This window comes from Pseudomonas sp. B21-017, from assembly GCF_024749245.1.
Lineage (GTDB): Bacteria > Pseudomonadota > Gammaproteobacteria > Pseudomonadales > Pseudomonadaceae > Aquipseudomonas.
Genome location: NZ_CP087194.1, coordinates 5,812,426 through 5,865,000 on the forward strand (window position 1 = coordinate 5,812,426; position 52,575 = coordinate 5,865,000).

At 55.7% G+C, this 52,575-nt stretch carries 56 protein-coding genes, 6 tRNA genes and 3 rRNA genes (2 of these 65 cut by a window edge); 9 read left to right on the forward strand and 56 right to left on the reverse strand.

Going from position 1 to position 52,575, the window contains the following annotated elements; all coding sequences use genetic code 11:
- The 8 genes from LOY28_RS26430 to LOY28_RS26465 form a co-directional block, all read left to right on the forward strand.
- Positions 1-508: the 3' portion of a PspA/IM30 family protein gene (locus tag LOY28_RS26430; RefSeq protein ID WP_007933675.1), read on the forward strand. The gene continues 191 nt to the left of window position 1, outside the view; the window shows 508 of its 699 coding nt (coding positions 192-699); its start codon lies off the left edge, out of view; its stop codon occupies positions 506-508.
- A gap of 247 nt (positions 509-755) precedes the next feature.
- Positions 756-1,319, forward strand: a complete 564-nt coding sequence (locus LOY28_RS26435; protein ID WP_111454180.1) for a rhomboid family intramembrane serine protease — start codon at positions 756-758, stop codon at positions 1,317-1,319.
- A gap of 71 nt (positions 1,320-1,390) precedes the next feature.
- Positions 1,391-2,425, forward strand: coding sequence for an ion channel (locus tag LOY28_RS26440; RefSeq protein WP_258612739.1), 1,035 nt, complete (start codon positions 1,391-1,393; stop codon positions 2,423-2,425).
- A complete protein-coding gene (locus tag LOY28_RS26445) occupies positions 2,412-3,086 on the forward strand; it encodes a YjfK family protein (protein ID WP_258612740.1) in 675 nt (224 codons plus the stop codon). The genes LOY28_RS26440 and LOY28_RS26445 overlap by 14 nt, the downstream gene beginning before the upstream one ends.
- A gap of 14 nt (positions 3,087-3,100) precedes the next feature.
- A complete protein-coding gene (locus tag LOY28_RS26450; protein WP_007933682.1) occupies positions 3,101-3,529 on the forward strand; it encodes a DUF350 domain-containing protein in 429 nt (142 codons plus the stop codon).
- A gap of 19 nt (positions 3,530-3,548) precedes the next feature.
- The gene (locus tag LOY28_RS26455) at positions 3,549-4,277 is read left to right on the forward strand and encodes a DUF1190 domain-containing protein (RefSeq protein ID WP_018925662.1); all 729 of its coding nucleotides are present in this window, start codon (positions 3,549-3,551) and stop codon (positions 4,275-4,277) included.
- Between the two features lie 12 nt (positions 4,278-4,289).
- Entirely contained in the window at positions 4,290-5,447 is a 1,158-nt protein-coding gene (locus LOY28_RS26460) for a glutathionylspermidine synthase family protein (protein ID WP_086945160.1), read from the forward strand.
- A gap of 120 nt (positions 5,448-5,567) precedes the next feature.
- Positions 5,568-7,766 carry an OsmC domain/YcaO domain-containing protein gene (locus tag LOY28_RS26465; RefSeq protein ID WP_258612741.1) on the forward strand — a complete coding sequence of 733 codons (2,199 nt, stop codon included), beginning with the start codon at positions 5,568-5,570 and terminating at the stop codon, positions 7,764-7,766.
- A 173-nt stretch (positions 7,767-7,939) separates the two neighbouring features.
- Here the strand turns inward: LOY28_RS26465 and LOY28_RS26470 are convergent, their stop codons facing one another.
- On the reverse strand, positions 7,940-8,461 hold the full coding sequence (locus LOY28_RS26470) for a single-stranded DNA-binding protein (protein WP_007933689.1): 522 nt from the start codon (positions 8,459-8,461) through the stop codon (positions 7,940-7,942).
- A 9-nt stretch (positions 8,462-8,470) separates the two neighbouring features.
- Positions 8,471-9,868, reverse strand: a complete 1,398-nt coding sequence (locus LOY28_RS26475; RefSeq protein ID WP_018925659.1) for an MFS transporter — start codon at positions 9,866-9,868, stop codon at positions 8,471-8,473.
- Between the two features lie 191 nt (positions 9,869-10,059).
- Between LOY28_RS26475 and uvrA the strand changes: the two genes are divergently transcribed.
- Positions 10,060-12,894 (forward strand): excinuclease ABC subunit UvrA, encoded by a 2,835-nt coding sequence (gene uvrA / locus LOY28_RS26480; RefSeq protein WP_018925658.1) that lies wholly within the window; start codon positions 10,060-10,062, stop codon positions 12,892-12,894.
- A 73-nt stretch (positions 12,895-12,967) separates the two neighbouring features.
- On the opposite strand, the gene bfr is transcribed toward uvrA, so the two are convergent.
- The 54 genes from bfr to LOY28_RS26750 form a co-directional block, all read right to left on the reverse strand.
- Positions 12,968-13,432, reverse strand: coding sequence for a bacterioferritin (bfr, locus tag LOY28_RS26485; RefSeq protein WP_018925657.1), 465 nt, complete (start codon positions 13,430-13,432; stop codon positions 12,968-12,970).
- Positions 13,433-13,582: 150 nt separating this feature from the next.
- Complete coding sequence (locus LOY28_RS26490) at positions 13,583-15,037, reverse strand: catalase (RefSeq protein ID WP_064620710.1); 1,455 nt, start codon at positions 15,035-15,037, stop codon at positions 13,583-13,585.
- A 238-nt stretch (positions 15,038-15,275) separates the two neighbouring features.
- Complete coding sequence (gene rplQ, locus LOY28_RS26495) at positions 15,276-15,662, reverse strand: 50S ribosomal protein L17 (protein ID WP_007924175.1); 387 nt, start codon at positions 15,660-15,662, stop codon at positions 15,276-15,278.
- A 42-nt stretch (positions 15,663-15,704) separates the two neighbouring features.
- Entirely contained in the window at positions 15,705-16,706 is a 1,002-nt protein-coding gene (locus LOY28_RS26500) for a DNA-directed RNA polymerase subunit alpha (RefSeq protein WP_003186012.1), read from the reverse strand.
- A 22-nt stretch (positions 16,707-16,728) separates the two neighbouring features.
- Positions 16,729-17,349 (reverse strand): 30S ribosomal protein S4, encoded by a 621-nt coding sequence (gene rpsD, locus LOY28_RS26505; protein WP_003176404.1) that lies wholly within the window; start codon positions 17,347-17,349, stop codon positions 16,729-16,731.
- A gap of 18 nt (positions 17,350-17,367) precedes the next feature.
- Positions 17,368-17,757: a 30S ribosomal protein S11 gene (gene rpsK, locus LOY28_RS26510; RefSeq protein ID WP_002555466.1), complete on the reverse strand. Its 390-nt coding sequence runs from the start codon at positions 17,755-17,757 to the stop codon at positions 17,368-17,370.
- Positions 17,758-17,787: 30 nt separating this feature from the next.
- Positions 17,788-18,144 (reverse strand): 30S ribosomal protein S13, encoded by a 357-nt coding sequence (gene rpsM, locus LOY28_RS26515; RefSeq protein ID WP_003186020.1) that lies wholly within the window; start codon positions 18,142-18,144, stop codon positions 17,788-17,790.
- Positions 18,145-18,274: 130 nt separating this feature from the next.
- Positions 18,275-18,391: a 50S ribosomal protein L36 gene (gene rpmJ, locus LOY28_RS26520; RefSeq protein ID WP_002555468.1), complete on the reverse strand. Its 117-nt coding sequence runs from the start codon at positions 18,389-18,391 to the stop codon at positions 18,275-18,277.
- Between the two features lie 27 nt (positions 18,392-18,418).
- Positions 18,419-19,747, reverse strand: a complete 1,329-nt coding sequence (gene secY, locus LOY28_RS26525) for a preprotein translocase subunit SecY (protein ID WP_003228718.1) — start codon at positions 19,745-19,747, stop codon at positions 18,419-18,421.
- Complete coding sequence (gene rplO, locus LOY28_RS26530; protein WP_003228720.1) at positions 19,748-20,185, reverse strand: 50S ribosomal protein L15; 438 nt, start codon at positions 20,183-20,185, stop codon at positions 19,748-19,750.
- Positions 20,186-20,188: 3 nt separating this feature from the next.
- Positions 20,189-20,365 carry a 50S ribosomal protein L30 gene (rpmD, locus tag LOY28_RS26535; RefSeq protein ID WP_003176408.1) on the reverse strand — a complete coding sequence of 59 codons (177 nt, stop codon included), beginning with the start codon at positions 20,363-20,365 and terminating at the stop codon, positions 20,189-20,191.
- Between the two features lie 2 nt (positions 20,366-20,367).
- Positions 20,368-20,868, reverse strand: coding sequence for a 30S ribosomal protein S5 (gene rpsE / locus LOY28_RS26540; RefSeq protein ID WP_003186035.1), 501 nt, complete (start codon positions 20,866-20,868; stop codon positions 20,368-20,370).
- A gap of 3 nt (positions 20,869-20,871) precedes the next feature.
- Complete coding sequence (gene rplR / locus LOY28_RS26545; protein ID WP_003186037.1) at positions 20,872-21,222, reverse strand: 50S ribosomal protein L18; 351 nt, start codon at positions 21,220-21,222, stop codon at positions 20,872-20,874.
- 10 nt (positions 21,223-21,232) lie between these two features.
- Positions 21,233-21,766 (reverse strand): 50S ribosomal protein L6, encoded by a 534-nt coding sequence (gene rplF / locus LOY28_RS26550; protein ID WP_003176412.1) that lies wholly within the window; start codon positions 21,764-21,766, stop codon positions 21,233-21,235.
- Between the two features lie 12 nt (positions 21,767-21,778).
- Entirely contained in the window at positions 21,779-22,171 is a 393-nt protein-coding gene (gene rpsH / locus LOY28_RS26555) for a 30S ribosomal protein S8 (protein WP_003186040.1), read from the reverse strand.
- A gap of 209 nt (positions 22,172-22,380) precedes the next feature.
- On the reverse strand, positions 22,381-22,686 hold the full coding sequence (gene rpsN, locus LOY28_RS26560) for a 30S ribosomal protein S14 (RefSeq protein ID WP_003176414.1): 306 nt from the start codon (positions 22,684-22,686) through the stop codon (positions 22,381-22,383).
- Between the two features lie 13 nt (positions 22,687-22,699).
- On the reverse strand, positions 22,700-23,239 hold the full coding sequence (gene rplE / locus LOY28_RS26565; RefSeq protein ID WP_003210069.1) for a 50S ribosomal protein L5: 540 nt from the start codon (positions 23,237-23,239) through the stop codon (positions 22,700-22,702).
- A 20-nt stretch (positions 23,240-23,259) separates the two neighbouring features.
- Positions 23,260-23,574: a 50S ribosomal protein L24 gene (gene rplX / locus LOY28_RS26570; RefSeq protein ID WP_007896770.1), complete on the reverse strand. Its 315-nt coding sequence runs from the start codon at positions 23,572-23,574 to the stop codon at positions 23,260-23,262.
- 11 nt (positions 23,575-23,585) lie between these two features.
- Positions 23,586-23,954 carry a 50S ribosomal protein L14 gene (gene rplN, locus LOY28_RS26575; RefSeq protein ID WP_002555479.1) on the reverse strand — a complete coding sequence of 123 codons (369 nt, stop codon included), beginning with the start codon at positions 23,952-23,954 and terminating at the stop codon, positions 23,586-23,588.
- A 23-nt stretch (positions 23,955-23,977) separates the two neighbouring features.
- Positions 23,978-24,244, reverse strand: a complete 267-nt coding sequence (rpsQ, locus tag LOY28_RS26580; protein WP_003176419.1) for a 30S ribosomal protein S17 — start codon at positions 24,242-24,244, stop codon at positions 23,978-23,980.
- Positions 24,245-24,246: 2 nt separating this feature from the next.
- Positions 24,247-24,438, reverse strand: a complete 192-nt coding sequence (rpmC, locus tag LOY28_RS26585; protein ID WP_002555481.1) for a 50S ribosomal protein L29 — start codon at positions 24,436-24,438, stop codon at positions 24,247-24,249.
- Positions 24,438-24,851 carry a 50S ribosomal protein L16 gene (gene rplP / locus LOY28_RS26590; RefSeq protein WP_003228729.1) on the reverse strand — a complete coding sequence of 138 codons (414 nt, stop codon included), beginning with the start codon at positions 24,849-24,851 and terminating at the stop codon, positions 24,438-24,440. The genes rpmC and rplP overlap by 1 nt, the downstream gene beginning before the upstream one ends.
- Positions 24,852-24,863: 12 nt before the next feature.
- Entirely contained in the window at positions 24,864-25,550 is a 687-nt protein-coding gene (gene rpsC, locus LOY28_RS26595; RefSeq protein WP_003176422.1) for a 30S ribosomal protein S3, read from the reverse strand.
- A 13-nt stretch (positions 25,551-25,563) separates the two neighbouring features.
- A complete protein-coding gene (gene rplV / locus LOY28_RS26600) occupies positions 25,564-25,896 on the reverse strand; it encodes a 50S ribosomal protein L22 (RefSeq protein WP_003103908.1) in 333 nt (110 codons plus the stop codon).
- 11 nt (positions 25,897-25,907) lie between these two features.
- A complete protein-coding gene (gene rpsS / locus LOY28_RS26605) occupies positions 25,908-26,183 on the reverse strand; it encodes a 30S ribosomal protein S19 (RefSeq protein WP_002555486.1) in 276 nt (91 codons plus the stop codon).
- A gap of 16 nt (positions 26,184-26,199) precedes the next feature.
- Positions 26,200-27,024, reverse strand: coding sequence for a 50S ribosomal protein L2 (gene rplB, locus LOY28_RS26610; protein WP_003186055.1), 825 nt, complete (start codon positions 27,022-27,024; stop codon positions 26,200-26,202).
- 14 nt (positions 27,025-27,038) lie between these two features.
- Complete coding sequence (rplW, locus tag LOY28_RS26615; protein ID WP_002555488.1) at positions 27,039-27,338, reverse strand: 50S ribosomal protein L23; 300 nt, start codon at positions 27,336-27,338, stop codon at positions 27,039-27,041.
- Entirely contained in the window at positions 27,335-27,937 is a 603-nt protein-coding gene (gene rplD / locus LOY28_RS26620; RefSeq protein ID WP_003228735.1) for a 50S ribosomal protein L4, read from the reverse strand. The genes rplW and rplD overlap by 4 nt, the downstream gene beginning before the upstream one ends.
- 12 nt (positions 27,938-27,949) lie before the next feature.
- On the reverse strand, positions 27,950-28,585 hold the full coding sequence (gene rplC, locus LOY28_RS26625; RefSeq protein WP_003186059.1) for a 50S ribosomal protein L3: 636 nt from the start codon (positions 28,583-28,585) through the stop codon (positions 27,950-27,952).
- An 80-nt stretch (positions 28,586-28,665) separates the two neighbouring features.
- A complete protein-coding gene (gene rpsJ / locus LOY28_RS26630; RefSeq protein ID WP_003186070.1) occupies positions 28,666-28,977 on the reverse strand; it encodes a 30S ribosomal protein S10 in 312 nt (103 codons plus the stop codon).
- A 158-nt stretch (positions 28,978-29,135) separates the two neighbouring features.
- Positions 29,136-30,329, reverse strand: coding sequence for an elongation factor Tu (gene tuf / locus LOY28_RS26635; RefSeq protein ID WP_007933700.1), 1,194 nt, complete (start codon positions 30,327-30,329; stop codon positions 29,136-29,138).
- 30 nt (positions 30,330-30,359) lie between these two features.
- A complete protein-coding gene (fusA, locus tag LOY28_RS26640) occupies positions 30,360-32,465 on the reverse strand; it encodes an elongation factor G (protein ID WP_007933703.1) in 2,106 nt (701 codons plus the stop codon).
- A gap of 30 nt (positions 32,466-32,495) precedes the next feature.
- Positions 32,496-32,966, reverse strand: coding sequence for a 30S ribosomal protein S7 (rpsG, locus tag LOY28_RS26645; protein ID WP_002555493.1), 471 nt, complete (start codon positions 32,964-32,966; stop codon positions 32,496-32,498).
- Between the two features lie 118 nt (positions 32,967-33,084).
- The gene (gene rpsL, locus LOY28_RS26650) at positions 33,085-33,456 is read right to left on the reverse strand and encodes a 30S ribosomal protein S12 (RefSeq protein ID WP_003186084.1); all 372 of its coding nucleotides are present in this window, start codon (positions 33,454-33,456) and stop codon (positions 33,085-33,087) included.
- 218 nt (positions 33,457-33,674) lie between these two features.
- Complete coding sequence (gene rpoC / locus LOY28_RS26655) at positions 33,675-37,874, reverse strand: DNA-directed RNA polymerase subunit beta' (protein ID WP_007933713.1); 4,200 nt, start codon at positions 37,872-37,874, stop codon at positions 33,675-33,677.
- A 64-nt stretch (positions 37,875-37,938) separates the two neighbouring features.
- The gene (gene rpoB, locus LOY28_RS26660) at positions 37,939-42,012 is read right to left on the reverse strand and encodes a DNA-directed RNA polymerase subunit beta (protein ID WP_018925655.1); all 4,074 of its coding nucleotides are present in this window, start codon (positions 42,010-42,012) and stop codon (positions 37,939-37,941) included.
- Positions 42,013-42,232: 220 nt separating this feature from the next.
- Positions 42,233-42,598: a 50S ribosomal protein L7/L12 gene (rplL, locus tag LOY28_RS26665; protein WP_018925654.1), complete on the reverse strand. Its 366-nt coding sequence runs from the start codon at positions 42,596-42,598 to the stop codon at positions 42,233-42,235.
- A 78-nt stretch (positions 42,599-42,676) separates the two neighbouring features.
- Positions 42,677-43,177 carry a 50S ribosomal protein L10 gene (gene rplJ, locus LOY28_RS26670; protein ID WP_018925653.1) on the reverse strand — a complete coding sequence of 167 codons (501 nt, stop codon included), beginning with the start codon at positions 43,175-43,177 and terminating at the stop codon, positions 42,677-42,679.
- A gap of 198 nt (positions 43,178-43,375) precedes the next feature.
- The gene (gene rplA / locus LOY28_RS26675) at positions 43,376-44,071 is read right to left on the reverse strand and encodes a 50S ribosomal protein L1 (RefSeq protein ID WP_007933725.1); all 696 of its coding nucleotides are present in this window, start codon (positions 44,069-44,071) and stop codon (positions 43,376-43,378) included.
- Positions 44,071-44,502 carry a 50S ribosomal protein L11 gene (rplK, locus tag LOY28_RS26680; protein ID WP_007933726.1) on the reverse strand — a complete coding sequence of 144 codons (432 nt, stop codon included), beginning with the start codon at positions 44,500-44,502 and terminating at the stop codon, positions 44,071-44,073. Before rplK ends, rplA begins: the two co-directional genes overlap by 1 nt.
- Before the next feature lie 117 nt (positions 44,503-44,619).
- A complete protein-coding gene (gene nusG / locus LOY28_RS26685) occupies positions 44,620-45,153 on the reverse strand; it encodes a transcription termination/antitermination protein NusG (RefSeq protein WP_007933727.1) in 534 nt (177 codons plus the stop codon).
- A 9-nt stretch (positions 45,154-45,162) separates the two neighbouring features.
- A complete protein-coding gene (secE, locus tag LOY28_RS26690) occupies positions 45,163-45,531 on the reverse strand; it encodes a preprotein translocase subunit SecE (RefSeq protein WP_007933728.1) in 369 nt (122 codons plus the stop codon).
- Between the two features lie 45 nt (positions 45,532-45,576).
- Positions 45,577-45,652: transfer RNA gene (locus tag LOY28_RS26695), tRNA-Trp, on the reverse strand.
- Between the two features lie 174 nt (positions 45,653-45,826).
- Positions 45,827-45,902: transfer RNA gene (locus LOY28_RS26700), tRNA-Thr, on the reverse strand.
- A gap of 26 nt (positions 45,903-45,928) precedes the next feature.
- Positions 45,929-46,002: transfer RNA gene (locus LOY28_RS26705), tRNA-Gly, on the reverse strand.
- A gap of 24 nt (positions 46,003-46,026) precedes the next feature.
- Positions 46,027-46,111: transfer RNA gene (locus LOY28_RS26710), tRNA-Tyr, on the reverse strand.
- A 143-nt stretch (positions 46,112-46,254) separates the two neighbouring features.
- Positions 46,255-46,695, reverse strand: a complete 441-nt coding sequence (locus tag LOY28_RS26715; protein ID WP_018925651.1) for a hypothetical protein — start codon at positions 46,693-46,695, stop codon at positions 46,255-46,257.
- A 7-nt stretch (positions 46,696-46,702) separates the two neighbouring features.
- A complete protein-coding gene (locus LOY28_RS26720) occupies positions 46,703-47,452 on the reverse strand; it encodes a pantothenate kinase (RefSeq protein ID WP_018925650.1) in 750 nt (249 codons plus the stop codon).
- Positions 47,442-48,401 carry a bifunctional biotin--[acetyl-CoA-carboxylase] ligase/biotin operon repressor BirA gene (gene birA, locus LOY28_RS26725; RefSeq protein ID WP_018925649.1) on the reverse strand — a complete coding sequence of 320 codons (960 nt, stop codon included), beginning with the start codon at positions 48,399-48,401 and terminating at the stop codon, positions 47,442-47,444. The genes LOY28_RS26720 and birA overlap by 11 nt, the downstream gene beginning before the upstream one ends.
- Before the next feature lie 135 nt (positions 48,402-48,536).
- A 5S ribosomal RNA gene (gene rrf, locus LOY28_RS26730) occupies positions 48,537-48,652 on the reverse strand.
- A 162-nt stretch (positions 48,653-48,814) separates the two neighbouring features.
- Positions 48,815-51,706, reverse strand: a 23S ribosomal RNA gene (locus tag LOY28_RS26735).
- A 246-nt stretch (positions 51,707-51,952) separates the two neighbouring features.
- Positions 51,953-52,028 (reverse strand) — tRNA-Ala (locus LOY28_RS26740).
- A gap of 29 nt (positions 52,029-52,057) precedes the next feature.
- Positions 52,058-52,134, reverse strand: a tRNA-Ile gene (locus tag LOY28_RS26745).
- Positions 52,135-52,297: 163 nt separating this feature from the next.
- Positions 52,298-52,575: ribosomal RNA gene (locus LOY28_RS26750) — 16S ribosomal RNA — on the reverse strand; it runs 1,261 nt beyond the window's last position.
- The 16S, 23S and 5S rRNA genes sit together here with 2 tRNA genes alongside, the layout of an rRNA operon.

Consider the following 52,575-nt stretch of genomic DNA (forward strand, 5'->3'; position numbering starts at 1 on the left):
CGTCAGCGAGTACAACGCCAAGATCAAGGACCTGGAATCCAAAGCCCTGGCCGCGATCCAGGCCAACCGCGAAGACTTGGCACTGGAAGTGGCCGAAGCCATTTCGACCCTGACCAATGAACTGGATGTCGAGCAAAAGCAGGCCACCGAATTCGGCGGTTACGCCGACAACATGCGCAAAGACATCACCAAGGCTGAAAACCGCATCAAAAGCCTGCGCCAGCAAGTGGACATGGCCAAGGCTCGTGAAAGCGTACAGAAAGCCCAGGTCAGCGCCTCGATTGCCAGTGGCGGCGCCAACGGCAAGCTGGAAACCGCTGTCGGTACACTGAACCGCCTGCAGGCCAAGCAGCAGCAACGCGCCGCTGAACTGCAAGCCCAGGACGAACTGGCCGATGCGTCGACCGGCACCGACCTGGAGCGCAAACTGCGCGAAGCCGGCATCACGCCGGATGAAGGCAGCGCCAATGCGATCCTGGAACGCCTGAAGAAAAAATCGGCCGAGTAAGCAATACCCCAGCAGAATGGGCATTCATTGCCCTGATGCCAGTCAGTCAAGTGCACTGACCCTGTGGCGAGGGAGCTTGCTCCTGCTGGGCCGCGAAGCGGCCCCTCTTATCCCCAAAAAGATGGGACTGCTGCGCAGTCCAGCGGGAGCAAGCTCCCTCGCCACAACTTTACTCAGTGCTTGTTCTATCTCTTAACTGGCAGGCATTAATTGATCGCCCTTCTTTACTGCCGAGTCGAGGTCAAGGATGGATGCCCTGAAGGGTTTCAAGACAATCGCTGGCCTGGCCATCTTCATGGTTGCGCTGCAACTGCTCAATGTGGCGACCGGCTACAGCCTTAACGCCTTCGGCCTGGTTCCGAGAACCTTGCACGGACTGGTCGGCATCATCACCTCGCCTTTCTTGCACACATCCTTTGCGCACCTGAGTGCCAACCTGATTGCCTTTTTGATCCTCGGTACCCTGGTCATCGCCGAAGGGCTCAACCGGTTCATGGCCGTCAGCGCTATCATCATTTTGCTGGGCGGTTCGCTGATCTGGCTGTTCGGTTTTGCCGGCGTGCATATCGGTGCCAGCGGCTGGGTGTTCGGGCTGTGGGCGTATCTTCTTTCGCGCGCCTGGTTCCAGAGGAGCTGGAGCAACCTGATAACGGCCAGTGTCGTGGCCCTGCTCTATGGTGGGCTGATTGTTGGCTTCCTTCCGCGCCGGGGCATTTCCTTCGAAGGGCATATTTTTGCTGCAATCGCCGGGTATATTGCAGCCAAGGTACTGTTATCTACGCCGCGCAGCAGGTTTAATGCCGCCCGGTAACCACACTCGAGCACTTAGATGCCCGAGCGATTACGTCGCCAGGAATGAGCCCCCAAGGAGTCAGGGATGTAATGTCGATTTTCCTTTTATTGCGCGCGTACGCGGCGTCCTTCTTCCATCGCTTCGGCTGGGCCGGCCTGGCCATTGCGCTGGGCGTACACCTGACCACAGCCTGGCTCGGCCTGGTGCTTCTGGGCGAACAACACCTCATCGCTCCCGCCACGTTCACCTACTTCTATCTCACCACCACGCTCACCGTCGGCTACGGCGATCTTGCGCCACAGACAGCCGCGGGACGGATTTTCGTGGCTACCTGGGTCATGCTCGGGGGCATTGCGCTGCTGACGGCGGCCATCGGCAAAACCACCAGCAGTGTCATCGATGTATGGAGAAAAGGCATGAAGGGTAAAGGCGATTTCACCGGCAAGGTCGGCCATACCGTTCTCATCGGCTGGGAAGGCGCGTCCAGTGAGCGGGTTATTGAGTTGCTGCTGCAGGACGAAACGTCCAATGACAACCTGATCGTCATTTGCGATTGCGACCTCGAAGAAAACCCCATGCCGGGCAAGGCCGCCTTTATCAAAGGTGAAAGCCTGTCATCTGCCGCGCTTTTGCTGCGTGCCGGCGTGCCTGGCGCCGAACGCGTACTGGTGCGTACCCATTCAGACGATCTGACCCTGGCCACCGTGCTGGCGGTCAATCAACTGAGCCCGGTCGGGCATGTGGTCGCCCACTTCAATGAAAGTGAAATCGCCGCGCTCGCCAGCGCCTACGCGCCCAGCCTGGAATGCACCTCAAGCATGGCCATCGAGATGTTGGTGCGCGCCTCCCAGGATCCGGGCTCGTCAGTGGTCATCAATGAATTGCTGTGCGTGGGCCAAGGCGCCACCCAATACCTGATGAGACTGCCCGAAACCTTTGAAGCAACGTTCGGCGATCTGTACGCACAGATGAAAGAACACCACAACGCGACCCTTATCGGCTACCGCGCCAAAGGCGCCCGACAGCCTTCAATCAACCCGCCCGGCGCCACTCGCGTCAAGGGCGGCGAACTCTTCTACATCGCCTCCACTCGCCTCAAGGAAATCACCAATGGGATGGTTTAAACAGTTGCTGGGGCTTGAGGCCCCGAAAGCGAATACGGAATCGAAATGGACAGCCAACGACAACCTGCCAGTCAGCGGCCCGCTCGGCCTGGCATTGGGTAAAGAGGTTATGTTCGACACCACCCTGAAGCTGCTGCTCGACGGCAACACCACCGTGACCATCCCTGGCTCCCAACAGATCTGGAGCGCCGGCACCGTCGATCTCGGGCAGTCGAACTGGTTGTCGCGCTACTACATGAACGACGAAGACTACTGGCTGCAAGTGCACACCACCGGCGACATCGCCGGGCAGGTCGAGTCGGTGATCCTGTTCAACTACCTCAGTTACGTCACCATCAACAGTGAAGCGGAGCTGCGGCGGCTGGCCGGCCCTCAAAGCCTGATCGGGCTGCCGATCTACACCCTCAACGGTGTCGAATACACCCGCGAATGGGGCACCGAGAACGGCCAGACCGAACTGGTGCCGTTGAGCGAACACCTGAAGAATCCGGACGAAACATACAGCATCCAGCACTGTTCGATGTTGTACGTCCGCGAAACCGGCCTGACCGATCGCCGGGAATTCCTGCTGTTTTCCGTTGAAGAAGACGCCGAAGGCACCATCAGCTTGAGCACTTCGCTGGGTATTTCGCTGTACACCACCGACCTGAACACTTTTTAAAAAGGAAGAAGTCCATGCTTGAAGCGCTCTCTATCTCCCTGAACAAAGCCGCCGTGCTCGGGTTTGTTTTGTACATCCTCGGCGCTGCCGTGCTGTTCGCGCTGTTCCAGTTCATCTACACCCGAATCACACCGCACCGGGAATTCGAATTGATTCGTGCGGGCAACGTTGCGGCCGCCATCGCCCTGGGCGGCGCCATCATCGGATTCGCCATTCCGGCCAGCAATGTGATTGCCTACTCGATCAGCATTCTGGACTTCGTCGTCTGGGCGGTGATCGCCGCTTTCGTACAGCTGCTGGCGTTCCTGGTGACCAGCCTGGTGCTCAAAGGCGCCTCTGAACGCATCAAGAAAGGCGAAATCGCAGCGGGTATCTATGTCGCGGCAGTGGCCATCAGCGTCGGCATGTTGAACGCCGCGTGCATGACCCCTTCCCAGAACTGATTGCGCCACGGAGATTGCGATGAAACGAAGCAAGTACGTTCAGCTCTCGCTGGCGGCATCGGTCGCCATGGCCATATCAGGCTGCGGGCCGACGGAAAAAACCTACGAGATACACAAAAAGTACAATTTCCAGTCCGTTCAGCAGTGCGCCGATGAAAAGCTCCCGGTCGACATCTGTTCTGACGCCTATATGAAGGCCATGGCCCAGCATCGAAGCATTGCGCCGGTGTACGACAACCAGGCTGATTGCGACGCCGACTTTGTCGCCGACTGGTGCCAGCAGGATTCCGCCGGCAAATTCATCCCCAAGCTCGGCGGCTTCGAACTGAGTGCCGATGGCGAGGTGACGCAGTCCGAAGTGGACGCGGCCAAGGCTAAATTGCCCGCATCGGAAGCGAATGCCGCAGGGTCGGGTTTCTCCGGCAGTAGCCTGCTGACCGGGCTGCTGATCGGCAACATGCTCAGCAGCAACCGCAACAGCTACTACTCCGAACCGGTCTACCGCTATCGCGATGATCGCGGTGACTACTCGTCCTCGACACTCAGTCAGCGGGTATCGTCAGGTTCAACCTTCAACAGGTCCAATCAGGCGCGCTACGGCAGCAGTGGCAGTTACACCGACACCATCACCCGCAGCAAGCCGGTGTCCGTTGCATCGTCCACCTCCCGCGGCGGGTTCGGCAGCCAGGCCAGCGCACGCAGTGGCTGGGGTGGATCAGGCAAGAGCTTTGGCGGTTCGAGTAGCTAAGGGAACAAGGCCATGAAGAAAATCCTCTGCGCAGAGCGTCATGACTGGAAACAGACCGCCGAAAGCCTCGGCTTCCTGTTCCATACCATCGACGACGAACCCTATTGGGACGAGAGCGCGTACTACCAGTTCACGCTCAAGCAGATCGAGAACGACCTCGAAGACCCGACCACCGAAGTTCATGAGATGTGCATGGACCTGGTGGCGCGAGTGGTGCAAAGCGAAGAGTTGTTGGAGCGCCTGAGCATCCCCGCGCCGTTCTTCGACATGGTTCGCACTTCATGGCTCGAAGGCCACCCGCACCTGTATGGGCGCATGGACTTCTCCTACAACGGCAGCGGGCCAGCCAAGCTGCTGGAACTCAACTACGACACGCCGACCAGCCTGTATGAGGCCGCGGCGTTTCAGTGGGGCTGGCTGGAACAATGCATCGAGCGTGGCTTGCTGCCCAGGCACGCCGACCAGTTCAACAGCATCGACACCAAGCTGCATCAGGCTTTTGCCCAACTGCAGCTCAAACAGCCCTTCTATTTCGCCTCGATGAAAGACTCGGTCGAAGACAAGGGCACCACCGATTACCTGCGCCTGGTCGCGGAAAAGGTCGGCATCGAATCGCGGCACATCGACATCGAAGACATTGGCCTCACCAGTGACGGACGTTTCGTTGACCTCGAAGATCGCTGGATCCCTCACCTGTTCAAACTGCATGCCTGGGAGTTCATCTTCCACGAACCCTTCGGCGCAGCGATTGCCCAGAGCGATACGCAGTTTTTCGAACCGCCCTGGAAATCCATCATCTCCAACAAGGGCATCCTGCCGCTGCTGTGGGAGTTCAACCAAGGTCACCCAAACCTGCTCGCGGCGCACCTGGACTCCGACCCGAGTAAAGCGGTGCCCAAAGGTTGGGTGCGCAAGCCATTCTTCTCACGGGAAGGCGCGAACATTGAGCTGCAAACTGCCGATGGCCTGATCGTAAAAGAGGACGGCCCCTACACTGATGCGCCGTTTATCCTTCAGGAGTTTGCCCCGCTGCCGAAATTTGGCGACAGCTACACGCTGATCGGTTCCTGGGTGATCGGGGATCAGGCAGCCGGCATCGGCGTGCGTGAGGACAACAGTCTGATTACCAAGGATTCGAGCCGGTTCTTGCCGCATCTGATACTCGACTGAGCCCTCCATCGCCCACTAAAAAGGACTGGTGTCGACATATCGTCAGACACCCACAAGACTTACTGCGCAAATGCCGGATAATGGCGGCCATTCGTTTAGCCGTTATTCTGGTAATCCCCCATGGAAATCAAGGTCAACTTTCTCGACAACCTGCGACTTGAAGCCAAGTTCGATGACTTCACGGTGGTGGCCGATCAACCTATCCGCTACAAGGGCGATGGCTCGGCACCGGGTCCGTTCGACTACTTCCTGGCTTCGTCGGCGTTGTGTGCGGCGTATTTTGTGAAGTTGTACTGCAACACGCGCAATATCCCCACGGATAACATCCGCCTGTCGCAGAACAATATTGTTGACCCTGAAAACCGCTACAACCAGATTTTCAAGATCCAGGTCGAGTTGCCGGCGGACATCTCCGACAAGGACCGCCAGGGCATCCTGCGCTCCATCGACCGATGCACCGTGAAGAAAGTGGTGCAAGCCGGGCCTGAGTTTGTGATCGAAGAAGTGGACAACCTCGACGCCGATGCCCAGGCGTTGCTGATGCCTGCTTCCAGCTCAGAGGCGAGCACCTATATTGCCGGCAAGGATCTGCCGCTGGAGCAAACCATCGCCAACATGTCGGCCATTCTGGCGGACCTGGGCATGAAGATTGAAATCGCCTCGTGGCGCAATATCGTGCCCAATGTGTGGTCGTTGCATATCCGCGATGCGCACTCGCCGATGTGCTTTACCAACGGCAAGGGTGCGACCAAGGAAGGCGCGTTGGCGTCGGCGTTGGGCGAGTTTATCGAGCGACTCAACTGCAACTTCTTCTACAACGACCAGTTCTGGGGCGAAGACATCGCCGACGCAGCGTTTGTGCACTACCCGGACGAACGCTGGTTCAAGCCTGGCCGTAAAGATGCACTGCCGACCGAAATCCTCGACGAGTACTGCCTGAAGATTTACAACCGCGACGGCGAGCTGCGTGGTTCCCACCTGATCGACACCAACTCGGGCAATGAAGAGCGTGGCATCTGCTCGCTGCCTTACGTGCGCCAGTCCGACGGCGAGGTGGTGTATTTCCCGTCCAACCTGATTGAAAACCTGTTCCTGAGCAACGGCATGAGTGCCGGTAACACGCTGGCCGAAGCCCAGGTGCAGTGCCTGTCGGAGATTTTCGAGCGCGCGGTAAAACGCGAAATCATCGAAGGTGAATTTGCCCTGCCGGATGTGCCGGCTCACGTGCTGGCGAAGTACCCCGGAATACTGGCCGGGATTCAGGCACTGGAAGAGCAAGGGTTCCCGGTGCTGGTGAAGGATGCGTCCCTGGGAGGTGAATTCCCGGTGATGTGCGTCACGTTGATGAACCCGCGTACCGGCGGGGTGTTCGCCTCGTTCGGCGCGCACCCGAGCCTGGAAGTGGCGCTGGAACGCAGCCTGACCGAATTGCTCCAGGGCCGCAGCTTCGAAGGCCTCAACGACCTGCCCCAGCCGACGTTTGAAGGTCATGCGGTGACCGAGCCGAATAACTTCGTCGAGCACTTTATCGACTCCAGCGGCGTGGTGTCGTGGCGCTTCTTCAGCTCAAAATCGGATTACGAATTCGTGGAGTGGGACTTCTCCGGCCAGGGTGAAAACTCGAATGCCGAGGAAGCCGCGACCTTGTTCGGCATTCTCGAAGGCATGGGCAAAGAAGTGTACATGGCGGTCTACGAGCATATCGGTGCAACGGCCTGCCGTATCCTGGTGCCAGACTATTCGGAAATTTATCCAGTAGACGATCTGATCTGGGATAACACCAACAAAGCGCTGTTCTTCCGCGCCGACATCCTGAACCTGCATCGCCTGGACGAAGAGGAACTGCAAGCGCTGGTTGAGCGCCTGGTGGAAAGTGAACTGGACGACTACACCGACATCACCACCTTGATCGGCATCGAATTTGACGACAATACCGCCTGGGGTCAGCTGACGATTCTGGAGTTGAAGCTGCTGATTTATCTCGCCTTGCAGCGGTTTGAAGAGGCGAAAGAAGCGGTAGAAATGTTCCTGCAGTACAACGACAACACGGTTGAGCGCGGCTTGTTCTATCAAGCCGTGAATGTGGTGCTGGAGATGAAACTGGACGAAGACCTGGAACTGGAAGACTACGAGGCCAACTTCCGCCGGATGTTTGGCAACGAGCGGATGGATGCAGCGATCGGATCGGTAGATGGCAGCGTGCGCTTCCATGGCTTGACGCCGACCAGCATGAAACTGGAGGGGCTCGATAGGCATTTGCGCTTGATCGAGAGCTACAAAAAACTGCACATGGCGCGGGCCAACATGACCGCCCTGTAGGAGCCGGCTTGCTGGCGATCCAGGCGCCGCGGTTAACCAGGCAAACCGAGTTATCGTTCATCGCCAGCAAGCCGGCTCCTACAATATGGTGCGCAAAAGAAAACCCCCGACCAGTCAAGAGGACTGATCGGGGGTTCCAGACCTAAACTTTACAAAAAAGTCTCAGGTAAGTCCTAGAACGGAATATCGTCATCAAAGCTGTCGAAATCCGGAGCCGGTTGCGGTGCGGCCTGCGGAGGAGCCGGGCGCGACTGTTGCGGTGCCGACTGCTGCGGACGCGGAGCCTGCTGGCGTGGGGCTGGAGCGGATTGCTGGTAGTTATTGCCCCCGCCTTGTTGGTCGCCCTGCTGTGGACGGCCGCCCAGCAGTTGCATGGTGCCTTGCATGTCGACCACGATTTCAGTGGTGTAACGCTTGATACCGTCTTTTTCCCACTCGCGGGTCTGCAGCTTGCCTTCGATGTAGACCTGCGAACCTTTACGCAGGTATTCGCCGGCGATTTCGGCCACTTTGCCGAACATCGAAACACGGTGCCATTCGGTCTTCTCGACCTTCTGACCGGTTTGCTTGTCGGTCCACTGTTCGCTGGTCGCCAGACTCAGGTTGGTCACGGCGTTACCGTTAGGCAAGTAGCGAACTTCGGGATCCTGGCCGCAAGTGCCGACCAATATGACTTTGTTAACCCCACGGGCCATAACGTTCTCCTAGGCTACGCACGCTGCCTCGGCCGGGTTGTTCACCAGGCGCTCAAGGGTCGTGCGATCCAATAGTTCTGTGTCCAATTTGATGTAAATCGCCGCTTCATCAGCAACGATCACCGCATCTGTTACCCCTACGACGGCCTTCAGGCGCTCAACCAGACCCGCTTCGCGGATCGCCTCGGGCGACAACGGCAAGCGCAGGCTCGTGACGTAAGGTGGTTCGCGCATGGTAACAGCAAAGGCCAGCCAGAGGGCAGCCAGGCCGGCGCATCCGAGGAATACAACCGACAAACCGCCGTGCTGGAACATCCAGCCGCCGAGGATCCCACCCAGCGCCGAACCAAGGAACTGGCTGGTGGAATAAACCCCCATCGCCGTGCCTTTGCCACCTGCCGGTGAAACCTTGCTGATCAGCGACGGCAAGGACGCTTCCAGCAGATTGAACGCGGTGAAAAACACCACCGTGCCGATTACCAGCGCCCGCAAGCTGTCGCCGAACTGCCAGAAGAATAGCTCAGTGAGCATCAGCGTCAGCACCGCGCCCAATAAAACTCGTTTCATTTTGCGTTTCTTCTCGCCGTAAATAATGAACGGGATCATGGCGAAGAAGGAAATCAGCAGCGCGGCCAGGTACACCCACCAGTGCTGCTCCTTGGGCAAACCGGCTTTTTCGACCAGCGCCAGGGGCAATGCAACGAAGCTCGACATCAACATCGCGTGCAACACAAAAATGCCCAGGTCCAGGCGCAGCAGGTCCGGGTGCTTGAGCGTCGGTATCAGCGCCTGACGCGCGACGCCAGACTCGCGGTGCTGCAATGGCCCGGTGGCGCGCGGCACCATGAACATCACGATGACGATACCGAGCAGCGCCATGCCGCCGGTGGCGAAGAACAGCCCGGAGAGGCCGAAGGCACGGGTCAGCAATGGCCCTACCACCATGGCGATCGCGAACGACAGACCGATCGTCATGCCGATCATGGCCATGGCTTTGGTCCGATGCTGTTCCCGGGTCAGGTCAGACAGCAACGCCATGACCGCCGCGGAAATCGCCCCGGCGCCTTGCAGAATGCGCCCGGCGATGACGCCCCAGATCGAATCGGCATTGGCCGCCAGCACACTCCCCAGGGCGAAGACGATCAGCCCCAGGTAAATCACCGGACGTCGACCGATACGGTCGGAAATGAAACCGAAAGGAATCTGAAAAATCGCCTGGGTCAGGCCGTAAGCGCCAATCGCCAACCCGATGAGGGCCGGGGTCGCGCCTGCCAGGTCCATCCCATAGGTCGCCAGCACCGGCAACACCATGAACATGCCAAGCATACGGAAGGCGAACACCAGGGCCAGACCGCTTGCTGCGCGGGTCTCACTGCCACTCATGCGTTCGCTGTGGGGATCGTGCATGGAAAAACCTCATCTGAACCGGCGGCGATTCTACCAGTCCCATCGATTGACGGGGTATATAGCGACGCTATGACGCGCGCAGATGACGCAATCTTCATGCAAGGTTGCGCGCCCCTCATTTGATAGTGTGCATCCATCCAGTATTTGGCCGTATACTCCTACGTTTTCGACGCCCGCCGAGCGAGGCCACTTTGGACAAGATCCTGATTCGTGGGGCCCGAACCCACAACCTGAAGAACATCGACCTGACCCTGCCACGGGACAAACTGATCGTCATCACCGGCCTGTCCGGATCCGGCAAGTCGTCCCTGGCCTTCGACACGCTGTACGCCGAAGGCCAGCGCCGCTATGTCGAATCGCTGTCGGCCTACGCCCGGCAATTCCTGTCGATGATGGAAAAGCCTGACGTCGACACCATCGAAGGTCTGTCGCCAGCGATCTCCATCGAACAGAAGTCGACCTCGCACAACCCGCGCTCGACGGTTGGCACCATTACCGAAATCTACGATTACCTGCGCCTGCTCTACGCTCGCGTCGGTATTCCGCGCTGCCCGGACCACGACATTCCGCTGGAAGCCCAGACCGTCAGCCAGATGGTCGACCTGGTGCTGGCGCAACCGGAAGGCAGCAAACTGATGCTGTTGGCTCCGGTAATCCGCGAGCGCAAGGGCGAACACCTCTCGGTCTTCGAAGAACTGCGGGCCCAGGGCTTTGTGCGGGCCCGGGTCAACGGCAAGCTCTGTGAGCTGGACGAGTTGCCGAAGCTGGATAAACAGAAGAAGCACTCGATCGACGTCGTGGTCGACCGCTTCAAGGTCCGCGCCGATCTGCAACAGCGCCTGGCCGAATCGTTCGAGACCGCGCTGAAACTGGCGGACGGCATCGCTCTGGTGGCGCCAATGGACGACGAGCCCGGCGAAGAAATCATCTTCTCCGCACGCTTTGCCTGTCCGATCTGCGGCCACGCCATCAGCGAGCTGGAACCCAAGCTGTTTTCCTTCAACAACCCAGCCGGCGCCTGCCCGACCTGCGATGGCCTGGGGGTTAAACAGTTCTTCGACACTAAACGATTGGTTAACGGTGAACTGACCTTGGCCGAAGGCGCGATCCGCGGCTGGGACCGGCGCAACGTCTATTACTTCCAGATGCTTGGCTCGCTGGCCGCCCACTACAAGTTCAGCCTCGAAGTGCCGTTCAACGAACTGCCGGCCGATCAGCAGAAATTCATCCTGCATGGTAGCGGCTCGCAGAATGTCGACTTCAAGTACCTGAACGACCGTGGCGACATCGTCAAACGCTCGCACCCGTTCGAAGGCATCGTGCCGAACCTGGAACGCCGCTACCGCGAAACCGAATCGGCTTCGGTCCGCGAAGAACTGGCCAAATTCCTCAGCACCCAGCCTTGCCCGGATTGCCGTGGCACCCGTCTGCGTCGCGAGGCGCGACACGTGTGGGTTGGCGAGAAGACCTTGCCGGCGGTGACCAACTTGCCGATCGGTGATGCCTGCGAATACTTCGGCGTGCTGAAGCTGACCGGCCGCCGTGGCGAAATTGCCGACAAGATCCTCAAGGAAATCCGCGAACGCCTGCAGTTTCTGGTCAACGTTGGCCTGGACTATCTGTCACTGGATCGCAGTGCCGACACGCTGTCCGGCGGTGAGGCCCAGCGCATTCGCCTGGCCAGTCAGATTGGCGCCGGTCTGGTGGGGGTTCTGTACATCCTCGATGAACCGTCAATTGGCCTGCACCAGCGGGACAACGACCGATTGCTCGGCACACTCAAGCACCTGCGTGACATCGGCAACACGGTGATCGTGGTCGAGCACGATGAAGACGCGATTCGTCTGGCTGATTATGTGGTGGATATCGGCCCGGGCGCGGGTGTGCACGGTGGACATATCGTTGCCGAAGGCACGCCAGACGAAGTAATGGCTCACCCTGATTCGCTGACCGGCAAGTATTTGTCGGGCCGGGTGAAGATCGCCGTTCCAGCCAAACGCACACCCCGTAACAAGAAGCTGTCGCTGTCCCTCAAGGGTGCTCGCGGTAACAATTTGCGCAATGTCGATCTGGAGATTCCAATCGGCCTGCTGACCTGCGTGACCGGCGTGTCCGGCTCGGGCAAATCGACGCTGATCAACAACACGTTGTTTCCCTTGAGCGCTACCGCACTCAACGGGGCAACGACCCTGGAAGCGGCGGCTCACGACAGCATCAAGGGCCTTGAGCACCTGGATAAAGTCGTCGACATCGATCAGAGCCCGATCGGTCGCACACCGCGCTCCAACCCGGCGACCTACACCGGCTTGTTCACGCCAATTCGCGAGTTGTTCGCCGGCGTACCGGAATCGCGCTCCCGCGGTTACGGGCCGGGGCGTTTCTCCTTCAACGTGAAGGGCGGACGCTGTGAAGCCTGCCAGGGCGATGGTCTGATCAAAGTGGAGATGCACTTCCTGCCGGACATCTATGTCCCGTGCGACGTCTGCAAGAGCAAGCGCTACAACCGCGAAACCCTTGAGATCAAATACAAGGGCAAGAGCATCCACGAAACCCTCGAGATGACCATCGAGGAAGCCCGAGTGTTCTTCGACGCAGTTCCGGCCTTGGCGCGCAAGCTTCAGACGCTGATGGACGTAGGCCTTTCGTACATCAAGCTGGGACAATCGGCAACGACGCTGTCGGGTGGTGAGGCCCAGCGGGTGAAACTGTCCCGCGAGCTGTCCAAGCGCGATACCGGCAAGACCCTGTATATCCTCGATGAGCCAACTACCGGCCTGCACTTTGCGGATATCCAGCAACTGCTCGATGTTTTGCATCGCTTGCGCGACCATGGCAATACCGTGGTGGTGATCGAACACAACCTGGATGTGATCAAGACCGCCGACTGGTTGGTGGACCTGGGGCCGGAAGGCGGCTCCAAGGGCGGCCAGATTATTGCCGTCGGCACGCCGGAAGACGTGTCCGAGATGAAGCAGTCTCACACTGGCTACTACCTCAAACCACTGCTGGCTCGCGACAAGGCCTGAATCAGGCCCATGAAAAAAGCCCCTGTCACTTTGTCGGTGACAGGGGCTTTTTTGTGCGTCGTCGGCCTAAAAATCAGAACTGCGATTGCAGGTAATTCTCCAATCCGATCAACTTGATCAAACCCAGCTGTTTCTCCAGCCAATAGGTGTGATCTTCCTCGGTGTCGTTCAGCTGAATGCGCAAGATCTCGCGGGTGACATAGTCCTTGTGCCGCTCGCAAAGCTCGATGCCTTTGCACAGAGCTGCACGAACTTTATATTCCAGACGCAGGTCAGCGGCGAGCATGTCCGGCACGGTGGTGCCGACATCGAGATCGTCCGGACGCATGCGCGGCGTACCTTCGAGCATCAGGATCCGACGCATCAGCGCATCAGCGTGCTGAGCCTCTTCTTCCATCTCGTGGTTGATACGTTCGTAGAGCTCGGTGAACCCCCAGTCCTCGTACATCCGCGAATGGATGAAATATTGATCACGCGCTGCCAGTTCGCCTGTCAGCAACGTGTTGAGGTAATCGATTACGTCTGGGTGACCTTGCATCGCCCTACATCTCCCTGCTTGAAAGTCTGTAGTTTGAACCAACCTGACCTGAAGGTCACTCGCCCGCCGCAATAAAAGCGAAGATATTCTGAGAAAATGGGTTCAAATAACGCAAAAAACCGCCCTAATGAGGGCGGTTCTGCTTCTCGTTTAGACTTCGTTAAGCTGTACGCCCAACGCCTTCGCGATGCCTTCTCCATAAGCCGGATCGGCCTTGAAGAAATGCTGCAGCTGACGATCAACCACGTCGCCGGAAACCCCAGCCATCGCACCGGCAATGTTGTTGATCAGCAGCGCTTTCTGCTCATCGTTCATCAGACGGAACAGCGCACCCGCGTGGCTGTAGTAGTCGGTATCCTCACGATGATCGTAGCGGTCAGCCGCACCGCTCAAGGCCAAGGCAGGTTCCGCGTAGTGCGGTGCCTGTTTCGGTGATTCAACGTAGCTGTTCGGCTCGTAGTTCGGCGCCGCACCACCATTACTGCCAAACGCCATCGAACCATCGCGCTGGTAAGTGTTGACCGGACTGCGAGGTGCATTCACTGGCAGCTGCTGGTGATTGGTGCCCACACGATAGCGGTGAGCATCCGCGTAAGCGAACACACGCCCCTGCAGCATGCGATCAGGTGACAAGCCGACGCCTGGCACCATGTTGCTCGGACCGAACGCGGCCTGCTCGACTTCAGCGAAGTAGTTCAGCGGATTGCGGTTGAGCTCAAGCTCGCCCACTTCGATCAACGGGAACTCTTTCTGCGACCAGGTCTTGGTCACGTCAAACGGGTTCTCGTAGTGAGTCGAGGCCTGAGCCTCGGTCATGATCTGAATGTTGACACTCCATTTCGGGAAGTCACCGCGCTCAATGGCGCCGAACAGGTCACGTTGTGCGTAATCCGGATCGGTGCCGGCCAGGCGCGCCGCTTCTGCCGGAGCGAGGTTCTTGATCCCTTGCTTGGTTTTATAGTGCCACTTCACCCAGTGACGCTCGCCATTGGCGTTGATCAAGCTGTAGGTGTGGCTGCCGAAGCCGTGCATGTGACGGTAACCGTCAGGGATGCCGCGATCCGAAAACAGGATAGTGACCTGGTGCAGCGCCTCAGGCGAATGCGACCAGAAATCCCACATCATCTGCGCGCTTTTCAGGTTGCTTTGCGGCAGACGCTTCTGGGTGTGGATAAAGTCAGGGAATTTCAGCGGATCACGGATGAAGAACACCGGCGTGTTGTTGCCGACGATGTCCCAGTTGCCTTCCTCGGTGTAGAACTTCAGGGCAAAACCACGTGGATCACGCTCGGTGTCAGCCGAGCCGCGCTCGCCACCCACGGTGGAGAATCGCAGGAAGGTCGGGGTTTGTTTGCCGACAGACTCAAACAGCTTGGCACTGGTGTATTGAGTGATATCGCGAGTCACAGTGAACGTGCCGTAAGCACCCGAGCCTTTGGCGTGTACGCGACGCTCCGGGATGTTTTCACGGTTGAAGTGGGCAAGCTTCTCGATCAGGTGGAAATCGTCGAGCAGCAGAGGGCCACGAGGGCCGGCGGAGCGGGAATTCTGGTTGTCGGCAACAGGAGCGCCACTGGCGGTCGTAAGTGTTTTGTTTTGGCTCATGCGATCTCTTCCTCTGTCAGTCTTGAACTGCCGGCTAAATCGGCTTGATGGGAAGTATTGATCATCAACATGACAGTCACAAATTCATTAATTTGCAGACATCAATAGAAAATTACTAATGATCAACCCAAGCATATAGTGCCTATAGGGAAGGGTTTGAAGCTTGTACGCAGAGCGCATTTCTTGCAGGCACAAAAAACCGGGCACTAGGCCCGGTTCTTTGTTTCAGACTGACGTCTTACTCAGCGGATACAGCTTCACCGCCGACAGCACGATCAACCAACTCGACGTACGCCATAGGCGCGTTGTCGCCAGCGCGGAAACCGCACTTGAGGATGCGCAGGTAGCCACCCTCACGGGTAGCGTAACGCTTGCCCAGGTCGTTGAAGAGCTTACCAACGATAGCTTTCGAACGAGTACGGTCGAAAGCCAGACGGCGGTTAGCCAGGCTGTCTGTCTTGGCCAAAGTGATCAGCGGCTCAGCAACGCGGCGCAGTTCTTTGGCTTTTGGCAGTGTAGTTTTGATCAGCTCGTGCTCGAACAGCGACACCGCCATGTTTTGAAACATGGCCTTGCGGTGCGAGCTGGTGCGGCTCAGGTGACGACCACTTTTACGATGACGCATGGTTCATTCCTTACCAAACACAACGTTCGGTGATTACGACGATCAGGCAGTCGCCTTGTCGTCCTTCTTAAGACTTGCAGGCGGCCAGTTGTCGAGGCGCATGCCGAGGGACAGACCGCGGGAGGCCAGAACGTCCTTGATTTCAGTCAAGGATTTCTTGCCAAGGTTCGGAGTCTTCAACAGCTCTACTTCGGTACGCTGAATCAGGTCGCCGATGTAGTAGATGTTTTCCGCCTTAAGGCAGTTAGCCGAACGTACAGTCAGTTCCAGATCGTCAACCGGGCGAAGCAGGATCGGATCGATCTCGTCTTCCTGCTCGACAACCACTGGCTCACTGTCACCTTTGAGATCGACGAACGCAGCCAACTGCTGTTGCAGAATGGTTGCAGCACGGCGAATAGCCTCTTCAGGATCCAGGGTACCGTTGGTTTCCAGATCAATAACCAGCTTGTCCAGGTTAGTACGCTGTTCGACACGGGCGTTTTCCACCACGTATGCGATACGGCGAACCGGGCTGAACGAAGAGTCAAGCTGCAAGCGACCGATGCTGCGGCTTTCGTCTTCATCGCTCTGACGCGAGTCTGCCGGTTCATAACCACGACCACGAGCTACGGTGAGCTTCATGTTCAGGGCGCCGTTAGACGCCAGGTTAGCGATTACGTGATCGGGGTTAACGATCTCGACATCATGATCCAGCTGAATATCGGCAGCGGTAACCACCCCCGAACCCTTCTTCGACAAGGTCAGCGTAACTTCGTCTCGACCGTGCAGCTTGATAGCCAGACCTTTAAGGTTCAACAGGATTTCAATTACGTCTTCCTGTACACCTTCGATGGCGCTGTACTCGTGGAGCACACCGTCAATCTCGGCCTCGACTACTGCACAGCCGGGCATTGAGGACAACAGGATGCGGCGCAGCGCGTTGCCCAGGGTGTGGCCGAAACCACGCTCGAGAGGCTCGAGTGTGATCTTGGCGCGGGTTGGACTGACAACCTGCACATCAATATGGCGGGGTGTCAGGAACTCATTTACCGAAATCTGCATGGATGCACCTATTTTCTAGCCCTTACTTGGAGTAGAGCTCGACAATCAGGCTTTCGTTGATGTCGGCGGACAGATCACTGCGAGCAGGAACGTTCTTGAAAACGCCCGACTTCTTCTCAGTGTCTACTTCTACCCATTCTACGCGGCCACGTTGGGCACACAGATCGAGAGCTTGGACAATGCGAAGTTGGTTCTTTGCTTTCTCGCGAACTGCGACCACGTCACCAGCACGAACCTGGTAGGACGGAACGTTTACGGTCTGACCGTTAACGCTGATCGACTTGTGCGATACCAGCTGACGGGATTCGGCACGAGTAGAGCCAAAACCCATACGGTATACAACGTTGTCCAGACGGCATTCGAGCAGTTGCAACAGGTTTTCGCCAGTTGCGCCTTTCTTGCCAGCAGCTTCTTTGTAGTAGCCGCTGAATTGACGCTCGAGAACGCCGTAGATACGACGGACCTTCTGCTTTTCACGCAGTTGGGTGCCGTAGTCGGACTGGCGACCGCGGCGTTGGCCGTGGATACCAGGTGCTGCTTCGATGTTGCACTTCGATTCGATCGCGCGCACGCCGCTCTTCAGAAAGAGATCGGTGCCTTCGCGACGAGCGAGTTTGCATTTTGGACCAATGTAACGAGCCATTCTTTACAATCTCCTGGATTACACGCGGCGCTTCTTCGGCGGACGGCACCCGTTGTGCGGGATTGGCGTCACGTCGGTGATGCTGGCGATCTTGTAGCCACAGCCGTTCAAAGCGCGGACTGCGGATTCACGACCTGGACCTGGACCTTTGACGTTAACGTCGAGGTTTTTCAGGCCGTATTCCAGCGCAGCTTGACCAGCACGTTCAGCAGCTACTTGAGCAGCGAACGGGGTGGACTTGCGGGAACCGCGGAAACCCGAACCACCGGAGGTAGCCCAGGAAAGAGCGTTACCTTGACGGTCGGTGATGGTCACGATGGTGTTGTTAAAAGAAGCATGGATGTGGGCGATGCCATCAACCACTGTCTTTTTAACTTTTTTACGAGGACGAGCAGCAGGTTTTGCCATGATTAATTTCCTGTCGATTCGCTGGGGCGATTACTTGCGGATCGGCTTACGCGGACCTTTACGGGTACGCGCGTTGGTCTTGGTACGCTGACCGCGTACTGGCAGACCACGACGATGACGCAGACCGCGATAGCAACCGAGGTCCATCAAACGCTTGATTTTCATGTTGATTTCGCGACGCAGGTCACCTTCAGTGGTGAACTTCGCCACTTCGCCACGCAGCTGTTCAATCTGCTCGTCGCTCAGATCTTTGATCTTTGCCGCTGGGTTTACCCCAGTCACTGCACAAATTTTCTGTGCAGTAGTGCGACCAACACCATAGATGTAGGTCAGCGAGATAACAGTATGCTTGTTATCTGGAATGTTAACGCCTGCAATACGGGCCATTCAGTGGGACTCCAATTGACAGCTACCTACGCCCCGGAAGCCAAGAAATAGGGCGCGAGATAATATCGCTGTAATAACAAATAATCAACCCGGCAGCGCACTAGCTGCCGGGCTTGAAGCACAATCACACTCAGCCTTGGCGCTGTTTGTGACGCGGTTCCGCGCTGCAAATTACTCGAACAACACCTTCGCGGCGAATAATCTTGCAGTTACGGCACAGCTTTTTCACCGATGCACGAACTTTCATCACCAACTCCTCGAACCTTATGGGTACTCAGCGCAACATGCCGCTGCCGTAACCCTTCAGGTTGGCTTTCTTCATCAGGGATTCGTACTGGTGCGAAACGAGGTGCGATTGTACTTGGGACATGAAGTCCATCACAACCACGACCACGATCAGCAACGAGGTCCCGCCAAGGTAGAACGGTACGTTTGCTGCAACCACCAGGAACTGGGGCAACAGGCAGACGGCCGTCATGTAAAGAGCACCGAACATGGTCAAGCGAGTCAGAACGCCATCAATGTAGCGCGCAGACTGCTCACCTGGACGGATGCCCGGAATAAAGGCACCGGACTTCTTCAGGTTTTCCGCTACGTCTTTCGGATTGAACATCAACGCCGTATAGAAGAAGCAGAAGAAAATAATCCCTGCACTAAACAGCAGAATATTCAACGGCTGACCAGGAGCGATCGACTGCGAGATGTCCTGCAACCAGCCCATACCTTCAGACTGACCGAACCAGGCACCCAACGAAGCCGGGAACAGCAAAATGCTGCTCGCGAAAATAGCCGGAATAACACCGGCCATGTTCACCTTCAGCGGCAAGTGGCTGGTCTGCGCAGCGAAGACCTTACGGCCCTGCTGACGCTTGGCGTAGTGAACAGCAATACGACGCTGGCCACGCTCAATGAACACCACGAAACCGATAATCGCTACTGCCAGCAAACCGATGGCAACCAGGGCGAAGATGTTGATATCACCCTGACGTGCAGACTCGAAAGACTGCCCGATCGCTCTCGGAAGACCGGCGACGATACCCGAAAAAATCAACATCGAGATACCGTTGCCAACACCACGCTCAGTAATCTGCTCACCCAGCCACATCATGAACATCGCACCAGCCACAAAAGTGGATACCGCGACGAAATGGAAGCCAAAGTCACCAGTGAACGCAACGCCCTGCCCCGCCAGACCAATGGACATGCCAATAGCCTGGACGAGAGCGAGGACGACAGTGCCGTAGCGGGTGTACTGGCTGATCTTGCGACGGCCAGCTTCACCTTCCTTCTTCAACTGTTCCAGCTGCGGGCTGACGGCGGTCATCAGTTGCATGATGATCGATGCCGAAATGTACGGCATGATCCCCAGTGCAAAGATACTCATCCGCTCCAGCGCGCCGCCGGAAAACATGTTGAACAAGCTAAGAATGGTCCCCTCATTCTGTCGAAACAGGTCCGCGAGTCGGTCCGGGTTGATACCTGGAACCGGGATGTGTGCGCCTATTCGGTAGACGATAATCGCCAGGAACAGAAAACGCAGACGAGCCCAGAGTTCAGACATACCGCCTTTGCCGAGCGCAGAGAGAGCACCTTGCTTAGCCATTTATTCCTCGAACTTGCCGCCAGCTGCTTCGATAGCCGCACGCGCACCTTTGGTGGCGCCGATTCCCTTTCCGATGGTGACAGCGCGAGTAACTTCGCCGGACAGCATGATTTTCACACGCTGAACGTTGACGTTGATCACGTTGGCATCTTTCAGGGACTGCACGGTGACGATGTCGCCTTCCACTTTAGCCAGCTCGGACAGACGCACTTCTGCGCGGTCCATGGCTTTCAGGGAAACGAAACCAAACTTCGGCAGGCGACGATGCAGCGGCTGTTGACCGCCTTCAAAGCCTGGAGCAATGGTGCCACCGGAGCGGGAGGTTTGACCTTTGTGACCACGGCCACCAGTCTTACCCAAACCGCTACCGATACCACGGCCCGGACGATGCTTTTCGCGACGGGAACCCGGCGCTGGACTCAGATCATTGAGTTTCATCGATTAACCCTCGACACGCAGCATGTAGTAAGCCTTGTTGATCATCCCGCGATTCTCGGGAGTATCCTGGACTTCTACAGTGTGACCGATGCGACGCAGACCCAGACCCTTAACGCACAGTTTGTGGTTAGGGATGCGGCCGGTCATGCTTTTGATCAGCGTAACTTTAACGGTAGCCATGATCAGAAGATCTCCTTGACGCTTTTGCCACGCTTGGCGGCAATGGATTCAGGAGACTGCATTGCTTTCAAACCCTTGAAAGTGGCGTGAACCACGTTTACCGGGTTAGTCGAGCCGTAGCACTTGGCCAGAACGTTCTGAACGCCAGCAACTTCGAGGACAGCACGCATAGCGCCGCCAGCGATGATACCGGTACCTTCAGAAGCAGGCTGCATATACACCTTCGAAGCGCCGTGGGCGGACTTCATTGCGTACTGCAGAGTGGTGCCGTTCAGATCAACCTGGATCATGTTGCGGCGAGCAGCTTCCATTGCCTTCTGGATCGCAGCAGGCACTTCACGCGACTTGCCACGGCCGAAGCCAACGCGCCCTTTACCATCACCAACCACGGTCAACGCGGTGAAAGTGAAGATACGGCCGCCTTTAACGGTTTTGGCTACGCGGTTAACTTGAACCAGCTTCTCGATGTAGCCTTCGTCGCGCTTTTGGTCGTTATTTGACATAACTTAGAACTCCAGCCCAGCTTCACGAGCAGCATCAGCCAGCGCCTTGACGCGGCCGTGGTACTTGAAGCCAGAGCGGTCGAAAGCCACCTGCGAGACGCCAGCGGCTTTAGCACGCGTAGCGACCAGCTGGCCAACCTTAGTGGCCGCGTCGATGTTGCCGGTGGCACCATCACGCAGTTCTTTATCCAAAGTCGAGGCACTTGCCAGGACTTTGTTGCCGTCGGCCGAAATGACCTGGGCGTAGATGTGCTGCGACGAGCGGAACACGCAGAGACGCACGACTTCGAGTTCGTGCATTTTCAGGCGTGCTTTGCGAGCGCGACGCAGTCGAGTAACTTTTTTGTCGGTCATTTGCTATGCCCTACTTCTTCTTGGCTTCTTTACGACGGACGACTTCGTCCGCGTAGCGCACACCTTTGCCTTTGTACGGCTCTGGTGGACGGAAGTCGCGGATCTCGGCGGCCACTTGACCTACCAGCTGCTTGTCGATGCCCTTGATCAGGATATCGGTCTGGCTAGGAGTCTCAGCGGTGATGCCTTCCGGCAGTTCATAATCCACTGGGTGCGAGAAGCCAAGAGCCAGGTTCAGCACTGTGCCTTTTGCTTGCGCTTTGTAACCAACACCGACCAGCTGGAGCTTACGCTCGAAGCCTTGGCTTACGCCTTGGACCATGTTGTTTACCAACGCACGAGTGGTACCAGCCATTGCGCGAGTTTGTTGATCGCCATTGCGAGCAGCGAAACGCAGCTCACCAGCTTCTTCAACGATCTCAACGGACGAATGGATGTTCAGTTCGAGAGTGCCCTTGGCACCCTTCACCGAAAGCTGTTGGCCTGCGAATTTGACTTCGACACCGGCTGGCAGCTTAACGGGGTTCTTAGCGACGCGTGACATGCTTATCCCCCCTTAGAACACAGTGCAAAGAACTTCGCCGCCGACACCGGCAGCGCGCGCAGCACGATCCGTCATCACACCTTTGTTGGTGGAGACGATAGACACACCGAGACCGCCACGAACTTTTGGCAGATCATCGACGGACTTGTACTGACGCAGGCCTGGACGGCTAACGCGCTTCACTTCCTCGATGACCGGACGGCCTTCGAAGTACTTCAGCTCGATGGACAGCAGTGGCTTGATTTCGCTGCTGATCTGATAACCCGCAATGTAACCTTCGTCCTTCAGGACTTTGGCAACAGCTACCTTCAAAGTAGAAGATGGCATGCTTACGACGGACTTTTCAGCCATCTGGGCATTACGGATTCGAGTTAGCATGTCCGCTAACGGGTCCTGCATACTCATGGGCTAGACGCTCCTAATACACAAAAAATTAGCCTTGCGGCTACTACGTGTCGCCGAGTACATCCGCGCAAAAAAACACGGGCTCAGGCGAGCCGGGTATTCTAGACACACCCCACAAATGAATCAAGCCCCAATAGGGGCTTGATTCAAGTTCAAGGTCACCGATGGTCAGGATCTTGCGACCCCGAACACCGAGACTTCGACAGTGCTTACCAGCTGGCTTTAACCAGACCAGGTACGTCACCACGCATTGCAGCTTCACGCAGTTTGTTACGGCCAAGGCCGAACTTGCGGTAAACGCCGTGTGGACGACCGGTCAGGCGGCAGCGGTTACGCATGCGCGAAGCGCTTGCGTCACGTGGCTGCTTCTGCAGGGCTACTGTAGCTTCCCAACGCGCTTCTGGACTTGCGTTCAGATCAACGATGATAGCTTTCAGTGCTGCACGCTTCTTGGCGTACTTGGCAACCGTGAGCTGACGCTTCAGCTCGCGGTTTTTCATGCTCATCTTGGCCATTTTCCTACTCCAATCAGTTGCGGAACGGGAATTTGAAAGCACGCAACAGGGCGCGACCTTCATCATCGTTCTTGGCAGTGGTGGTCAGGGTAATGTCCAGACCGCGGAGAGCATCGATCTTGTCGTAGTCGATTTCCGGGAAGATGATCTGCTCTTTAACGCCCATGCTGTAGTTACCACGACCATCGAAGGACTTGGCATTCAGGCCGCGGAAGTCGCGAACCCGAGGCAGGGAGATCGACAGCAGACGATCCAGGAACTCGTACATACGCTCACGGCGCAGGGTCACTTTGACGCCGATCGGCCAACCTTCACGGACTTTAAAGCCAGCGATGGATTTCCGAGCGTAGGTCACAACGACTTTCTGGCCGGTGATCTTTTCCAGGTCAGCAACAGCGTGCTCGATGACTTTTTTGTCGCCGATCGCTTCGCCCAGACCCATGTTCAGGGTGATTTTGGTAACGCGCGGAACTTCCATCACGTTCGAAAGCTTAAGTTCTTCCTTAAGTTTCGGTGCGATTTCCTTCCGGTAAATCTCTTTTAGTCGTGCCATGGTCTTCTACCTAGCAGTGTTCAAGCATCAACCGCTTTTTGGGTCGACTTGAAGACACGAATTTTCTTACCGTCTTCTACTTTGAAACCAACGCGGTCAGCCTTGTTGGTTTCGCCGTTGAAGATGGCGACGTTGGAAGCGTGCAGTGGCGCTTCTTTCTCGACGATACCGCCCTGTACGCCCGACATCGGGTTAGGCTTGGTATGACGCTTGACCAGGTTCAGACCACCAACGACCAGACGGTCATCAGCAAGAACCTTCAGCACCTTACCGCGCTTACCTTTGTCTTTGCCGGCGATCACGATGATCTCGTCGTCACGACGAATCTTTTGCATGTCGGATCTCCTTACAGCACTTCTGGGGCGAGCGAGACGATCTTCATGAACTTCTCAGTACGAAGTTCACGGGTCACTGGCCCAAAGATACGGGTGCCGATCGGCTCTTGCTTGTTGTTCAGAAGAACAGCAGCGTTGCCATCAAAGCGGATAATGGAGCCATCTGCACGGCGAACGCCGTGACGAGTGCGGACTACAACAGCAGTCATCACTTGGCCTTTTTTCACCTTACCGCGAGGAATTGCTTCCTTCACGGTAACTTTGATGATGTCACCGATACCAGCGTAACGACGATGGGAGCCACCCAGCACCTTGATGCACATAACGCGGCGAGCGCCGCTGTTATCGGCCACATCGAGCATGGATTGAGTCTGAATCATATAATTTCTCCGACCCCTAGTCCTTAGACTTCCACAGCGCGTTCGAGAACATCAACCAGCGCCCAAGACTTGGTCTTGGCCAAAGGACGAGTTTCACGAATAGTGACTTTGTCGCCGATGTGGCACTGATTGGTTTCGTCGTGCGCGTGCAGCTTAGTCGAACGCTTAACGTATTTACCGTAGATCGGGTGCTTAACGCGACGCTCGATCAGAACGGTGATGGTTTTGTCCATCTTGTCGCTGACAACACGGCCAGTCAGCGTACGGACAGTTTTTTCGGCTTCAGCCATGATTACTTACCTGCCTGCTGGTTGAGCACAGTCTTCACGCGAGCGATGTCACGCTTAACTTGCGAGAGCAGATGAGACTGCCCCAACTGGCCAGTTGCTTTCTGCATACGCAGATTGAACTGGTCGCGCAGCAGGCCGAGCAGTTGCTCGTTCAGCTGCTGTGCGGATTTTTCACGAAGTTCATTCGCTTTCATCACATCACCGTCCGTTTAACAAAGGAGGTGGCGAGCGGCAGCTTTGCAGCAGCCAGGGCGAAAGCCTCACGCGCCAGCTCTTCAGAAACACCCTCGATTTCATACAGGACTTTGCCTGGCTGAATCTGGGCAACCCAGTATTCCACGTTACCCTTACCTTTACCCATCCGAACTTCGAGTGGCTTTTTGGAAATAGGCTTGTCCGGGAATACACGGATCCAGATCTTGCCGCCACGTTTAACGTGACGGGTCAGTGCACGACGCGCTGACTCGATCTGACGAGCGGTGAGACGACCACGAGCAACAGACTTCAGCGCGAACTCGCCGAAGCTGACTTTGCTACCGCGCAATGCCAGGCCACGGTTGTGACCAGTCATTTGCTTGCGGAACTTCGTACGCTTTGGTTGCAACATTTGGCGTACCCCTTACTTAGCAGCTTTTTTACGAGGCGCTGGTGCTTGTGGTTTCAGTTCTTCTTGGCGACCACCAATTACTTCGCCTTTGAAGATCCAAACCTTTACACCGATCACACCATAAGTGGTGTGAGCTTCGTAGTTGGCATAGTCGATGTCGGCACGCAGGGTGTGCAGAGGCACACGACCTTCGCGATACCATTCAGTACGTGCGATTTCAGCACCGCCGAGACGACCGCTCACTTGGATTTTGATGCCTTTGGCACCAATGCGCATGGCGTTCTGAACAGCGCGCTTCATAGCGCGACGGAACATTACGCGACGCTCCAGCTGCTGAGCTACGCTCTGCGCAACCAGCATACCGTCGAGCTCCGGCTTGCGGATCTCTTCGATATTGATGTGCACAGGCACACCCATTTGCTTGGTCAGGTCCTGACGCAGTTTCTCAACATCTTCACCTTTCTTCCCGATAACGATACCTGGACGAGCGGTGTGGATGGTGATACGTGCAGTTTGGGCCGGACGATGGATATCGATACGGCTTACGGACGCGCTTTTTAGTTTGTCTTGGAGATACTCACGCACCTTCAGATCAGCGAACAAGTAGTCCGCATAAGTCCGACCGTCTGCGTACCAGACGGAGGTGTGCTCCTTGACGATTCCCAGGCGAATGCCAATGGGATGTACTTTCTGACCCATCTCTTCGACTCCGTTACTTGTCAGCAACCTTGACAGTGATATGGCAAGACCGCTTGACGATGCGATCAGCACGGCCTTTGGCACGTGGCATGATGCGCTTCAGCGAACGCCCTTCGTTAACGAAAACGGTGCTGACTTTCAGGTCATCAACGTCTGCGCCTTCGTTATGCTCGGCGTTGGCTACGGCCGACTCCAGCACTTTCTTCATGATCTCGGCGGCTTTCTTACTGCTGAAAGCCAACAGGTTGAGCGCTTCGCCCACCTTCTTCCCGCGGATCTGGTCGGCGACCAAGCGGGCTTTCTGGGCGGAGATTCGAGCGCCCGACAACTTAGCGGCTACTTCCATTTCCTAACCCCTTAACGCTTGGCTTTCTTGTCTGCCACGTGCCCACGATATGTGCGGGTACCGGCGAACTCGCCCAGTTTGTGGCCGACCATGTCTTCGTTAACGAGAACTGGGACGTGTTGACGACCGTTGTGTACTGCGATGGTCAGACCGACCATTTGTGGCAGGATCATCGAGCGACGCGACCAGGTTTTAACTGGTTTGCGATCGTTCTTTTCCGCCGCCACTTCGATCTTCTTCAGTAGGTGAAGATCGATAAAAGGACCTTTTTTCAGAGAACGTGGCACTGTCGTATCCCTCTATTTACTTGCGACGACGGACGATCATTTTGTCGGTACGCTTATTACCACGAGTCTTCGCGCCCTTAGTCGGGAAGCCCCATGGCGATACCGGATGACGACCACCAGAGGTACGACCTTCACCACCACCATGTGGGTGGTCAACCGGGTTCATGGCAACACCACGAACGGTTGGGCGAACGCCACGCCAGCGTTTGGCACCAGCTTTACCCAGCGAACGCAGGCTGTGCTCGGAGTTCGAGACTTCGCCCAGGGTCGCGCGGCATTCAGCCAGCACTTTACGCATCTCACCAGAACGCAGACGCAGGGTCACGTAGACACCTTCACGAGCGATCAGCTGAGCCGAAGCACCAGCGGAACGAGCGATTTGCGCGCCTTTACCTGGCTTCAATTCGATGCCGTGTACGGTGCTACCAACTGGAATGTTACGCAGTTGCAGAGCGTTGCCCGGCTTGATCGGCGCCAGAGCACCTGCGATCAGCTGGTCGCCAGCACTCACGCCTTTAGGCGCAATGATGTAGCGACGCTCGCCATCTGCGTACAGCAGCAGAGCGATGTGAGCAGTACGGTTTGGATCGTATTCGATACGCTCAACAGTGGCAGCGATGCCATCTTTGTCGTTGCGACGGAAATCGACCAGACGATAATGCTGCTTATGGCCACCACCGATGTGACGAGTGGTAATACGACCATTGTTGTTACGACCACCAGACTTCGACTTTTTCTCGAGCAGCGGTGCGTGAGGAGCGCCTTTATGCAGCTCCTGGTTGACCACCTTGACCACAAAACGGCGGCCAGGGGAAGTCGGTTTGCATTTAACGATTGCCATGATGCACCCCTTCCTTACTCAGCACTGCTGCTGAAATCGAGATCTTGGCCTGGCTGAAGGGAGATAACTGCCTTCTTCCAGTCATTACGCTTGCCCAGACCGCGAGCAGTGCGCTTGCTCTTACCCAGAACATTCAGGGTAGTAACACGCTCTACTTTCACGCTGAACAGGCTTTCGACGGCCTTCTTGATTTCCAGCTTGGTTGCGTCAGTGGCAACCTTGAAAACGAACTGGCCTTTCTTGTCTGCCAGAACCGTAGCCTTCTCGGAAACGTGCGGGCCAAGCAGAACTTTAAATACGCGTTCCTGGTTCATCCCAGCAGCTCCTCGAATTTCTTCACGGCCGACACGGTGATCAACACCTTGTCGTATGCGATCAGACTAACTGGATCGGAACCTTGCACATCACGTACATCAACGTGCGGCAGGTTACGAGCAGCCAGGTACAGGTTCTGATCAACAGCGTCCGACACGATCAGAACGTCGGTCAGGCTCATGTTGTTCAGTTTGCCCAGCAGGTCTTTGGTTTTCGGCGTTTCAACAGCGAAATCCTGAACCACGACCAGACGATCAGTACGCACCAGCTCAGCAAGGATGGAACGCATTGCTGCGCGATACATCTTCTTGTTCAGCTTCTGGGAGTGATCCTGAGGACGAGCTGCGAAAGTGGTACCGCCGCCACGCCAGATTGGGCTACGGATAGTACCGGCACGAGCACGGCCAGTACCTTTCTGACGCCATGGGCGCTTACCGCCACCACGAACGTCGGAACGGGTCTTTTGCTGCTTGCTACCTTGACGGCCGCCGGCCATGTAGGCCACGACTGCTTGGTGAACCAGCGTCTCGTTGAATTCGCCGCCAAATGTCAGTTCGGAAACTTCGATCGCTTGAGCGTCATTTACATTTAATTGCATGTCAGCTTCCCCTTAACCGCGAGCCTTGGCTGCTGGACGTACAACCAAGTTGCCGCCAGTAGCGCCAGGAACAGCGCCCTTGACCAACAACAGATTGCGTTCAGCGTCCACGCGCACTACTTCGAGGGACTGCACGGTCACGCGCTCAGCGCCCATATGACCGGACATTTTTTTGCCCTTGAATACACGACCAGGAGTCTGGCACTGGCCGATAGAGCCTGGAACGCGGTGGGATACGGAGTTACCGTGGGTGTTATCTTGCCCGCGGAAATTCCAACGCTTGATCGTACCCTGGAAGCCTTTACCTTTGGACTGACCGGTTACATCAACCAGTTGACCAGCAGCGAAGATTTCAGCATTGATCAGATCGCCGGCCTGGTACTCGCCTTCTTCAAGGCGGAATTCCATTACGGTACGACCAGCGGCAACGTTCGCCTTAGCGAAGTGGCCAGCTTGCGCAGCTGTAACACGCGAAGCACGACGCTCGCCTACAGTGACTTGCACTGCACGATAGCCATCGGTCTCTTCAGTTTTGAACTGGGTGACGCGATTCGGCTCGATCTCAATGACCGTGACCGGAATGGAGACACCTTCTTCGGTGAAAATACGGGTCATACCGCATTTACGACCGACTACACCAATAGTCATGTTGTAAACCTCATGAGTGTACGGGGCTTTCACCCGCTATGGCCGCCCATTTCAGAGCGTTACACGACTAAGACCGAGTCTTAGCCGAGGCTGATCTGCACTTCCACACCGGCCGCAAGATCAAGCTTCATAAGAGCATCAACGGTTTTATCCGTTGGCTGGACGATGTCCAGAACGCGCTTATGAGTACGGATCTCGTACTGGTCACGCGCGTCTTTGTTGACGTGCGGGGAGACCAGAACGGTGAACCGCTCTTTACGGGTAGGCAGTGGAATTGGACCACGCACTTGAGCACCAGTACGTTTCGCGGTTTCCACGATTTCCTGGGTGGATTGGTCGATCAGGCGATGGTCAAAAGCCTTCAACCTGATACGGATTTGCTGATTTTGCATTGGATTTCAGACTCCGGCTGCTATTCCCACCGGGCGCAATACGCCCGTTAAAAGGAGGCGCAATTCTATAGACGCCCCCGATAGGTGTCAACCCAATAAAAAAGCCCCCGCTAAGCGGGGGCTTTTTCAAAGCATCGAAGCTATCTCAGAAGAGAAGCTTACTCGATGATTTTAGCTACAACGCCAGCACCAACGGTACGGCCGCCTTCGCGAATAGCGAAACGCAGACCGTCTTCCATTGCGATGGTTTTGATCAGGGTAACAGTCATTTGAATGTTATCGCCTGGCATTACCATTTCAACGCCTTCTGGCAGCTCGCAGTTACCAGTCACGTCAGTAGTACGGAAGTAGAACTGTGGACGGTAGCCTTTGAAGAACGGAGTGTGACGACCGCCTTCTTCTTTGCTCAGAACGTAAACTTCTGCGGTGAACTTGGTGTGCGGCTTAACGGTACCTGGCTTAACCAGAACCTGACCACGCTCCACGTCATCACGCTTGGTGCCGCGCAGCAGCACGCCGCAGTTCTCGCCAGCACGACCTTCGTCGAGCAGTTTGCGGAACATTTCAACACCGGTGCAGGTGGTGACGGTAGTGTCACGCAGACCAACGATTTCCAGCGGATCCTGAACGCGAACGATACCGCGCTCGATACGACCAGTCACAACAGTACCGCGACCCGAGATCGAGAATACGTCTTCGATTGGCATCAGGAACGGCTTGTCAGTCAGACGAACTGGTTCTGGGATGTAGCTGTCCAGAGTTTCAACCAGTTTCTTGACGGCAGTGGTGCCCATCTCGTTATCGTCCAGACCATCCAGCGCCATACGAGCGGAGCCGATGATGATTGGAGTGTCATCGCCTGGGAAGTCGTAAGTGCTCAGCAGATCGCGCACTTCCATCTCAACCAGTTCCAGCAGCTCAGCGTCGTCTACCAGGTCAGCCTTGTTCAGGAAAACCACGATGTACGGAACGCCTACCTGACGGGACAGCAGGATGTGCTCACGGGTTTGTGGCATCGGACCATCAGCGGCCGAGCAAACCAGGATAGCGCCGTCCATTTGAGCAGCACCGGTGATCATGTTCTTCACATAGTCAGCGTGACCTGGGCAGTCAACGTGAGCGTAGTGACGGATCTTCGAGTTGTACTCAACGTGAGCGGTGTTGATGGTGATACCGCGAGCTTTCTCTTCTGGCGCGCTGTCGATCTTGTCGAAGTCAACACGAGCCGAACCGAAAACTTCGGAGCAGACGCGAGTCAGAGCAGCGGTCAGAGTGGTTTTACCGTGGTCAACGTGACCGATAGTGCCAACGTTGACGTGCGGTAGGGAACGATCAAATTTTTCTTTAGCCACGACAATTAACTCCTTGCCTAAAGGACTGAATCAGCCTTGTTTTTTGGTAACGGTTTCGACGATGTGCGACGGAGCCGTATTGTATTTTTTGAATTCCATAGAGTAGCTTGCGCGACCCTGAGACATGGAACGAACGTCGGTCGCATAACCGAACATCTCGCCCAACGGAACCTCGGCACGAATTACTTTACCGGAAACCGTATCTTCCATACCCAGAATCATGCCGCGACGACGGTTAAGGTCGCCCATCACGTCACCCATATAGTCTTCAGGCGTAACAACCTCTACCGCCATGATCGGCTCAAGCAACTCACCACCACCCTTCTGGGCCAGTTGCTTGGTCGCCATGGAAGCAGCCACCTTAAACGCCATCTCGTTCGAGTCGACGTCGTGGTAAGAACCATCAAACACGGTAGCCTTCAGGCCGATCAGCGGATAGCCGGCAACAACACCGTTCTTCATCTGCTCTTCGATACCCTTCTGGATAGCCGGGATGTATTCCTTAGGAACCACACCACCCACTACTTCGTTCAGGAATTGCAGACCTTCCTGACCTTCGTCAGCAGGTGCAAAACGGATCCAGCAATGACCAAACTGGCCACGACCGCCGGACTGACGAACGAACTTGCCTTCGATTTCGCAGCTCTTCGTGATGCGCTCACGGTACGAAACTTGAGGCTTACCGATGTTGGCTTCGACGTTGAACTCACGGCGCATCCGGTCAACCAGGATGTCCAGGTGCAGCTCGCCCATGCCGGAGATGATCGTTTGACCAGTCTCTTCATCAGTTTTGACGCGGAAAGACGGGTCTTCCTGAGCAAGTTTGCCCAGAGCGATACCCATTTTTTCCTGGTCATCCTTGGTCTTAGGCTCTACGGCAACCGAAATAACCGGCTCCGGGAAGTCCATGCGAACCAGGATGATTGGCTTGTCAGCGTTGCACAAAGTTTCACCAGTGGTGACGTCCTTCATGCCGATCAAGGCCGCGATGTCACCAGCGCGTACTTCCTTGATTTCTTCACGGGCGTTTGCGTGCATTTGCACCATACGACCCACGCGCTCTTTCTTGCCTTTTACCGAGTTGATCACGCCGTCGCCGGAGGCCAACACGCCCGAGTAAACCCGAACAAAGGTCAAGGTACCCACGAATGGGTCGGTAGCGATCTTGAACGCCAGAGCCGCGAAAGGCTCGTCGTCGCTTGCATGACGCTCCATTTCCTCTTCCTCGTTATCCGGGTTGGAACCCTTGATAGCAGGAATGTCGGTAGGAGCAGGCAGGAAGTCGATAACGGCGTCGAGAACCAGGGGAACACCCTTGTTCTTGAAGGAAGAACCGCAAACAGCCAGAACGATCTCACCAGCGATAGTACGCTGACGCAGAGCGGCCTTGATTTCCTCGATGGAGAGCTCTTCCCCTTCGAGATACTTGTTCATCAGCTCTTCGTTGGCTTCGGCCGCAGCCTCGACCATGTTGCTGCGCCACTCTTCAGCCAGCTCTTGCAGCTCGGCAGGAATGTCCTTGCGAACAGGGACCATACCCTTGTCAGAGTCATTCCAGTAGACAGCTTGCATGTTGATCAGATCGATCTGACCCTGGAAGTTGTCTTCGGAACCGATAGCCAACTGGATTGGCACCGGAGTGTGACCCAGACGCTGCTTGATCTGACCGATCACGCGCAGGAAGTTAGCGCCAGCACGGTCCATCTTGTTTACGTAAACAAGACGTGGAACGCCGTACTTGTTGGCCTGACGCCATACGGTTTCCGACTGAGGCTCAACACCCGAAGTACCGCAGAACACAACGACAGCGCCGTCGAGTACGCGCAGGGAGCGTTCAACTTCAATAGTGAAGTCTACGTGGCCCGGGGTATCGATAACGTTGAAACGGTGTTCGTGCGAGTACTGCTTCTCAGAACCTTTCCAGAAGGCGGTGATAGCAGCAGAAGTAATGGTAATACCACGCTCCTGCTCCTGCACCATCCAGTCTGTGGTCGCGGCGCCGTCATGCACCTCGCCCATTTTGTGACTTTTGCCAGTGTAAAAAAGGACGCGCTCGGTGGTGGTGGTTTTACCAGCATCCACGTGAGCAACGATACCGATGTTACGGTAGCGGCTAATCGGAGTAGTACGAGCCATAAAGCCCTCGCAAAATTAGTGAAGCTAAAATTAGAAGCGGTAGTGCGAGAAAGCCTTGTTGGCTTCAGCCATACGGTGCACGTCTTCACGCTTCTTAACAGCAGCACCTTTACCTTCAGCAGCGTCCAACAGTTCGCCAGCCAAACGCAGAGCCATAGACTTCTCGCCGCGCTTACGGGCGAAGTCTACCAACCAGCGCATTGCCAGCGCGTTACGACGGGACGGACGAACTTCGACCGGAACCTGGTAAGTAGCACCGCCTACACGGCGCGACTTTACTTCGACCAGCGGAGCGATGGCGTCGAGAGCTTTCTCGAAGATTTCCAGGGGGTCGCTGTTCTTGCGTTCTTTAACCTTTTCCAGCGCGCCATAAACGATACGCTCGGCAACGGCTTTTTTGCCGCTTTCCATCACGTGGTTCATGAACTTGGCCAGGATTTGGCTTCCGTATTTTGGATCGTCAAGCACTTCGCGCTTGGCTGCTACGCGTCTTCTTGGCATGGATAAGCCCTCAAACGGTCTTCAGGTTCGCTCGGAATCGGTGCCCTTTCGGGACGCCTCCGACCTTACTCTTATCGACTCAGAAAAATAGAAATCGGTTTTTTGCTGCAAGCGACTATTACTTCGGACGCTTGGTACCGTACTTCGAACGACCTTGGTTACGACCTTTAACGCCGGAAGTATCCAAAGAGCCGCGAACGGTGTGGTAACGAACACCTGGCAAGTCTTTTACACGACCGCCGCGGATCAGTACCACGCTGTGCTCTTGCAGGTTGTGGCCTTCACCGCCGATGTACGAGGAAACCTCGAAACCGTTGGTCAGACGCACACGGCATACTTTACGCAGTGCCGAGTTAGGTTTTTTCGGCGTAGTGGTATACACACGGGTGCATACGCCACGACGTTGCGGGCAGTTCTGCAGCGCAGGCACGTCGGATTTCTCGACGATACGCTTACGCGGCTGACGTACCAGCTGGTTGATAGTTGCCATCTACTAGCTCCACTGTTGTCTTGCGACGCTATTGTCTTGCAAGAAAAGCAAAATGGCAGGAACGAATCCCCGCCAAATTTAGGGGTACAAGAGTCTAAAGAGGATCTTGCCCCCAGTCAAGGCAAGGCCCCGACCTCTCCCCCCATCCAACCTCGACAAATTGTCTCGACTGGATGAACGGAGCGATCAGGGCCTGCACTCATTTACTACCGCAGAACTCAGTTACCGCTCGAGTTCAGCGCTTCGGTCAGTGCAGCTTCCACTTCACTGGCGCTCACGCGCAACGGTTTGTCAGCATCACGGCGGCGCTTGCGCTCGCTGTGATAAGCCAGACCGGTACCGGCCGGGATCAGACGACCCACGACCACGTTTTCTTTCAGGCCGCGCAGGTAATCGCGCTTGCCGGTTACCGCCGCCTCGGTCAGTACGCGAGTGGTTTCCTGGAAGGAAGCCGCCGAGATGAACGATTCGGTGGACAACGACGCCTTGGTGATACCCAGCAGAACACGAGTGAACTTGGAGACAAATTTGTCTTCATTGCTCAGACGCTCGTTCTCTACCAGCACGTGAGTCAATTCCATCTGGTCGCCCTTGATGAAACTGGAATCGCCGGATTCAGCGATCTCAACTTTACGCAGCATCTGACGCAGGATGGTCTCGATGTGCTTGTCGTTGATCTTCACGCCTTGCAGACGGTAAACGTCCTGGATCTCGTTCACGATGTACTTGGCCAGCGCACTCACACCCAGCAGACGCAGGATGTCGTGTGGATCGCTCGGACCGTCGGAGATAACTTCGCCGCGGTTTACCTGTTCGCCTTCGAAGACGTTCAGGTGACGCCACTTCGGAATCAGCTCTTCGTACGGATCGCTACCGTCGTTCGGGGTGATAACCAGACGGCGCTTGCCTTTGGTCTCTTTACCGAACGCGATGGTGCCGCTGACTTCAGCCAGAATCGAGGCTTCTTTCGGACGACGGGCTTCGAACAAGTCGGCAACACGCGGCAGACCACCGGTGATGTCACGGGTCTTCGAAGTCTCTTGCGGAATACGAGCGATAACATCACCGATCGCGATTTTCGCACCGTCCGCTACACCGACCAGGGCGTTAGCAGGCAGGAAGTACTGAGCAATTACGTCGGTACCCGGCAGCAAGAGATCCTTGCCGTTGTCATCAACCATCTTCACAGCAGGACGGATATCTTTACCGGCAGCTGGACGGTCTTTGGCGTCGAGTACTTCAATGTTGGTCATACCGGTCAATTCGTCAGTCTGACGCTTGATCGTGATGCCTTCTTCCATACCCACGTAGGTCACGGTACCTTTCATTTCGGTAACGATTGGGTGAGTGTGCGGATCCCACTTGGCCACGATTGCGCCAGCGTCGACCTTGTCACCTTCTTTAACCGAAATCACAGCACCGTACGGCAGCTTGTAGCGCTCACGCTCACGACCGAAGTCATCAGCGATTGCCAGCTCACCGGAACGGGACACAGCAACCAGGCAACCGTCCACTCGCTCAACGTGCTTCAGGTTATGCAGACGGACGGTACCGCCATTCTTCACCTGAACGCTGTCGGCTGCGGAGGTCCGGCTTGCCGCACCACCGATGTGGAACGTACGCATGGTCAGCTGGGTACCCGGCTCACCGATGGACTGGGCAGCGATAACGCCGACCGCTTCACCGATGTTCACCTGGTGACCACGAGCCAAGTCACGGCCGTAGCACTTGGCGCAAATGCCGTAGCGGGTTTCGCAGCTGATCGGCGAACGCACGATTACTTCGTCGATGCTGTTCAGCTCGATGAACTCGACCCACTTCTCGTCTACCAGAGTGCCGGCAGGAACGATAACTTCCTCGGTACCTGGCTTGAATACGTCACGGGCAATGACACGACCCAATACGCGCTCACCCAACGGCTCAACAACGTCACCGCCTTCAATGTGCGGAGTCATTACCAGGCCATGTTCGGTACCGCAATCGATCTCGGTCACAACCAGATCCTGCGCCACGTCTACCAGACGACGAGTCAGGTAACCGGAGTTCGCAGTTTTCAACGCGGTATCCGCCAGACCTTTACGAGCACCGTGAGTAGAGATGAAGTACTGAAGTACGCTCAAACCTTCACGGAAGTTCGCAGTAATCGGCGTTTCGATGATGGAACCGTCCGGCTTGGCCATCAGGCCACGCATACCGGCGAGCTGACGGATCTGCGCAGCAGAACCCCGTGCGCCCGAGTCGGCCATCATGTACATCGAGTTGAAGGATTCCTGGTCAACTTCGACGCCATGGCGGTCAATGACTTTCTCTTTCGAGAGGTTGGCCATCATCGCCTTGGATACTTCGTCGTTCGCCTTGGACCAAAGGTCGATCACTTTGTTGTACTTCTCGCCCTGGGTTACCAGGCCGGAGGCGTACTGACTTTCGATCTCTTTCACTTCGTCGGTGGCGGCACCGATGATGCGGGCTTTTTCATCCGGGATAACGAAGTCGTTAACACCGATGGAAACGCCGGAGATGGTCGAATAGGCAAAACCGGTGTACATCAACTGGTCAGCGAAGATCACGGTCTCTTTCAAACCAACCACGCGGTAGCACTGGTTGATCAGCTTGGAGATCGCTTTCTTTTTCATCGGCAGGTTGACGACGTCGAAGGACAGACCTTTTGGCACAACCTGGAACAACAGCGCACGGCCGACGGTAGTGTCGACGATACGAGTGTTGGTCACGCTGCCGCCATCACGATCGTTCACGGTTTCGTTGATCCGCACCTTGACCTTGGCGTGCAGTGCGGCTTCGCCGGCACGGAACACACGGTCAACTTCCTGCAGATCCGCGAACACACGACCTTCGCCTTTGGCGTTGATCGCTTCACGAGTCATGTAGTACAGACCCAATACAACGTCCTGCGAAGGAACGATGATTGGCTCACCGTTGGCTGGCGACAGAATGTTGTTGGTCGACATCATCAACGCACGCGCTTCCAGCTGGGCTTCCAGCGTCAGCGGTACGTGCACGGCCATTTGGTCGCCGTCGAAGTCGGCGTTGTACGCAGCACAGACCAGAGGGTGCAGCTGGATAGCCTTACCTTCGATCAGTACCGGTTCAAACGCCTGGATACCCAGACGGTGAAGGGTCGGTGCACGGTTGAGGAGAACCGGGTGTTCGCGAATCACTTCAGCGAGAACGTCCCAAACCTCTGGCAGCTCACGCTCAACCATCTTCTTGGCCGCTTTGATGGTGGTAGCAAGACCACGCATTTCCAGCTTGCCGAAAATGAACGGCTTGAACAGTTCGAGAGCCATCTTCTTCGGCAGACCGCACTGGTGCAGACGCAGGGTCGGACCTACGGTAATTACCGAACGACCGGAGTAGTCAACACGCTTACCGAGCAAGTTCTGACGGAAACGACCTTGCTTACCCTTGATCATGTCAGCCAGGGATTTCAGAGGACGCTTGTTGGAACCGGTGATAGCGCGGCCACGACGACCGTTGTCGAGCAGTGCGTCGACGGCTTCCTGCAACATACGCTTTTCGTTGCGCACGATGATGTCCGGAGCGGACAGATCAAGCAGGCGCTTCAAACGGTTGTTACGGTTGATCACTCGACGATACAGATCGTTGAGGTCGGAAGTCGCGAAACGACCGCCATCCAATGGGACCAGTGGACGCAGATCTGGCGGCAGAACCGGCAGAACGGTCAGCACCATCCACTCTGGCAGGTTGCCGGAACCCTGGAAGGCTTCCATCAACTTCAGACGCTTGGACAGCTTTTTGATTTTGGTTTCGGAGTTGGTTTGCGGAATCTCTTCACGCAGACGGCCAATCTCGTGTTCCAGGTCGATAGCGTGCAGCAGTTCACGGACAGCTTCGGCACCCATGCGGGCATCGAAATCGTCGCCGAACTCTTCCAGCGCTTCGAAGTACTGCTCGTCGTTGAGCAGCTGACCCTTTTCAAGGGTGGTCATGCCTGGATCGATAACGACATAGCTCTCGAAGTAGAGAACGCGCTCGATATCACGCAGGGTCATGTCCATCAGCAAGCCGATACGGGACGGCAGCGATTTCAGGAACCAGATGTGGGCTACTGGCGAGGCCAGCTCGATGTGCGCCATGCGCTCACGACGAACTTTTGCCAGCGCGACTTCAACGCCGCACTTCTCGCAGATCACACCACGGTGCTTCAAGCGCTTGTACTTACCGCACAGGCACTCGTAATCCTTTACCGGGCCAAAGATCTTGGCGCAGAACAGGCCGTCACGCTCAGGTTTGAACGTACGGTAGTTGATGGTTTCCGGCTTTTTAACTTCACCGAACGACCACGAACGGATCATCTCAGGCGATGCCAATCCAATACGGATGGCGTCGAACTCTTCGACTTGACCCTGGTTTTTCAGCAAATTCAGTAGGTCTTTCAAGGCCTTTCCTCCTGGCGGAGCAGAGAGCGGGCAATCCTGCCCCGCTCTCGATTCGCGTCACGTGTTATTCGGTTTCCAGATCGATATCGATGCCGAGGGAACGAATTTCCTTGATCAACACGTTGAAGGACTCGGGCATGCCCGGCTCCATACGGTGATCGCCGTCCACGATGTTTTTGTACATCTTGGTCCGGCCGTTCACATCGTCCGACTTCACTGTGAGCATTTCTTGCAGAGTGTAAGCAGCACCGTATGCTTCCAGTGCCCAGACCTCCATCTCCCCGAAACGCTGACCACCGAACTGCGCCTTACCACCCAGCGGCTGCTGGGTAACCAGGCTGTACGAACCAGTAGAACGAGCGTGCATCTTGTCGTCTACCAAGTGGTTCAGCTTCAGCATGTACATGTAGCCAACAGTAACCGGGCGCTCGAACTTGTTGCCGGTACGGCCGTCGGTCAGCTGCATCTGGCCGCTTTCTGGCAGGTCTGCCAGTTTCAGCATGGCCTTGATTTCGCTTTCCTTGGCGCCGTCGAACACTGGAGTGGCCATTGGAACGCCGCCACGCAGGTTCTTCGCCAGATCCAGAATTTCCTGGTCGGAGAAGCTATCCAGATCTTCGTTACGACCGCCGATCTGGTTGTAGATCTCGTCCAGGAAGGTGCGAAGTTCAGCAACCTTACGCTGCTCTTCGACCATCCGGTTGATCTTCTCGCCCAGACCTTTGGCCGCGAGGCCCAGGTGGGTTTCAAGGATCTGACCAACGTTCATACGCGAAGGTACGCCCAACGGGTTGAGGACGACGTCGACCGGGGTGCCATTGGCATCGTGCGGCATGTCTTCAACCGGCATGATCACGGAGACCACACCCTTGTTACCGTGACGACCGGCCATCTTGTCGCCCGGCTGGATGCGGCGACGGATTGCCAGGTAAACCTTGACGATTTTCAGCACGCCTGGAGCCAGGTCATCGCCCTGCTGCAGCTTGCGCTTCTTGTCTTCGAACTTGTCGTCCAGCAGACGGCGGCGATCAACGATGTAGGCCTGAGCCTTCTCGAGCTGCTCGTTCAGAGCATCTTCAGCCATGCGCAGCTTGAACCACTGGCCGTGCTCAAGACCGTCGAGAACTTCGTCGGTGATTTCCTGACCTTTCTTCAGACCGGCGCCGCCTTCGGCTTTGTGGCCGACCAGAGCGGAACGCAGACGTTCGAAAGTAGCGCCTTCAACGATACGGAACTCTTCGTTCAGGTCCTTGCGGATCTCGTCGAGTTGAGTCTTCTCGATCGACAGTGCACGAGCATCACGCTCAACGCCGTCACGAGTGAAGACCTGTACGTCGATGACAGTACCCTTGGTGCCGGTAGGCACACGCAGGGAGGTGTCTTTAACGTCGCTGGCTTTTTCACCGAAGATCGCACGCAGCAGTTTTTCTTCCGGAGTCAGTTGGGTCTCGCCTTTCGGAGTGACCTTACCTACCAGGATGTCGCCTGCGCCTACTTCAGCACCTACGTAAACGATACCGGCTTCGTCCAGCTTGTTCAGTGCAGCTTCACCCACGTTCGGGATGTCTGCAGTGATTTCCTCTGGCCCAAGCTTGGTGTCACGCGCCACACAGGTCAGTTCCTGGATGTGGATCGTGGTGAAACGGTCTTCCTGAACAACACGCTCGGACAGGCAGATGGAGTCTTCGAAGTTGAAGCCGTTCCATGCCATGAACGCGATGCGCATGTTCTGACCCAGAGCCAGTTCACCCATATCGGTGGACGGACCGTCGGCCATGATGTCGCTGCGCTGAACCCGATCACCTTTGCTCACCAGCGGACGCTGGTTGATGCAGGTGTTCTGGTTGGAGCGGGTGTACTTGGTCAGGTTGTAGATGTCGACACCAGCTTCGCCGGTTTCAACTTCATCATCAGCAACACGAACCACGATACGGCTGGCGTCGACGGAATCGATCACACCGCCACGACGAGCCACGACGCAAACGCCGGAGTCGCGAGCCACGTTACGTTCCATGCCGGTACCTACCAGCGGCTTGTCAGCACGCAGGGTTGGTACAGCTTGACGCTGCATGTTCGAACCCATCAACGCACGGTTGGCGTCGTCGTGCTCGAGGAACGGGATCAGCGACGCAGCAACCGAAACTACCTGCTTCGGCGACACGTCCATCAAGGTGACATCTTCCGGCGCCTTGACGGTGAACTCGTTCAAGTGACGAACAGCTACCAGCTCGTCGATCAGGACTTTCTTGTCGTTCATCGTGGCCGAAGCCTGAGCGATCACGTGATCAGCTTCTTCGATGGCGGACAGGAAAACGATCTCGTCGGTGACCAGAGCGTCTTTCACCACGCGGTACGGGCTCTCGAGGAAGCCGTACTGGTTGGTGCGCGCATAGGCGGCCAGGGAGTTGATCAGACCGATGTTCGGACCTTCCGGCGTTTCAATCGGGCATACACGACCGTAGTGAGTCGGGTGTACGTCACGGACTTCGAAGCCTGCACGTTCGCGAGTCAAACCGCCTGGGCCGAGTGCAGAGACACGACGCTTGTGGGTGATCTCGGACAGCGGGTTGTTCTGGTCCATGAACTGGGACAGCTGACTGGAACCGAAGAACTCTTTCACCGCCGCAGCCACTGGCTTGGCGTTGATCAGGTCTTGCGGCATCAGGCCTTCGCTTTCAGCCATCGACAGACGCTCTTTGACCGCACGCTCAACACGTACCAGGCCAACGCGGAACTGGTTCTCGGCCATTTCGCCTACGCAGCGAACACGACGGTTACCCAGGTGGTCGATGTCATCGACGATGCCTTTACCGTTACGGATGTCGACCAGAGTCTTCAGAACCGCGACGATGTCTTCTTTGCACAACACGCCCGAACCTTCGATCTCGGTACGACCGATACGACGGTTGAACTTCATCCGGCCGACCGCAGACAGGTCATAGCGCTCAGGACTGAAGAACAGGTTGTTGAACAGTGTCTCGGCAGCGTCCTTGGTTGGCGGCTCGCCTGGACGCATCATGCGATAGATCTCGACCAGCGCTTCCAATTGGTTGCTGGTGGAGTCGATCTTCAGGGTGTCGGAGACGAACGGACCGCAGTCGATATCGTTGGTGTACAGAGTTTCGATGCGAACAACGCCCGCCTTGGCAATTTTTGCCAGGATTTCGGTGTTCAGCTCGGTGTTGCACTCTGCCAGGATTTCGCCGGTAGCCGGATGCACGATGACCTTGGCGGTAGTGCGACCCAGGACGTAGTCCAGAGGCACTTGCAGCTCTTTGATCCCGGCTTTTTCCAGCTGGTTGATGTGGCGAGCGGTAATACGACGACCTTGCTCGACAATAACCTTGCCTTTGTCATCCTGAATATCGAGGACAGCAATTTCACCACGCAGGCGCTGAGGCACCAGTTCCAGGCTGAGGTTTTCACCCTGCACATGGAAGACGTTGGTGGTGTAGAACGCGTCCAGCACTTCTTCAGTGGTATAGCCCAGCGCGCGCAGCAGTACCGATGCAGGCAGCTTGCGGCGACGGTCGATACGCACAAATACGCAATCTTTCGGGTCGAACTCGAAGTCCAGCCACGAACCGCGGTAAGGAATGATGCGCGCGGAGTACAGCAGTTTGCCGGAGCTGTGCGTCTTGCCACGGTCGTGGTCGAAGAACACGCCCGGGGAACGGTGCAGCTGGGAAACGATTACACGCTCGGTACCGTTGATTACGAAGGTACCGTTCTCAGTCATCAGGGGGATTTCACCCATGTAGACTTCTTGCTCTTTGATGTCCTTGATCGCTTTGTTCGACGATTCTTTGTCGAAAATGATCAGGCGCACTTTTACCCGCAAAGGTACGGCATAAGTTACACCGCGCAATACGCATTCTTTGACATCAAATGCCGGTTCGCCCAGGCGATAACCGACGTACTCCAGCGCAGCATTGCCGGAGTAGCTGATGATCGGGAAAACGGATTTGAAGGCCGCATGCAGGCCCACGTCGCGGAACTGATCTTTAGTCGCTCCCGCTTGCAAGAATTCACGATACGAATCCAGCTGGATGGCCAGGAGGTACGGCACATCCATGACGTCCGGCAACTTGCTAAAGTCCTTGCGGATACGTTTTTTCTCAGTATATGAGTAAGCCATCAGCGTTCCCCAGCTTGGTCACCTGCTTGTTTGGCCCCTCCCGACGGGAGCAGCCAGAAAATCGTGCAAACCCCATGGTTTGCGCCACCACATCGGGTGGATACAGCTCGTTACCAGCACCGACCCAGTCGGCTGCCAATAACGGAAAAAGGCCGGTGGCAAGAGCCACCAGCCATCAGCCTTTCGCTTAACGCTCGGGCTGGAGGAGCAAAGTCGATGCTTATTTCAGCTCGACTTTAGCGCCTGCTTCTTCCAGAGCTGCTTTGGCTTTGTCAGCTGCGTCTTTGGCAACAGCTTCCAGAACCATGGCAGGAGCGCCGTCAACTACAGCCTTGGCTTCTTTCAGGCCCAGACCGGTCAGTTCACGTACAGCCTTGATCACGTTAACTTTCTTCTCGCCAGCTTCGGTCAGCATGACGTTGAATTCAGTTTGCTCTTCAACAACAGCGGCAGCAGCAGCTGGACCAGCAGCAGCAACAGCAGCGGTAACGCCGAAGGTTTCTTCCATTGCTTTGATCAGCTCAACAACTTCCAGAACGGTTTTCTGGCCGATTGCTTCGATGATTTGTTCGTTAGTCAGAGACATGACTTGAATCCTGTATTGGGGTGACAGCTTACGCAGCCATCAAATTAAACATATGATTTTGAAAGGTCTCGCTGTGCCTTAGGCAGCAGCAGCTTCTTTCTGGTCGCGAACGGCTGCCAGGGTACGAGCCAGCTTGCTGGTAGCGCCTTGGATCACGCTCATCAGTTTCGCAATAGCTTCGTCGCGGGTCGGCAGGGTAGCCAACACGTCGATCTGGTTAGCGGCAAGGAACTTGCCATCAAACGCAGCTGCCTTGATCTCGAACTTGTCCTGACCCTTGGCGAACTCTTTGAAAATCCGGGCAGCAGCGCCTGGATGTTCTTTGGAGAATGCAATCAGGGTAGGGCCGGTGAACACGTCGTTGAGGACACTGAATTCAGTGTCAGCAACAGCGCGCTTGAGCAGGGTGTTACGTACGACACGTACATAAACGCCAGCTTCACGAGCCTCTTTACGGAGTCCGGTCATCGCGCCTACTGTTACGCCACGGGCATCAGCCACGACAGCGGACAGAGCGACTTTGGCAGCCTCGTTGACTTCAGCGACGATGGCCTTCTTGTCTTCGAGTTTAATTGCCACGGGTTTAACTCCTGCTTGTTACCGTTTCATCCAGTCGAAACCGGATGTCGTTTTGGTGTCTGATTCGGTAAGGAACCGGGAGCACCATCTGCGTAGGCTTGAGGTTTAAGACTTGCGTCGCCTACGGTCTTGGATAGCCCCCGCCAGGCAGGGACCCCAATCTTTCAATTGGCGCAATTACTTGCGCCAACCTGCGTCTTACGCGTCGAGCGAACCCTGGTCGATGACCAGACCTGGACCCATAGTAGTGCTCAGGGTAACGCGCTTGACGTAAATACCTTTCGAGGAAGCTGGCTTGATACGCTTCAGATCAGCGATCAGGGCTTCAACGTTTTCCTTCAGCTTGACGGCATCGAAGCCGACTTTGCCAACGGAAGTGTGGATGATGCCGTTTTTGTCGGTGCGATAACGAACCTGACCAGCCTTGGCGTTTTTAACCGCGGTAGCTACGTCTGGAGTTACTGTGCCGACTTTAGGGTTAGGCATCAGACCACGTGGACCGAGGATCTGACCCAACTGACCTACAACGCGCATTGCATCCGGGGATGCGATCACTACGTCATAGTTCAGGTCGCCGCCTTTCATTTCGGCAGCCAGGTCGTCCATACCTACACGGTCAGCGCCGGCAGCCAGAGCGGCCTCGGCAGCTGGACCCTGAGTGAACACAGCAACGCGAACGGTCTTGCCGGTACCGTGCGGCAGCACGGTAGCGCTACGAACGACCTGGTCGGATTTACGCGGGTCAACACCCAGGTTCACAGCTACGTCGAACGACTCGCTGAACTTGACAGTCGACAGCTCGGACAGCAGAGCAGCAGCGTCTACAAAGTTGTAGGCCTTGCCTGCTTCGATTTTGCCGGCGATAGCCTTTTGACGCTTGGTCAGCTTAGCCATTACACACCCTCCACGTTAAGGCCCATGCTACGAGCAGAACCGGCGATAGTACGCACGGCTGCTTCCATATCAGCTGCAGTCAGATCCGCGTTTTTGGTTTTCGCGATTTCTTCCAGCTGAGCACGAGTCACAGTGCCAACCTTAACGGTGTTCGGACGAGCGGAACCGCTAGTCAGACCAGCAGCCTTCTTCAGCAGAACCGAAGCAGGAGTGGATTTGGTTTCGAACGTGAAGCTACGGTCGCTGTAGACAGTGATGATCACTGGAGTCGGCAGACCTGGCTCAAGACCCTGAGTACGGGCGTTGAAAGCCTTGCAGAATTCCATGATGTTCACGCCGTGCTGACCCAGAGCAGGACCAACAGGTGGGCTTGGGTTAGCCTGAGCGGCCTTCACTTGCAGCTTGATGTAAGCGGTAATCTTCTTGGCCATGAGGCACTCCAATTACGGGTTCAAACGCCTCGAAAGGCTCCCCGGTTACTTGCGCGTTTATCCCAGTGACGACAAAACCCCACAGCCTAGGGCTGCGGGGTTGGGATGCTTGCTCAGCTAGACCTTTTCGACCTGACTGAACTCCAACTCTACCGGAGTAGAGCGACCGAAAATGAGCACCGCCACTTGGATCCGGCTCTTTTCGTAGTTAACCTCTTCAACCGTGCCGGTAAAATCGGCAAACGGCCCGTCGTTGACACGTACCGACTCACCCGGCTCGAACAACGTCTTCGGCTTCGGCTTGTCGCTACCATCAGCAACGCGACGCAGAATCGCTTCTGCTTCTTTATCTGTGATTGGTGCAGGCTTGTCGGCAGTACCACCGATGAAGCCCATCACCCGAGGAGTATCCTTGACCAAGTGCCAAGTACCCTCGTTCATGTCCATCTGAACCAGCACATAACCAGGGAAGAATTTGCGTTCGCTTTTGCGCTTCTGGCCATTACGCATCTCAACCACTTCTTCAGTGGGAACCAGAATTTCGCCGAAGCCATCTTCCATGCCAGCCAGCTTTACGCGCTCGATCAACGAACGCATGACATGCTTCTCGTAACCGGAGTAAGCATGCACAACGTACCAACGCTTAGCCACGGGACACCCTTAGCCGACGATCAAGGAAACAAGCCAACCGAGCAGGGAATCAAGCCCCCACAACAGCAACGCCATAACCAGAACAACAGCCACAACGATCAACGTGGTCTGCGTAGTTTCTTGGCGAGTTGGCCAAACGACTTTACGAATCTCGGTGCGCGCTTCCTTAACCAGTACAAAGAAAGACTTGCCCTTAACCGTCTGCAGGCCTACAAAGGCAGCTACAGCAGCAATGACCAGCAAAGCGAGCACGCGGTACAGGATCGGCGAAGCAGAGTAATACTGATTGCCAACAACGCCAACAATCACCAAAGCAACTACTACCAGCCACTTGAGTAGATCGAAGCGAGAGCCTTGAGCTTCAGCTTTAGGAGTCATCTATGAAGATCCTGTGAAAAGAAAGCCAGACACACCTGGTGAATCTGGCAGGTCAGGAGGGAATCGAACCCCCAACCTACGGTTTTGGAGACCGTCGCTCTGCCAATTGAGCTACTGACCTAAAACAAAATCAGGCCGACCATTATGCCGGCCCGAAAAAGACTTTACAACAATTTACTCATCGATCCTGGCCATGCACACCAGCACCAAAGATGCACAACACCCTCTCAGGCAACAACGCGCATCTACAAGCCATTAAAACAAAGGCAGATATTTTCATATCTGCCTTGTTATATGGAGCTCTTGAGCGGATTTGAACCGCTGACCTCACCCTTACCAAGGGTGTGCTCTACCAACTGAGCTACAAGAGCGTAACACTTTGCAGGACCTGCAAACCTGGAGCGGGTAGCGGGAATCGAACCCGCATCATCAGCTTGGAAGGCTGAGGTTCTACCACTAAACTATACCCGCGGAGCTTGCAGCTCTCGCTAAAAATGGTGGAGGGGGAAGGATTCGAACCTTCGAAGTCGTAGACGTCAGATTTACAGTCTGATCCCTTTGGCCGCTCGGGAACCCCTCCTAAGCGAGCCGGCATTCTATACTATGCCAGCCTTCTGTCAAGCATTTTCTCATTAAAAACCTGAGGTTAGCTGCGTTGACCTCGCTTCGCACCGTCAACCTTTAAAAGGTCTTCACTGCGAAGCGGGCGCCATTCTATGCAAACTATTCGACAGGTGCAACCCCCTCACACGGCATTATTTTATGTTTTAACTCATTGAATTCTTTAGAAAGGCTTTGCAACTGCAAGTCATCCAGCAAACGCCGGCTTTCCGGTGCCACACGCACCCAGTAACCCGCATATTCAGGGAGGTCCTTCGGCAACGGCTGAAACTTGATGTCCATGCCACTCAATCGATGCTCGATTGCCTGAGCGACTTCCTGCCGGGCAGAGCCGCCCAGATAGAGACAACTGCTTTCCGGCTGCGTGGATTTTCCTTTGTCTCGGGTCGTATCAGTCGCCTCGCTCAACAAACGAATGTCCTGCTGAGAGCCCCGATACATACTCAAGGGGGTCACATCCTTCGCGCGAAGCGGGGCCTCCTGTTGGTGCCAGACGTAATAGAACACATTGAGAACAAGCAGCAGCAGGAACAACCAACGCATAAAAACCTCAAGACAAGGGACACGCCATAGCCAACCCTACAAACACCAGATCTGGAACCACCCTGGCCCCAGGCGCAATCTCGGAGACCAGATCAGCATCTCCTCCTGTGAGGAATACAGCGAAATCCTCCCCCCAATAGCTGCGCGCCAAATCTAGCTGAGCCTGAACAAAGCCCCTCAACATCAGCACACAACCTCGCTCGACCGCCTCGACGGTAGTACGCCCAGGAACAAGACTCTCCAAAGCACGCTCGGCAGCAAGGTCGCCATAGCGGATTCTACGGGTATGAGTACGCAACTGGTTACGCATTAAGGGCATTCCCGGACAGATGAAGCCTCCAAGATGCTCGCCATCCCTAGCGACAAAATCAGCAGTGACCGCGGTACCGAAGTCAAGCACCAGACAAGCACCTGAAGCCAGGTGAAATCCTCCGAGCATTGCAAGCCAGCGATCAAGTCCTAGCCGCTCGAACTCTTCATAGCCATTACGAACCCCGGACATTTCGCGAGCCGGTGTGGCACACACCACGGAAACGCCGAAAGCCTCTGTCAACGAAGAGATCAAGGCTCCGGTTTCTTCAGCGGTTCTGACACTCACTAACCGACAATGCTTGAGAGCGAGCCCCTTGAGCCCCTTCAAACTCTCAAGCAGCGCGAGATCCGAATCAACGACACCCTCACCAACCACCCGCCCGACATCCGCGCCGAGCACACGCCACTTGATGAAACTGTTTCCACAATCGAGCTCAAGTATCATCACGCAACCTCAGGCTGAGCTCACCACCACTAAAGACTTTTTCCACGCCATCCACCTTCAAGCGCAAGGCACCCTGACCATCGATACCCAACACCTCTCCATCTATCTGACTAGCTCCAGCAATCAACGACACGGCGCGCCCCTGCCATAGATGATTTTGCTCCCACTCCGCCCGGATAGCCGGAAATCCGTCGACCTGGTGGCGACTCAAGTAGGCCCGGAGCATCACCCCCAACTTCGCAACCAGGTGATTGCGATCAACCGCCTTACCCGACTCGAGCCGCATGGACGTCCACTGCTGGTCAACCTCATCAGTCATCTGCATGTTCACATTGATCCCGACACCGATCACTACGTGACACACATCTGCAGGATCGCCCACTAATTCGAGCAATATTCCAGCAATTTTTTTCTGACCAACCAGAACATCATTAGGCCACTTCAAACCCGCGCCTGAAATACCAAGCTCTCGCAAGGCCTGCAGTACGGCGAGCCCAACAACTAGACTCAAGCCTTCCAGCTGCCGCATCCCACCCTCAATGCGCAACACCAGGCTGTAATAGATGTTTTCTGCGAACGGACTCACCCACTTGCGTCCACGCCGTCCGCGACCGGCCGTTTGCCGCTCGGCAAGCACCAGAAATGGCGCGATCTGGCCACGCTCGATAGCGCGCAAAGCTTCAGCATTGGTAGAGTCAATTGAGTCGAGGACCAGGATGGGCCACTCACAGGAAGGCTCACGCGCGCATATCTCGACAGGATCAAGCAGCGTCAATGGCGCAGCCAGCTGATAGCCGCGACCGCGCACTTTATGAATGGATAAGCCGAGCTCAGCCTCCAAATGCTGAAGCTGCTTCCATACAGCGCTACGACTGACGCCCAAGGCGACGCCCAGGGCCTGGCCCGAATGGAATCGACCATCCTTAAGAAGCTTTAACAACGTCAGCATGCAAGTCTCGCCTCACAATGAGGCCCGCATGATAGCCATGCACCGAGCAGTTGCATAGAAACCCTAAACGTCAGTTTTCCTGCGAGCAAAACAAAACCCCTACCTGCATACGCAGATAGGGGTTTCGGAATTTAATCTTGACGATGACCTACTCTCACATGGGGAAACCCCACACTACCATCGGCGATGCATCGTTTCACTTCTGAGTTCGGGATGGGATCAGGTGGTTCCAATGCTCTATGGTCGTCAAGAAATTCGGGTACCGAACCGTCTTTCGACGCTTCAGCAAATTGGGTATGCGATAGTTTGTGCGGTTTATGCTTGCGAACTTTCGGTTCATTGCGTCTTCACACACCGCAATCTGGTGCCCTTTCGCTTTTCAGCTCGAAGCATACAAATTGCTTGGGTGTTATATGGTCAAGCCTCACGGGCAATTAGTATTGGTTAGCTCAACGCCTCACAGCGCTTACACACCCAACCTATCAACGTCGTAGTCTTCGACGGCCCTTCAGGGAGCTCAAGGCTCCAGTGAGATCTCATCTTGAGGCTAGTTTCCCGCTTAGATGCTTTCAGCGGTTATCTATTCCGAACATAGCTACCCGGCAATGCCACTGGCGTGACAACCGGAACACCAGAGGTTCGTCCACTCCGGTCCTCTCGTACTAGGAGCAGCCCCTCTCAAATCTCAAACGTCCACGGCAGATAGGGACCGAACTGTCTCACGACGTTCTAAACCCAGCTCGCGTACCACTTTAAATGGCGAACAGCCATACCCTTGGGACCGGCTTCAGCCCCAGGATGTGATGAGCCGACATCGAGGTGCCAAACACCGCCGTCGATATGAACTCTTGGGCGGTATCAGCCTGTTATCCCCGGAGTACCTTTTATCCGTTGAGCGATGGCCCTTCCATACAGAACCACCGGATCACTAAGACCTACTTTCGTACCTGCTCGACGTGTCTGTCTCGCAGTCAAGCGCGCTTTTGCCTTTATACTCTACGACCGATTTCCGACCGGTCTGAGCGCACCTTCGTACTCCTCCGTTACTCTTTAGGAGGAGACCGCCCCAGTCAAACTACCCACCATACACTGTCCTCGATCCGGATAACGGACCTGAGTTAGAACCTCAAAGTTGCCAGGGTGGTATTTCAAGGATGGCTCCACGCGAACTGGCGTCCACGCTTCAAAGCCTCCCACCTATCCTACACAAGCAAATTCAAAGTCCAGTGCAAAGCTATAGTAAAGGTTCACGGGGTCTTTCCGTCTAGCCGCGGATACACTGCATCTTCACAGCGATTTCAATTTCACTGAGTCTCGGGTGGAGACAGCGCCGCCATCGTTACGCCATTCGTGCAGGTCGGAACTTACCCGACAAGGAATTTCGCTACCTTAGGACCGTTATAGTTACGGCCGCCGTTTACCGGGGCTTCGATCAAGAGCTTCGCGTTAGCTAACCCCATCAATTAACCTTCCGGCACCGGGCAGGCGTCACACCCTATACGTCCACTTTCGTGTTTGCAGAGTGCTGTGTTTTTAATAAACAGTCGCAGCGGCCTGGTATCTTCGACCGGCGTGGGCTTACGCAGCAAGTGCTTCACCCTCACCGGCGCACCTTCTCCCGAAGTTACGGTGCCATTTTGCCTAGTTCCTTCACCCGAGTTCTCTCAAGCGCCTTGGTATTCTCTACCCAACCACCTGTGTCGGTTTGGGGTACGGTTCCTGGTTACCTGAAGCTTAGAAGCTTTTCTTGGAAGCATGGCATCAACCACTTCGTGTTCTAAAAGAACACTCGTCATCAGCTCTCGGCCTTAGAATCCCGGATTTACCTAAGATTCCAGCCTACCACCTTAAACTTGGACAACCAACGCCAAGCTGGCCTAGCCTTCTCCGTCCCTCCATCGCAATAACCAGAAGTACAGGAATATTAACCTGTTTTCCATCGACTACGCTTTTCAGCCTCGCCTTAGGGACCGACTAACCCTGCGTCGATTAACGTTGCGCAGGAAACCTTGGTCTTTCGGCGTGGGTGTTTTTCACACCCATTGTCGTTACTCATGTCAGCATTCGCACTTCTGATACCTCCAGCAAGCTTCTCAACTCACCTTCACAGGCTTACAGAACGCTCCTCTACCGCATCACCTAAGTGATACCCGTAGCTTCGGTGTATGGTTTGAGCCCCGTTACATCTTCCGCGCAGGCCGACTCGACTAGTGAGCTATTACGCTTTCTTTAAAGGGTGGCTGCTTCTAAGCCAACCTCCTAGCTGTCTAAGCCTTCCCACATCGTTTCCCACTTAACCATAACTTTGGGACCTTAGCTGACGGTCTGGGTTGTTTCCCTTTTCACGACGGACGTTAGCACCCGCCGTGTGTCTCCCATGCTCGGCACTTGTAGGTATTCGGAGTTTGCATCGGTTTGGTAAGTCGGGATGACCCCCTAGCCGAAACAGTGCTCTACCCCCTACAGTGATACATGAGGCGCTACCTAAATAGCTTTCGAGGAGAACCAGCTATCTCCGAGCTTGATTAGCCTTTCACTCCGATCCACAGGTCATCCGCTAACTTTTCAACGGTAGTCGGTTCGGTCCTCCAGTCAGTGTTACCTAACCTTCAACCTGCCCATGGATAGATCGCCCGGTTTCGGGTCTATTCCCAGCGACTAGACGCCCTATTAAGACTCGCTTTCGCTACGCCTCCCCTATTCGGTTAAGCTCGCCACTGAAAATAAGTCGCTGACCCATTATACAAAAGGTACGCAGTCACCCAACAAAGTGGGCTCCCACTGCTTGTACGCATACGGTTTCAGGATCTATTTCACTCCCCTCTCCGGGGTTCTTTTCGCCTTTCCCTCACGGTACTAGTTCACTATCGGTCAGTCAGTAGTATTTAGCCTTGGAGGATGGTCCCCCCATATTCAGACAAAGTTTCTCGTGCTCCGTCCTACTCGATTTCATTGACAAGAGATTTTCGCGTACAGGGCTATCACCCACTATGGCCGCACTTTCCAGAGCGTTCCGCTAATCTCAAATCAACTTAAGGGCTAGTCCCCGTTCGCTCGCCACTACTAAGGGAATCTCGGTTGATTTCTTTTCCTCAGGGTACTTAGATGTTTCAGTTCCCCTGGTTCGCCTCTTGCACCTATGTATTCAGTACAAGATAACCATCTTATGATGGCTGGGTTCCCCCATTCAGACATCTCCGGATCAAAGTCTGTTTGCCGACTCCCCGAAGCTTTTCGCAGGCTACCACGTCTTTCATCGCCTCTGACTGCCAAGGCATCCACCGTATGCGCTTCTTCACTTGACCATATAACCCCAAGCAATCTGGTTATACTGTGAAGACGACATTCGCCGAAAATTCGCATGCTCAATTAAGAGCAACTCACAAATTTTACCTTAGCCTGATCCGTTACCAGTGAAAGTAACGTTCAGTCTATCTTTCTATCACATACCCAAATTTTTAAAGAACGATCTAGCCAAAGACTAGAAATCAACATTCACCATCATCACAATGGAATGCTCATTTCTAAGCTTTCAACAACAGAAGCAGTAGTGGTGGAGCCAAACGGGATCGAACCGTTGACCTCCTGCGTGCAAGGCAGGCGCTCTCCCAGCTGAGCTATGGCCCCGTATTTCTACAGGTATTCCCACACAAAATTGGTGGGTCTGGGCAGATTCGAACTGCCGACCTCACCCTTATCAGGGGTGCGCTCTAACCAACTGAGCTACAGACCCAATTTCGAGCTACTAAGGCCGACCTCACCCTGCTCTTTACCACACAGCATGGGGTGCGCTCTAACCAACACAGCTACAACCTGATACAGGCTGCTTCATATCGTCTTCTTCAATGAATCAAGCAATTCGTGTGGGAACTTATGGAGCAGCTGATGTCGTCGATTAAGGAGGTGATCCAGCCGCAGGTTCCCCTACGGCTACCTTGTTACGACTTCACCCCAGTCATGAATCACACCGTGGTAACCGTCCCCCCGAAGGTTAGACTAGCTACTTCTGGTGCAACCCACTCCCATGGTGTGACGGGCGGTGTGTACAAGGCCCGGGAACGTATTCACCGCGACATTCTGATTCGCGATTACTAGCGATTCCGACTTCACGCAGTCGAGTTGCAGACTGCGATCCGGACTACGATCGGTTTTATGGGATTAGCTCCACCTCGCG

What these genes read in the sequence shown, in the direction of transcription:
- LOY28_RS26435 (WP_111454180.1), top strand. Translation starts at nt 756, where the DNA reads ATGGATGCCCTGAAGGGTTTCAAGACAATCGCTGGCCTGGCCATCTTC.
- LOY28_RS26440 (WP_258612739.1), top strand. Translation starts at nt 1,391, where the DNA reads ATGTCGATTTTCCTTTTATTGCGCGCGTACGCGGCGTCCTTCTTCCAT.
- LOY28_RS26445 (WP_258612740.1), top strand. Translation starts at nt 2,412, where the DNA reads ATGGGATGGTTTAAACAGTTGCTGGGGCTTGAGGCCCCGAAAGCGAAT.
- LOY28_RS26450 (WP_007933682.1), top strand. Translation starts at nt 3,101, where the DNA reads ATGCTTGAAGCGCTCTCTATCTCCCTGAACAAAGCCGCCGTGCTCGGG.
- LOY28_RS26455 (WP_018925662.1), top strand. Translation starts at nt 3,549, where the DNA reads ATGAAACGAAGCAAGTACGTTCAGCTCTCGCTGGCGGCATCGGTCGCC.
- LOY28_RS26460 (WP_086945160.1), top strand. Translation starts at nt 4,290, where the DNA reads ATGAAGAAAATCCTCTGCGCAGAGCGTCATGACTGGAAACAGACCGCC.
- LOY28_RS26465 (WP_258612741.1), top strand. Translation starts at nt 5,568, where the DNA reads ATGGAAATCAAGGTCAACTTTCTCGACAACCTGCGACTTGAAGCCAAG.
- LOY28_RS26470 (WP_007933689.1), bottom strand. Translation starts at nt 8,461, where the DNA reads ATGGCCCGTGGGGTTAACAAAGTCATATTGGTCGGCACTTGCGGCCAG.
- LOY28_RS26475 (WP_018925659.1), bottom strand. Translation starts at nt 9,868, where the DNA reads ATGCACGATCCCCACAGCGAACGCATGAGTGGCAGTGAGACCCGCGCA.
- bfr (WP_018925657.1), bottom strand. Translation starts at nt 13,432, where the DNA reads ATGCAAGGTCACCCAGACGTAATCGATTACCTCAACACGTTGCTGACA.
- LOY28_RS26490 (WP_064620710.1), bottom strand. Translation starts at nt 15,037, where the DNA reads ATGAGCCAAAACAAAACACTTACGACCGCCAGTGGCGCTCCTGTTGCC.
- rplQ (WP_007924175.1), bottom strand. Translation starts at nt 15,662, where the DNA reads ATGCGTCATCGTAAAAGTGGTCGTCACCTGAGCCGCACCAGCTCGCAC.
- LOY28_RS26500 (WP_003186012.1), bottom strand. Translation starts at nt 16,706, where the DNA reads ATGCAGATTTCGGTAAATGAGTTCCTGACACCCCGCCATATTGATGTG.
- rpsD (WP_003176404.1), bottom strand. Translation starts at nt 17,349, where the DNA reads ATGGCTCGTTACATTGGTCCAAAATGCAAACTCGCTCGTCGCGAAGGC.
- rpsK (WP_002555466.1), bottom strand. Translation starts at nt 17,757, where the DNA reads ATGGCAAAACCTGCTGCTCGTCCTCGTAAAAAAGTTAAAAAGACAGTG.
- rpsM (WP_003186020.1), bottom strand. Translation starts at nt 18,144, where the DNA reads ATGGCCCGTATTGCAGGCGTTAACATTCCAGATAACAAGCATACTGTT.
- rpmJ (WP_002555468.1), bottom strand. Translation starts at nt 18,391, where the DNA reads ATGAAAGTTCGTGCATCGGTGAAAAAGCTGTGCCGTAACTGCAAGATT.
- secY (WP_003228718.1), bottom strand. Translation starts at nt 19,747, where the DNA reads ATGGCTAAGCAAGGTGCTCTCTCTGCGCTCGGCAAAGGCGGTATGTCT.
- rplO (WP_003228720.1), bottom strand. Translation starts at nt 20,185, where the DNA reads ATGAAACTCAATGATCTGAGTCCAGCGCCGGGTTCCCGTCGCGAAAAG.
- rpmD (WP_003176408.1), bottom strand. Translation starts at nt 20,365, where the DNA reads ATGGCTACCGTTAAAGTTACGCTGATCAAAAGCATGACCGGCCGCATC.
- rpsE (WP_003186035.1), bottom strand. Translation starts at nt 20,868, where the DNA reads ATGTCAAATAACGACCAAAAGCGCGACGAAGGCTACATCGAGAAGCTG.
- rplR (WP_003186037.1), bottom strand. Translation starts at nt 21,222, where the DNA reads ATGACCGACAAAAAAGTTACTCGACTGCGTCGCGCTCGCAAAGCACGC.
- rplF (WP_003176412.1), bottom strand. Translation starts at nt 21,766, where the DNA reads ATGTCACGCGTCGCTAAGAACCCCGTTAAGCTGCCAGCCGGTGTCGAA.
- rpsH (WP_003186040.1), bottom strand. Translation starts at nt 22,171, where the DNA reads ATGAGTATGCAGGACCCGTTAGCGGACATGCTAACTCGAATCCGTAAT.
- rpsN (WP_003176414.1), bottom strand. Translation starts at nt 22,686, where the DNA reads ATGGCCAAGATGAGCATGAAAAACCGCGAGCTGAAGCGTCAGCTCACG.
- rplE (WP_003210069.1), bottom strand. Translation starts at nt 23,239, where the DNA reads ATGGCACGACTAAAAGAGATTTACCGGAAGGAAATCGCACCGAAACTT.
- rplX (WP_007896770.1), bottom strand. Translation starts at nt 23,574, where the DNA reads ATGCAAAAGATTCGTCGTGACGACGAGATCATCGTGATCGCCGGCAAA.
- rplN (WP_002555479.1), bottom strand. Translation starts at nt 23,954, where the DNA reads ATGATTCAGACTCAATCCATGCTCGATGTGGCCGATAACAGCGGCGCT.
- rpsQ (WP_003176419.1), bottom strand. Translation starts at nt 24,244, where the DNA reads ATGGCTGAAGCCGAAAAAACTGTCCGTACGCTGACTGGCCGTGTTGTC.
- rpmC (WP_002555481.1), bottom strand. Translation starts at nt 24,438, where the DNA reads ATGAAAGCGAATGAACTTCGTGAAAAATCCGCACAGCAGCTGAACGAG.
- rplP (WP_003228729.1), bottom strand. Translation starts at nt 24,851, where the DNA reads ATGTTGCAACCAAAGCGTACGAAGTTCCGCAAGCAAATGACTGGTCAC.
- rpsC (WP_003176422.1), bottom strand. Translation starts at nt 25,550, where the DNA reads ATGGGTCAGAAAGTACATCCCATTGGCATTCGCCTGGGAATCGTCAAG.
- rplV (WP_003103908.1), bottom strand. Translation starts at nt 25,896, where the DNA reads ATGGAAGTAGCCGCTAAGTTGTCGGGCGCTCGAATCTCCGCCCAGAAA.
- rplB (WP_003186055.1), bottom strand. Translation starts at nt 27,024, where the DNA reads ATGGCAATCGTTAAATGCAAACCGACTTCCCCTGGCCGCCGTTTTGTG.
- rplW (WP_002555488.1), bottom strand. Translation starts at nt 27,338, where the DNA reads ATGAACCAGGAACGCGTATTTAAAGTTCTGCTTGGCCCGCACGTTTCC.
- rplD (WP_003228735.1), bottom strand. Translation starts at nt 27,937, where the DNA reads ATGCAATTAAATGTAAATGACGCTCAAGCGATCGAAGTTTCCGAACTG.
- rplC (WP_003186059.1), bottom strand. Translation starts at nt 28,585, where the DNA reads ATGACTATTGGTGTAGTCGGTCGTAAATGCGGTATGACCCGTATTTTC.
- rpsJ (WP_003186070.1), bottom strand. Translation starts at nt 28,977, where the DNA reads ATGCAAAATCAGCAAATCCGTATCAGGTTGAAGGCTTTTGACCATCGC.
- fusA (WP_007933703.1), bottom strand. Translation starts at nt 32,465, where the DNA reads ATGGCTCGTACTACTCCGATTAGCCGCTACCGTAACATCGGTATCGTT.
- rpsG (WP_002555493.1), bottom strand. Translation starts at nt 32,966, where the DNA reads ATGCCAAGAAGACGCGTAGCAGCCAAGCGCGAAGTGCTTGACGATCCA.
- rpsL (WP_003186084.1), bottom strand. Translation starts at nt 33,456, where the DNA reads ATGGCAACTATCAACCAGCTGGTACGTCAGCCGCGTAAGCGTATCGTC.
- rpoB (WP_018925655.1), bottom strand. Translation starts at nt 42,012, where the DNA reads ATGGCTTACTCATATACTGAGAAAAAACGTATCCGCAAGGACTTTAGC.
- rplL (WP_018925654.1), bottom strand. Translation starts at nt 42,598, where the DNA reads ATGTCTCTGACTAACGAACAAATCATCGAAGCAATCGGCCAGAAAACC.
- rplA (WP_007933725.1), bottom strand. Translation starts at nt 44,071, where the DNA reads ATGGCTAAGCTGACCAAGCGTCAAAAGGCTATCGCCGGCAAAATCGAA.
- rplK (WP_007933726.1), bottom strand. Translation starts at nt 44,502, where the DNA reads ATGGCCAAGAAGATTACCGCTTACATCAAGCTGCAAGTGAAGGCCGCT.
- secE (WP_007933728.1), bottom strand. Translation starts at nt 45,531, where the DNA reads ATGACTCCTAAAGCTGAAGCTCAAGGCTCTCGCTTCGATCTACTCAAG.
- LOY28_RS26715 (WP_018925651.1), bottom strand. Translation starts at nt 46,695, where the DNA reads ATGCGTTGGTTGTTCCTGCTGCTGCTTGTTCTCAATGTGTTCTATTAC.
- LOY28_RS26720 (WP_018925650.1), bottom strand. Translation starts at nt 47,452, where the DNA reads ATGATACTTGAGCTCGATTGTGGAAACAGTTTCATCAAGTGGCGTGTG.
- birA (WP_018925649.1), bottom strand. Translation starts at nt 48,401, where the DNA reads ATGCTGACGTTGTTAAAGCTTCTTAAGGATGGTCGATTCCATTCGGGC.